Here is a 57671-nt window from a genome sequence, read left to right as displayed (position 1 = left end):
TGGATTTCTACGAAGTCAACAAATTCGCCGGCGCCCTGTTCGGGGCCGGCATCTGGGCGATGGCGGTCGGAATGGCGGCGTCCTTCGTGTTCGCGCCCGAAATGCCGGCCAAGCCCGGCTTCGCGGTGGCGGTCGAAGGCGCCGGTGGGGCCGAAACCGCCAAGGCGGCGGCTCCGGCGACGCCGATCGAGGAGCGCCTGAAGACCGCCGATGCGGCCCGCGGTCAGAAGGACTTCGCCAAGTGCGCGTCCTGCCACACCCCCGAGAAGGGCGCCGGCGCCAAGGTCGGTCCGAATCTGTGGGGCGTGGTCGCCGGACCCAAGGCCCATATGGAAGGCTTCAAATATTCGTCGGGCATGGCCGAGCGCGGCAAGGCAGGCGAAAAGTGGACCTTCGCCGATCTCGACAAGTTCCTGACCGACCCCAAGGCCTTTGTGCCGGGCACCGCGATGGGCTTCGCCGGCTTCAAGGACGGCGCCGATCGCGCCGACGTGATCCTCTATCTGCGCTCGCTGGCCGACGCCCCGGTGGCCCTGCCGAACTGAGCGCATCCGCGAGATTCGACCCGATCGCCCGAGGCCGGAACCGCCGTTCCGGCCTCGTCGCACGTCGGGACACGGCCCGCGGCCCGACGCCCCCTCGTCGGAATCACGGAGAGGCTGTAGTCTCGCCCGAATCCGCTGCTCAACTCCGGTGGTCGCGGTGGACCGCGTCGTCCTGTTCGGGAGCCCTCATGCGTCAGATTCGTGTCGTCGCCCTCCTCCTCGGCCTCGGGGTCGCCGGTCTCGCGGCGCCGCCGTGCGGGGCGGCCGAACCGGTGTGGCGGCACGGCACCTCGCTGATGGGCCAGCCGAAGTATCCGGCGGGTTTCGCCCATTTCGACTACGTCGATCCCAAGGCCCCCAAGGGCGGGGTGCTGCGGCTGTCGGAGACCGGCACCTTCGACAGTTTCAATCCGCTGATCCCCAAGGGCAATCCGGCCGCCGGCCTGTCGCTCGTCAATCAGTCGCTGATGACCTCGGCGCTCGACGAAGTGGCGACCGAATACGGCGAGATCGCCGAAGCGGTGGCCTTTCCCGACGACTTTTCGTCGGTCACCTACCGGCTGAACCCCAAGGCGAAATGGCACGACGGCACGCCGATCACCGCCGACGACGTGGTGTGGTCGTTCAAGACGGCGGTCGAGCTCAGCCCGACCCAGGCCTTCTACTACAAGCACGTCAAGGATGCGGCGGTCAGCGGCGAGCGCGAGGTGACCTTCACCTTCGACCAGACCGGCAACCGGGAGCTGCCGCAGATCGTCGGCCAGTTGACGGTGCTGCCGCGTCACTGGTGGGAGGGCACGGGTCCGGACGGCCGCAAGCGGTCGATCACCGAGACCACCCTCGAACCGCCGCTCGGATCGGGTCCCTACCGGATCAAGAGCTGGGAACCCGGCCGCTCCGTGACCTACGAGCGGGTGCGCGACTGGTGGGCGGCGGATCTGCCGACGGCGATCGGCACCAACAATTTCGACGAGATCCGCTGGGAATTCTTCCGCGACGACACGGTCGAGCTCGAGGCCTTCAAGGGCGACGGCTACGACGTGCGCATGGAGGCCACCGCCAAGAACTGGGCGACGGCCTACGATTTCCCGGCGCGCGCCGAGGGCCGCGTGGTGCTCGAGCAGATCCCGACGCGGGCGCAAGGGGTGATGGTCGGCTTCATCCCCAATCTGCGCCGGGCGAAGTTCCAGGATCCGCGGATGCGGCTGGCGCTGTCCTACACGCTCGACTTCGAGGAGATGAACCGCACCCTGTTCTTCGGCCAATACGAGCGGATCGTCAGCTATTTCCATCCGACCGAACTGGCGTCCTCGGGCCTGCCCCAGGGCGCCGAGCTCGACCTGCTGCACGAGGCGGAAAAGGCCGGGCCGATCCCGGCGGAGGTGTTCACCAAGCCCTTCGCCAATCCGGTCACCGCCGACGGTTCCGCGGCGCGGGCCAATCTCAAGGAGGCGCTCAGGCTGTTCGGCGAAGCCGGCTGGGTGTCGAAGGGCGGCAAGCTGGTGTCGGCGGCAACCGGCGAACCGCTGGTGCTCGAGTTCCTGACCGACGGTCCGGCCTTCGAGCGGGTGGCGGTGCGCTGGCGCGAGAGCCTCGCCAAGATCGGCGTGACGCTGACGGTGCGCATCGTCGACAGTTCGCAATACGTCAACCGGCTGCGCAGCCACGACTACGACCTGATCTATTCGGGCTGGGCGCAGTCGATGTCGCCGGGCAACGAACAGCAATATTACTTCGGCTCGGCCTCGGCCGACAGCGAAGGCGCCCGCAACTGGGCGGGGATCCGCAATCCGGCGGTCGACGCGCTGATCCAGAAGGTGATCTACGCCAAGGATCGCGCCGGGCTGATCGCCGCCACCCGGGCCCTCGACCGGGTGCTGCTGTGGAACCACTACGTGATCCCCGGCTGGACCGCGCCCTATACGCGGATGGCGCGGTGGAACCGCTTCTCCCATCCCGAGCCCTTGCCGCTCTTGTCGTCCGGCTTCCCCACCACCTGGTGGTTCGACGCCGCGAAGGCCACCAAGACCGGGGCGGCCAAGTGAGCGGCGCCCGTGGTCCGACGCGGCGCGCGGCGATCGGCGGCGCCCTCGGCCTGATCGCCGCGGCGGCGAGCGGACGGCCGGCGGCGGCGCTGACGCTGCGCCACGGCCTGTCGGCCTATGGCGACCTCAAATATCCGGTCGACTTCCGCCATTTCGACTGGGTCGATCCGCGCGCGCCGAAGGGCGGGCGGCTTTCGACGGTGCCGTCGTCCTGGGCGCTCAACCAGAATCCGACCACCTTCAATTCGCTGAACGGCCTGATCCTCAAGGGCGACGCGGCGGTCGGCAGCGAACTGATCTACGACAGCCTGATGGTGCGGGCCCTCGACGAGCCCGACGCGGTCTATGGGCTGGTGGCCTCCGCGGTCGAGATCTCCGACGACGGCCGCACCCACGTGTTCCACCTGCGCCGCGAGGCCCGTTTCCACGACGGCTCGCCGCTCGACGCCGAGGACGTGGCCTTCTCGCTCACCACGTTGAAGGCCCTCGGCCATCCGCTGATCGCCGAGCCGCTGCGCGAGATGGACTCGGTCGAGGTGCTGGCGCCCGACCGGGTCGCGGTGCACTACACGGCGGCGGCCGGCCGCACCTTGCCGTTGGCGGTGGCGGTGTTGCCGATCCTGTCGAAGCGCCATTGGACGAGCCGCGACTTCTCGGCCTCGACCCTCGAGCCACCGCTCGGCTCGGGCGCCTACCGCATCGGCCGATTCGATCCCGGCCGCTTCATCGAATACGAGCGGGTCGCCGACTGGTGGGCCAAAGACCTGCCGGTGGCGGTGGGCCAAGCCAATTTCGACGTCATCCGCTACGAGATGTACCGCGAGCGGACCACCGCCTTCGAAGCCTTCAAGGCCGGACAGTATCTGCTGCGCGAAGAGGCCACCTCGTCCGTGTGGGCGACCCAGTACGATTTCCCGGCGGCGGTCGACGGGCGGGTGAAACGGATCGAGCTCGAGGATCTGTCGCCGTCCGGGGCGCAGGGGTGGTTCCTCAACACCCGGCGCGAGATCTTCCGCGACGCAAGGGTGCGCGAGGCGATCGGGCTGGCCTTCGATTTCGAATGGTCGAACAAGAACCTGTTCTTCGACAGCTATCGCCGCACGCCGTCGTTCTTCGTCAATTCCGACCTCGAGGCGACCGGCCTGCCGAGCCCGCAGGAGTTGGCCCTGCTCGAGCCGCACCGGGCGCGGCTCTCGCCGGCGGTGTTCGAGACCGCGTGGCGGCCGCCGGTCTCCGACGGGTCGGGGCGCGATCGCAAGCTGCTCAAGCGGGCGAGCGACCTGTTGGCGGCGGCCGGCTGGACGCGCCGCGGCGAACAACTGGTCGATGCCGGCGGGCGGCCGTTCGCCATCGAGTTCCTGGAGAGCGACAGCGGCCTCGACCGGGTGTTGGGGCCGTTCCAGAAGAATCTCGGGGCGCTCGGCATCACCGCCACCACCCGGCTGGTCGACCCGTCGCAATATGAAAAGCGCCTGCGCGACTTCGACTTCGACGTGGTGTCGCGCCGCTATGCCTTTTCGCCGACCCTCGACGAGGGGCTGCGCCAGTTCTGGCATTCGTCCTCGGCGACCCGATCGGGATCGAACAATCTCGCCGGCATCGCCGACCCGGCCGTCGACACCCTGCTCGAGACGGCGCTCGGTGCGGCGACCCGGGCGGAGATGACGGTGGCGGCGCGCGCCCTCGACCGGGTGCTGCGCTCGGGCCACTGGTGGGTGCCGTGCTGGTACAAGGCATCGAACTGGATCGCCGCCTGGGACGTGTTCGGCCGCCCGGCGGTGAAACCCCGCTACGATCGCGGCATCCTCGCCACCTGGTGGGTCGACCGCACAAGAGCGACCGCGCTCGGCAAGGGCCTCTGACAGACGACGGGAGACCACCGCACCCCATGGCCGCCTATATCCTGCGACGCCTGCTCCTGATGATCCCGACGCTGATCGGCATCATGGCGATTTCCTTCGCGATCGTGCAGTTCGCCCCCGGCGGGCCGGTCGAGCGGGTGATCGCCCAATTGACCGGCACCGACGTCGGCGCCACGGCGCGGGTGTCGGGCGGCGGCGGCGACTTCGGCGGGGTCAAGGCCGGCGGGGGCGGCGGCGACGTCGGCTCGAAGTATCGCGGCGCCCAGGGCCTCGATCCGGAGTTCATCAAGAAGCTCGAGAAGCAGTTCGGCTTCGACAAGCCGCCGCTCGAGCGCTTCCTGACGATGATGAAGAACTACGCGCTGTTCGATTTCGGCGAGAGCTATTTCCGCTCGATCTCGGTGCTGAAGCTGGTCGGCGAGAAGATGCCGGTGTCGATCTCGCTCGGCCTGTGGATGACGCTGCTGTCCTACGGCGTGTCGATCCCGCTCGGCATTTCCAAGGCGGTGCGCGACGGCTCGCGCTTCGACGTGTGGTCGAGCGCGGTGATCGTCGTCGGCTACGCCATCCCCGGCTTCCTGTTCGGCATCCTGCTGATCGTGCTGTTCGCCGGCGGGTCGTTCTGGGACGTGTTCCCGCTGCGCGGCCTCACTTCGGAAGGCTGGAGCGCGATGAACTGGCCCCATCGCATCCTCGATTACCTCTGGCATCTGGTGCTGCCGCTGACCGCCATGTCGCTCGCCGCCTTCACCACCACGACCCTGCTCACCAAGAACTCGTTCCTCGACGAGATCCGCAAGCAATATGTCACGACGGCGCGGATGAAGGGCCTGTCGGAGCACCGGGTGCTCTACGGCCACGTGTTCCGCAACGCCATGCTGCTGGTCATCGCCGGTTTTCCCGGAGCCTTCATCGGCGCCTTCTTCGGCGGGTCGCTGTTGATCGAGACGATCTTTTCCCTCGACGGGCTGGGCCTGCTCGGCTTCGAGAGCCTGGTCAACCGCGACTATCCGGTGGTGTTCGGCACGCTGTGGGTGTTCTCGCTGATGGGTCTGTTCGTCAATCTGATCTCCGATCTGACCTATACCTGGATCGATCCGCGGATCGACTTCGACACGCGGGAGATCTGAGATGGCCTGGCTGTTCGGTCCCCGGCGCCTGTCGCCGCTCAACGTCCGCCGGCTCGCCAACTTCCGCGCCAACCGGCGCGGGGCGTGGTCGCTGGTGCTGTTCCTCACGGTGTTCGCGATCTCGCTGGTCTCGGAACTGATCGCCAACGATCGGCCGATCCTGATCGTCTACAAGGGCGAGATCCTGTCGCCGTTGCTGGTCGACTACCCGGAAGAGAAGTTCGGCGGCTTCCTGCCGCAGACCCAGTATCGCGATCCGGTGATCCAGGAGGAGATCGAGGCCAACGGCTTCATGATCTGGCCGCCGATCCGCTATTCCTACAACACGCCGAACAACGAGATCCCCGATCCGGCGCCGGCCAAGCCTTCGTGGATGTACGACAAGGAGAAGCGCTGCGCCCGCTACGCCAAGGGCGTCGACGATCTCAACTGCACGCTCGGCAACTGGAACTGGCTCGGCACCGACGATCAGGCCCGCGACGTCGCCGCCCGCATCCTCTACGGTTTCCGCATCTCGGTGCTGTTCGGGCTGATGCTGGCGGTGGTGTCGTCGCTGGTCGGCGTGGCGGCCGGGGCGGTGCAGGGCTATTTCGGCGGCTGGATCGATCTGGTGTTCCAGCGCTTCATGGAGGTGTGGTCGTCGCTGCCCCACCTCTACCTGCTCTTGATCATCTCCTCGATGTTCGTACCGAGCTTCTGGATCCTGCTCGGGATCATGCTGATGTTCTCCTGGGTCAGTCTGGTCGGGCTGGTGCGGGCGGAGTTCCTGCGCGCCCGCAACTTCGAATACGTGCGGGCAGCCCGCGCGCTGGGGGTCGGCAATCTGGCGATCATGCTGCGCCACCTCTTGCCCAACGCCATGGTCGCGACCCTGACCTTCCTGCCGTTCATCCTCAACAGCTCGATCACCACGCTGACCTCGCTCGACTTCCTCGGCTTCGGCCTGCCGCCCGGCTCGCCGTCGCTGGGCGAGATGCTGGCCCAGGGCAAGAACAACCTGCAGGCACCGTGGCTGGCGCTGACCGGGTTCTTCATGATCTCGCTGATGCTCAGCCTGCTGATCTTCGTCGGCGAAGCGGTCCGCGACGCCTTCGACCCGCGGAAGACCTTCGGATGATGTGGTAGGATCACGGGCGAGGAGACGGCGCGATGAACAGGGTGATCCACGTCCACTATCCGGTCGGCAAGCTGCCGGAGGATCTGCGCGGCGACCTGCCGGCCGAGGGCACGGTGTCCGTCGCGATCGCGCTCGAAGACGGTTCGGAACCGACCGCTGCGGCCGCAACCGGCCAGTTCAGCCGCCACCGGGGACTGCGGCGGCGGCTCTTCGCCTCCTCGAAGGACATCGTCGCGCATGTCGACGCGCTGCGCGACGAATGGGATCGACCGTCTTGACGCCACCGCTCGCCTATCTCGACACCAACATCTTCATCTCGGCCTTCGAAGGGCCGGGCGCGGTGTCGGATCATGCCTGGTGGTTGCTGGATGCGATCGAGGCCGGCCGGTTCGTGGGCGTGACCAGCGAGTTGACGCTCGCCGAAGTCCTCGTGCATCCCCTGCGGCACCAGGACGAGGCCTTGACCGAGGCCTATGCGGCGATGCTGACAACCTCCCCGGTCTTCGCGGTGATGCCGGTCGATCGGTCGATCCTCGTCTCGGCGGCGCGATTGCGCGCGCGATTCGGTGCTCTGCGTCTGCCCGACGCCATCCATCTCGCCACCGCGCTCGCGGCCGAGGCCAGTCACTTCGTCTCGCGCGACGTCAGGCTCGGGACGATCTGCCCGATCCGCTTCGTCGACGGCGGACCGCATTCGCTCGACCAGATCCTCGAGGCCTCCCTTTGACCCCCCCTCTCCTGTCGATCCGCGATCTCTCCGTGGCCTTCCATCAGGGGGGCGAGATGACGCTGGCGGTCGATCGCATCTCCTTCGACATCGCCGCCGGCGAGACCGTGGCGCTGGTCGGCGAATCCGGGTCGGGCAAGTCGGTCACCGCCCTGTCGATCCCGCGCCTCCTGCCCTACCCCTCGGCGTCGCATCCCTCGGGCGAGGTGCTGTTCAAAGGGCGCGATCTCCTCACCGTGTCGGATGCCGAATTGCGCCGAGTGCGCGGCGGCGACGTCACGATGATCTTCCAGGAGCCGATGACCTCGCTCAATCCGCTCCACACCATCGAGCGCCAGGTCGCCGAGATCCTCGAGTTGCACGGCGGCCTGACCGGGGTCTCGGCGCGAGCGAAAGTGCTCGAGCTGCTCCAGGCGGTCGGCATCGCCAATGCCGCGGCGCGGCTCGGGGCCTTTCCGCACCAGCTCTCCGGCGGCCAGCGCCAGCGGGTGATGATCGCTATGGCGCTCGCCAACGAGCCCGATCTGCTGATCGCCGACGAGCCGACCACCGCGCTCGACGTCACCGTCCAGGCCCAGATCCTCAAGCTCCTCGCCGAGATCCGCACCCGCATGGGCATGGCGATCCTGTTCATCACCCATGATCTCGGCATCGTCGGCAAGATCGCCGACCGGGTCTGCGTGATGACCGAAGGCAAGATCGTCGAGACCGGGCCGACCGCCGCGGTGTTCGCCGATCCGCGCCACGCCTATACGCGCAAGCTGCTCGCCGCCGAGCCCAAGGGCGATCCGCCGAAGAGCGACACGGCGGCGCCGGTGGTGGCGGCGACCGAAGACCTCAAGGTGTGGTTCCCGATCCGCCGCGGCTTCCTGCGGCGGGTGGTCGATCACGTCAAGGCGGTCGACGGGGTGTCGGTGACGGTGCGCGCCGGGCAGACCGTGGCGGTGGTCGGCGAATCGGGCTCGGGCAAGACCACGTTGGGCCTCGCCCTGTTGCGGCTGTTGCCGTCCGAGGGCCGCATCGTGGTGCTCGGCCGCGAGCTCCAGGGGCTCGGAGCGCCGGCCCTGCGATCGATGCGCGCCGACATGCAGGTGGTGTTCCAGGATCCGTTCGGTTCGCTCAGCCCGCGGCTGTCGGTCGCCGAGATCGTCGCCGAAGGTCTGGCGATCCATCGGCCGGGCCTCTCCCCGACGGAGCGCGAGGCGGCGGTGGTACGGGCGCTCGGCGAGGTCGGGCTCGATCCCGAGACGCGGCATCGCTATCCGCACGAGTTCTCGGGCGGACAGCGCCAGCGCATCTCGATCGCCCGGGCGATGATCCTGGAGCCGAAGTTCGTGATGCTCGACGAGCCGACCTCGGCGCTCGACATGTCGGTCCAGGCCCAGGTGGTCGATCTGCTGCGCGACCTGCAGCGGCGCCACGACCTCGCCTATCTGTTCATCAGCCACGACCTGCGGGTGGTGCGGGCGCTGGCCAACGAGGTGATCGTGATGAAGGACGGCAAGGTGGTCGAGCAGGGGCCGGCGGCCGAGATCTTCGAGCGGCCGCAGACCGACTATACCCGCGCCCTGATGGCCGCGGCCTTCCGCCTCGAAGCGGTCGACGGCGACGCCGTGCGGCAGTGACCGCCGGCGCGCTCAGCCGATCGCGGCGTCGACCGCCTTCAGCAGGCGCTCGAGATCCTGCGGCCGCGACAGACGGTGGTCGCCGTCGGGGACAAGCGTCAGGGTGACGTCGGTGCGGGTCAGGCGCGACACCAGCCGCAGCGCGTGGCGCCACGGTACCGACGTGTCGGCGACGCCCTGGAGGATGGTCACCGGGCAATCGAGGGGGATCTCGGCGCCGAGCACCAGGTGGCGGCGGCCGTCTTCGATCAGCGCGCGGGTGATCGGATAGGAGTCCTGGGTCGGACCGGCGGGCACGTGGAACACGCCGTCGGCGAGAATCGTCCGCTGCACCTCGGGCGGCAGGCCGGCCCACATCAGATCTTCGGTGAAGTCGGCGGCCGGGGCGATCAGCACCAGGGCGCGGATGCGGCCGGGCGAGGTGCGGCGGGCGAGCGCCACCAGCAGGGCGAGCCAGCCGCCCATCGACGAGCCGACCAGGATCTGTTCGCCGACCGTGGCGTCGAACACCGCGAGGCTCTCCTCCAGCCAGCGCGAGATCGTGCCGTCTTCGAAGCGGCCGCCGGAGTCGCCGTGGCCGGAATAGTCGAAGCGGGTGACGGCGAGGCCGCGGGCGGCGCCGTGGGCGTCGAGCGCCAGGGCCTTGCCGCCGGTGCGGTCGGAGCGGAAGCCGCCGAGCCAGAACAGGCCGGGGGCGGCACCGGGGCGACGATCGACGACGATCGGACGGGCGGCGTCGCCCTCGCCCAGCTCGAGGCTTGCGGTCGGTTCGGTCACGGCGAAATCTCCGTCGGGGACGACCGAAACGGCCGCCCGCGACATCTAGACGGGCGGCAGGTGCTCCACAAGCCGGGTTTCGGACAGGGCGGAGGCGCGAAATGCACGCGGTCCGCGGTGCCGGCCCGGTCGCCACCGTTGACTTCATCGGCAAAACGGCGAATTGTCGAGGGATCGGTCCGGTGCGAAATTCTTTCGCCGGTCGAGGGCCTCGGCGTTATGCGCACGGGGTTTTCGGCACAGGTCGTCGTTGCGAACGGCTTGTGGCGCGTTCGGTCGGCCGACATCGACCACCACAGAGGAGATCACGACCATTCGCCGTCCGTTTCGTGCACCGCCGCCGCCCAAGGAAGGGCCGCGTATCAACCGGGAGATCCGGGGCGTTCCTCAGATTCAGCTGATCGACGAGGAAGGCAACAACATCGGCGTCGTCGCCTTCTTCGATGCGCTCGATCGCGCCGAAGAATCGGGACTCGATCTCGTGGAGATCGCGCCGCAGTCGGTTCCGCCCGTCTGCAAGCTTCTCGATTTCGGCCGTTTCAAGTATCAGTCGCAGAAGAAGGCGGCCGAAGCGCGCAAGAATCAGAAGGTTGTCGAGGTCAAGGAAGTCAAGCTTCGGCCGGGCATCGACGATCACGACTACGAAGTCAAGATGAAGCAGTCTCGTAAGTTCTTCGAGGAAGGCGACAAGGTCAAGATCACCTTGCGGTTCCGCGGACGTGAGATGGCTCATCAGGATCTCGGCATTCAGCTTCTCGACCGAGTGCGCGCCGAAGTCGGCGACATCGCCAAGGTCGAATCCGAGCCGCGCCTCGAAGGCAAGCAGATGATCATGATCCTGGCGCCGCGCTGAGGCGCGCTCGCCGGGACTTCCTCGTCCGCGCCGCGAGTTCGCCGGCGCGGACCGCCCCTTCTCGCCAGGGCCGCTTCCGCGGCCCCGGGACGGAGACCGCGATGACCGCGCCCACACGGGCCTACCGCTGGCGGACGACGATCCCGGCGCCGGAGGGCGTCGCCGAGACCGCGCTCGAGCACGTCGAGTTGAAGATCGCCGAGACCGGCATCGGCGCCGAAGGCGTGGTGATCGGCGGCGTCGGCTCCGCGGCCCACGGCTTGCGCTGGCGGATCACCGTCGATCCCGACTGGACGGCGGTGCGCTCGCTCCACCTCACCCGCCTCGGCGGGCCGACGGTGGCGCTGCGCCACGACGGCTACGGCGAATGGAGCGACGGCGAAGGCCGGCGGCGCGGCGAATTCGCCGGTCTGTCGGATTGTCTGGTCGAAGGCTCGCCCTTTGGCCTGACCGCGCTGTTGAAGCGGCTCGGCGCCAAGGCCAACAAGACCCAGACCGTCGAAGTGGTGGCGGTGACCGTGCCGGGCTTCGAGCTCTCCCGGGCGGCGGTGACCCTGCAGCCGATCGAGGCCGGGCGGCGCCTGCGCCTGACCCGCGACGGCCACACGGAAGAGATCGAGCTCGACGCCGACGGCGTGGTGATCGACTGGGGCGGCCACACCCGCCGTCTGGCGCTCGAGCCGGCGGCCTGAGCGCGAGCGCGAGCGCACCCCCGAAGCGCGCAGCGCGATTCCCACCTCCCGAGCGCACCTGACGCCCCGAACCGGCGATTTCCGGCCCGATCGGCGGGTTTCGCGGGCGCGACCGTCATCGCCCCGTTGCATTCGGCGGCCGAGACCCCTATAACCCGCCGGTCTCTGAACGGCCCGGCTGAGTATAGGGCATGCCGTGGCGGTTCTTGAAGGCTCGAACCCAATGTCAATTCGTGGACGCGGGGGTTCACGCGCGGTCCCACCGACCGCGTGGCCGACGGGGGTCATCTTCCGTCGATTTCGCGTCCCACAACCGTCGAGAGAGCCAAATGCCCAAGATGAAGACCAAGAGCGGCGCCAAGAAGCGCTTCAAGCTCACGGCCACCGGCAAGGTCAAGGTCGCGCAGGCCGGCAAACGTCACGGCATGATCAAGCGGACGACGAAGTTCATCCGTGATGCCCGTGGGACTGCCGTCCTGTCCGAGTGCGATGCCCGTATCGTCAGGAAGTTCCTGCCCTACGGCTGAGCTCCACCCACCTGACCATCCTGTTTCGAAAGGAAAAGAGCCATGGCTCGTGTCAAGCGCGGCGTGACCGCTCATGCCAAGCACAAGAAGGTCCTGAAGGCTGCCAAGGGCTTCTACGGCCGCCGGAAGAACACCATCCGTACGGCGAAGGCCGCGGTCGAGAAGAGCATGATCTATGCTTATCGCGACCGGAAGAACAAGAAGCGCAGCTTCCGCGCCCTGTGGATCCAGCGCATCAACGCCGGCGTCCGTCAGGTCGCCGCCGACATGACCTATTCGCGCTTCATCGACGGCCTCAACAAGGCCGGCATCGAAGTCGACCGCAAGGTCCTGTCCGATCTGGCGATCACCGCGCCCGACGCCTTTGCGGCGCTGGTCGCCAAGGCCCAGGCCGCGCTCACCGCCGCCTGAGACCTTCCGGATCCCCTCGCGGGCACCCGTGACGACCGAAGACCCCGCGTCCACCGACGCGGGGTCTTCGCGTTCGGGGCCCTGCCGCCCGCGCGGAGCGCTTTCGCCCGGCGGCATTTGTGGCTAGAAGTGCGCTCGGCCGGGCGTTCGACCGCCCTCCCGTCCGCGGACCTTCCAGACGAGCACCCCCCATGAGCGACATCGCCGGTCTCGAACACTCCCTTCTCGCCTCGATCGACGGGGCCGCCGACGAAGCCGCGCTGGAAGCGGTCCGGGTCGCGGCGCTCGGCAAGAAGGGCGCGGTCTCCGATCTCTTGAAGTCGCTCGGGACCATGAGCCCCGACGAACGCAAGGTGATGGGCCCGGCGATCAACGGCCTACGCGACCGCCTGGAGACGGCGATCGCCGAGCGCCGCAAGCTGGTGCGCGCCGCGGCGCTGGCCCGGCGGCTGGCCTCCGAGACGGTCGACGTGACGCTGCCCCTGTGGTCGTCGCCGGCCAACGAGGGGCGGATCCATCCGATCTCCCAGGTCACCGACGAATTGACGGCGATCTTCGCCGACATGGGCTTCTCGGTCGCCGAGGGTCCCGACGTCGAGAGCGACTTCTACAACTTCACGGCGCTGAACTTCCCCGAGGGCCATCCCGCCCGCGAGATGCACGACACGTTCTTCTTCGCGCCCAAGGCCGACGGCACCCGCCAGCTGCTGCGCACCCACACCTCGCCGGTGCAGGTCCGCACCATGCTGTCGCAGACCCCGCCGATCCGGATCATCGCGCCGGGGCGGACCTATCGCTGCGACTCCGATCAAACCCACACGCCGATGTTCCATCAGGTCGAGGGTCTGGTGATCGACACGACGTCGACGATCGGCACGCTGAAGTGGGTGCTCGAGGAGTTCTGCAAGACCTTCTTCGAGGTGCCCAAGGTGGAGATGCGGTTCCGGCCGTCGTTCTTCCCGTTCACCGAGCCGTCGATGGAGGTCGACATCCGCTGCGATCGCTCAGGGCCGGAGATCAAGTTCGGCGAGGGCGACGACTGGCTGGAGATTCTCGGCTGCGGCATGGTTCATCCCAACGTGCTGAGGAACTGCGGCCTCGACCCCGACACCCACCAGGGCTTCGCCTTCGGCATGGGCATCGACCGCATCGCCATGTTGAAATACGGCATGCCGGATCTGAGGGCCTTCTTCGACGCCGACGTGCGCTGGCTGAAGCACTACGGCTTCCGCCCGCTCGACCTGCCGACCCTGTTCGGGGGGCTGAGTGGGTGATCTCACCGTCCGTCGATCACGGGGCGACGTCGATGCCGGGCCACAGCGTGCCGCCGATCCTCAGAGCGAATGCCAAACGCCTGCGCCGGTCGATGACGCTCGCGGAAAGCCGCTTGTGGTCGGAGCTGCGCGGCCACCGCTTCGTCGGCAGCTCGTTTCGGCGACAGGTGCCGATCGGCGTCTACATCGCCGACTTCCTGTGCCCGGCCGCACGTCTGGTGATCGAGGTCGACGGTGGACAGCACGGCGAGGATGCCGGTGCGGCACGGGATGCCCGCCGCAGCGCCTGGTTCGCCGCCGCCGGCTACCGGGTCCTGCGGTTCTGGAATCATGACGTGCTCACCGAGACGACCGCCGTCCTCGACGCGATCTGGGCCGCCCTCGCCGAGGTGGGTGCGATCACCGGCGCCGAGCCCCCCCTCCCTGTCCCTCCCCCTCCAGGGGGGAGGGAACGAAGCCGGCGAGGTGGCGGACGAGCGACTGCAGCCGATGACGCGGCACCTCGGTCGGTGATCGGGATGTCCTCTCCTCCGGTCCCCTCCCCCCTGGAGGGGGAGGGACAGGGAGGGGGGGCTGCAGCCCATCCATCGGAACGCCCGCCCGCGACGATGCCGACGACGAACCCCGTTTCCTCCGCCCCGAAGACCGGACCAGCCCCATGAAGTTCACCCTCTCCTGGCTCAAGGATCATCTCGACACCACGGCTTCGCTCGACACCATCGTCGAGACGCTGACCATGATCGGGCTCGAGGTGGAAGGCGTCGAGGACAAGGCCAAGGCCTTGAAGCCCTTCGTGGTCGCCGAGATCGTCGCGGCCGAACAACATCCCAACGCCGATCGGCTGCGGGTGTGCCGGGTCGCCACCGGCGCCGGCGAGCCGCTGCAGGTGGTGTGCGGCGCGCCCAATGCGCGGGTCGGGCTGAAGACCGTGTTCGCGCCGGCCGGGACTTGGATTCCCGGCAAGGACATCACGCTGGGGGTCGGCCAGATCCGCGGCGTCGAGAGCCACGGCATGATGTGCTCGGCGTCCGAACTCGGGATCTCCGAAGACCACGACGGCATCATCGAACTGGCGCCCGACGCGCCGGTCGGCACGGCTTACGTCGACTTCGCCGATCTCGACGATCCGGTGATCGACGTGTCGCTGACCCCCAACCGCGCCGACTGCGCCGGGGTGCGCGGCATCGCCCGCGATCTCGCCGCCGCCGGGATCGGCGATCTCAAGCCCGAGACCACCCGCCGCATCCCCGGCCACTTCACGTCGCCGATCGGCGTCGAATTGCGCTTCGCCGAGGGCGAGGCCCAGATCTGCCCGGCGTTCTACGGCCGCTACGTGCGCGGCGTCACCAACCGGCCGTCGCCGGAGTGGCTGCAGCGGCGCCTGAAGGCGATCGGCCTGCGGCCGATCTCGGCGCTGGTCGACATGACCAACTTCGTGTCGATCGATCGCGGCCGTCCCTTGCACGTGTTCGACGCCGCCAAGGTGCGCGGCACCATCCATGCCCGCATGGCGCGGACCGGCGAGAGCCTGCTGGCGCTCGACGGTAAGACCTATGCGCTCGACGAGCGGATGTGCGTGATCGCCGACGACTCCGGGCCGCTCGGCCTCGGCGGGGTGATGGGCGGCGAAGCCACCGGCTGTTCGCTCGACACCACTGAGGTGTTCATCGAATGCGCCTGGTTCGATCCGGTCCGGGTCGCCGAGACCGGCCGGCGCACCGGCATCGTCTCGGACGCCCGCTACCGCTTCGAACGCGGCGTCGATCCGGCCTCGCTCGGCCCGGGCCTCGACATCGCCACCGAGATGGTGATCGATCTGGTCGGCGGCGAAGCCTCCGAGCCGGTGCTGGTCGGGCAGGCCCCCGAATTGGAGCGGATCATCGAATTCCCGCTCTCGGAAGTGAAGCGCCTGACCGGGCTGACGCTCCATCGCGCCGAGATCCGCCAGATCCTCGAGAAGCTCGGCTTCTTCGTGGTCGGGCGCGACGACGTGTTCCGCGTCGCGGTGCCGACGTGGCGCGCCGACGTCGCCCTGAAGGCCGATCTGGTCGAAGAGGTGATGCGCATCCACGGGCTGGCCAACGTCGCCTCGACGCCGCTTCCCGCCCTGGGCTCGGTCGGCGCCCGGGTGCTGACGCCGTTGCAGGTGCGGCGCTCCAAGGCGCGGCGGATCCTCGCGACGCGGCGGATGCTGGAGGCGGTGACCTGGTCCTTCGTGTCCAAGGCCGAAGCCCGCCACTTCGGCGGCGGCGGCGACGATCTGGCGCTGGCCAATCCGATCGCCGGCGATCTCTCCGACATGCGGCCGAGCCTGCTGCCCGGTCTGATCGGTGCCGCCGAGCGCAATCTCAAGCGCGGCATCGTCGACGTCGCGCTGTTCGAGGTCGGTCAGGTGTTCCGCACCGATGCGCCGGACGGCCAGAAGCTGCAGGCCGCGGGCGTGCGTCGCGGCACCGCCGGATCGGCGGGGGCCGGCCGCCATTGGCTCGGCGCGGCCGGACCGGTGTCGTGGACGATCGCCAAGGCCGATGCCCTGGCGGTGCTGGAGGCCCTGGGGGTCGCCACCGACCGCGTGCAGATCGCCCGCACCGCACCGGCCTGGTATCATCCCGGCCGCTCGGGCACCCTGCAGATGGGTCCGCAGATGATCCTGGCGCATTTCGGCGAGCTGCATCCGGCGACGCTCGAGACCCTCGACGCGGCCGGGCCGATGGTCGCCTTCGAGGTCCATCTCGACGCGATTCCCGAGGCCAAGGCCAAGCCGACCAAGTCCAAGGGCGCGCTGGCGACGCCGGAGTTGATGCCGCTGTCGCGCGACTTCGCCTTCGTGGTCGACGAGGCGGTCGAAGCCGAGAAGATCCTCAAGGCGGTCAGGGGTGCCGACCGGGCGCTGATCGTCGACGCGGCGATCTTCGACGTGTTCCGCGGGCCGGCGCTCGGCGAGGGCAAGAAGTCGGTGGCGGTCGAAGTGACGCTGCAGCCGGTCAAGGCGACGCTGACCGACAAGGACCTCGAGGCGCTGGGCGCCAAGGTGGTGGCGGCGGTGGCCAAGGCGACCGGCGCGACGCTGCGGGCGTGACCGGCGAGACGACCCCGCGCGGCGAGCGCCGCACGGGGTCGCGCCGGGGGACAGACGATTTCTCTTCGCGCCGGCCGGTTCCGTCCGTCCGGACCATGCTCTAGGATGGCCACCATGACGACCATCCTTCCCAACGGCGCAGAGCCACGCGAGATCCGACCCGGCGACCACGTGTTCCTGGTCGACGGCTCCTCCTATATCTTCCGCGCCTATCACGCGCTGCCGCCGCTGACCCGCAAGTCGGACGGGGTGCCGGTCGGCGCGGTCTCCGGCTTCTGCAACATGCTCTACCGGCTGTTGAAGGAGGCCGAGAAGACCGGCGCCGGGGTGCGCCCGACCCATCTGGCGGTGATCTTCGACGCCTCGGGCACGACCTTCCGCAACCGCCTCTACGACCTCTACAAGGCCCATCGGCCGCCGGCGCCGGAGGATCTGCGGCCGCAGTTCGGGCTGATCCGCGAAGCGACGCGGGCCTTCAACGTCGCCTCGATCGAGCAGCTCGACTACGAGGCCGACGACCTGATCGCCACCTACACCCGACAGGCGCGGGCGCGCGGCGCCGACGTGACCATCGTCGCCTCCGACAAGGACCTGATGCAGCTGATCGAGCCGGGCGTGGTGATGCTCGACACGATGAAGGACAAGCGCATCGGTCCCGACGAAGTGTTCGAGAAGTTCGGGGTGACGCCGGACAAGGTGGTCGACGTCCAGGCGCTGGCCGGCGACCCGGTCGACAACGTGCCGGGCGTGCCGGGCATCGGCATCAAGACCGCGGCGAGCCTGATCGGCGAATACGGCGATCTCGAAACTCTGCTCGCCCGCGCCGGCGAGATCAAACAGCCCAAGCGCCGACAGTCGCTGCTCGATCACGCCGCGGCGGCGCGGATCTCGATGCAGCTGGTGACCCTCGACCGCGACGTGCCGGTCGAGACGCCGATCGAGGATCTGGCAGTGGCGCCGATCGACGGGGTGCGGCTGGTCGGCTTCCTCAAGGCGATGGAATTCGGTTCGCTGACCCGCCGGGTGGCGGAGGCGACCGGGGCGGTGGCCGAGGCGATCGATCCGAGTTTCGTGCCGGTGCGCTTCTGGCCGCCGGAAGCGGGGGATGGGGCGAGCACGGTCGACGGGTCGGGCGCGACCGATGGGTCCAGCCCCCCCTCGCTGTCCCTCCCCCTCACGGGGGGAGGGGACGAAAACGGTGGCGCTGCGGCTCGCGGCGCGGCTTCGGGATCGGGCGATCTCTTCGGCAATGGACTCCTCGGCGGTTCGGGTACGACCGGCGGCGCCCCGGCGTCCCCTCCCCCCGCGAGGGGGAGGGACAGGGAGGGGGGGCTCGGCGTCGCCGACCGCACGGCCGCCGGCCATGCACCCACCGGCGACCCCGTCTCCACCCCCGCGGCGCTGGTCGCGGCGCGGACGGCCGAGGCCTCGGCGCCGATCGACACCTCGGCCTATGAGACCGTCACCACCCTCGACCGGCTCGAAGCCTGGATCGATGCGGCGCGCGAGGCCGGCGTCGTGGCCTTCGACACCGAGACTACCTCGCTCGATCCGCTCCAGGCCGATCTGGTCGGGTTCAGCCTGGCCACCGCGCCGGGCAAGGCCTGTTACGTGCCGCTCGGCCATCGCTCGGGCGGCACCGGCCTGTTCGACGACGGACCATCGCCCGATCAGATCCCGCTTCCCGCGGCACTCGCCCTGCTCGCCCCGTTGCTCGCCGACCCGTCGATCCTCAAGGTCGCGCAGAATCTCAAATACGACGCGGCGGTGATCGCCAATCACGGGCTGACGGTCGAGAATTTCGACGACACCATGCTGATTTCTTATGCGCTCGATGCCGGGCGCGGCGGCCACGGCATGGACGAGCTGTCGAAGACCTGGCTCGGCCACGAGCCGATCGCCTACAAGACGGTGACCGGCACCGGCAAGGCGCAGGTGACCTTCGACCGGGTGCCGATCGACAAGGCGACGCCTTATGCCGCCGAGGATGCCGACGTCACGCTGCGGCTGTGGCGGCGGTTGAAGCCGCGGCTGGCGGCCGAGGGGCTCGCCACCGTCTACGAGACGCTGGAGCGGCCGCTGGTGCCGGTGATCGCCGCCATGGAGCGGCGCGGCATCGCCATCGATCGCCAGATCCTGTCGCGACTGTCGGGCGAGTTCGCGCAAGGCATGGCGCGGCTCGAGGCGGAGATCGTCGAGGCGGCCGGCGAGCCGTTCAACGTCGCCTCGCCGAAGCAGCTCGGCGACATCCTGTTCGGCAAGCTCGGCCTGCCGGCGCCGAAGAAGACCGCGACCGGCGCCTGGGCGACCGGCGCCGACATCCTCGAAGATCTCGCGTCTCAGGGCCACGAGCTGCCGCGCAAGGTGCTCGACTGGCGCCAGCTGTCCAAGCTCAAGTCGACCTATACCGACGCCCTGCCGACCTACGAGAACCCGGTGACCCGCCGGGTCCACACCTCCTTCGCGCTGGCCGCCACCACCACCGGCCGACTGTCGTCGTCGGAGCCCAACGTCCAGAATATTCCCGTCCGCACCGAAGAAGGCCGCAAGATCCGCCGCGCCTTCGTGGCGACGCCGGGCCATCTGCTGCTGTCGGCCGACTACAGCCAGATCGAACTGCGGGTGCTGGCCCATGTCGCCGACGTGCCGGCGCTGGAGCGGGCCTTCGCCGAGGGCGTCGACATCCATGCGATGACCGCGTCCGAGATGTTCGGGGTGCCGATCGCCGGCATGGATCCGATGGTCCGGCGGCGGGCCAAGGCGATCAACTTCGGCATCATCTACGGCATCTCGGCCTTCGGTCTGGCCAATCAGCTCGGCATCGGCCGCGGCGAGGCGGCGGCCTATATCGAGAAGTATTTCGAGCGCTTCCCCGGCATCCGCGACTACATGGAAGCGACCAAGCGCGAATGCCGCGACAAGGGCTATGTGACGACGCTGTTCGGGCGCCGCGCCCATTATCCCGAGATCGCCTCCAAGAACGGCGCGGTGCGGGCCTTCAACGAACGCGCGGCGATCAACGCGCCGATCCAGGGCTCGGCCGCCGACATCATCCGCCGGGCGATGATCCGCATGGACGCGGCACTCGCCGCCGCTCGCCTGTCGGCGCGGATGCTGTTGCAGGTCCACGACGAACTGGTGTTCGAAGTGCCGGAGGGCGAGGTCGCCGCGACCTTGCCGTTGGTCAAGCGAGTGATGGAGACCGCCGCCGAGCCGGCGGTGCGCCTCGACGTGCCGCTGGTCGTCGACGCCCGCGCAGCCGCCAACTGGGACGAAGCGCATTGACCGCGACCGGCCGACCCGAGAGGACCCGATGATGACCGTTTCCGCCCCGACCCTGCTGTTCGCCCCGCCGCCGATCCGAACCGTCGCGGTGGTCGGCACCGAGGCCCGCTTCCCCGTGGCGCGGATCTTCTGCGTCGGCCGCAACTATGTCGAACATGCCAAGGAAATGGGCGCCGAGGTCGATCGGGAGGCACCCTTCTACTTCCTCAAGGACGCCTCGGCGATCGTCGCCTCCGGCTCCGCCCTGCCCTACCCGGCGGGCACCGCCGATTATCATCACGAAATCGAGTTCGTGGTGGCGATCGGCGCCGAGGCTGTGGCGGTCGACGCGAAGGACGCGATGGATGCGGTGTTCGGCTATGCGCTCGGGCTCGACATGACCCGCCGCGATCTCCAGGCGGTCGCCAAGACCAAGGGTCGGCCCTGGGACCTGGCCAAGAATTTCGAGCAATCGGCGGTGATCACGCCGATCGTCCCGGCGGTCGACTTCGGTCGGATCGCCGATCAGCGGATCGAGCTCACGGTCGGCGAGACGGTGCGCCAGATGGGCCGGCTGTCCGACATGGTGTGGTCGGTGCCGGAGCTGATCGCCCATCTGTCGCACTTCTACCGGCTCGGGCCGGGCGATCTGATCTATACCGGCACGCCCTCGGGCGTCGGCGCGGTGCGGGCGGGCGACCGGCTGACCGGCACCGTGCCCGGCCTGCCGACCCTCGAGGTGACGATCGTCCCGGCGATCTGAGGCGGAGCGGCGAGCGCGCACAACGGGCCGCCCGGCGGATCACAGTCCGTCGACGATGACCACGGTGCGTTTGGCCGAGCCTTCGGCGATCGGCAGGATCGCGGCATAATCGGGCGAGTCGTAGAAGGCGTTCGCCTGTTCGAAGGACGGAAAGCGCACGATCACCAGCCGACTCGGGGTCCACAGATCGTCTTCCTTGACCGCCAGCGCGCCGCCGCGGGCGACGTATTCGCCGCCCCATTTCTCGGCCAGCGGCCGGGCCTGGGCCTTGTAGGCCTCGTAGGCGTCGGGATCGGTGAGCAGGGTATCCGCGATCAGGTAGGCCGCCATGGTGTCCTCCGATGGGCTCCGCCTCGACGCGGTCGAGCCTGACAGTCGTCCCGCAGGCGACAACGCCGCCCTCTCAGCGCTTGAACTTGGGGCTGGCGTCGTCCTGATCCTCGGGTGAGCCGCGCCAAGTGTCGCTCCGCCACAGATCGTCGAGGCCCGAGCGCCAAGTCGGGTGGGCGAGGGTGACGCCGAGGCCGCGCAGGCGGGCGTTGGAGACGCGTTTGTTCTCGCTCCAGAAACTGCGGGCCATCGGCGAGAACTCGGCGGTCTCGAAGGGAATCGCCGGCGGCGGCGCGACGCCCATCAACTCCGCGGCGTGCAGGATCGGCAGATCGGGCGGCGACGGCTGGTCGTCGCAGACGTTGAGGATGCCGTCGAAGCGCAGGCGCGCGGCGGCGGCGGCGGCGCGGCCGAGGTCGGCGACGTGGATGCGGTTGAACATCTGGCCGGGCTTGACGATGCGCCGCGCGGTGCCGCGCTCCAGGGCGACGAAGGCGTTGCGGCCGGGGCCGTAGATGCCGGCGAGGCGCAGCAGCGCCACGGGAACGCCGGCGGTGTGGCCGAGCGCTGCCCAAGCGCTTTCGGCGGCGACGCGCCAGCGGGTGCGCTCGGAGGCCGGCGCGGCGGGCGTGGTCTCGTCGACGAGGCCGCCGGCGGCGTCGCCATAGACCCCGACGGTCGACAGATAGCCGATCCATTCGAGGGTTCCGGCCGCAGCGGCGGCGGCCAGCGGGGCAGCGCAGCAGAGGAGGAACGGGTCGCCGTCGGCGCTCGGGCCGGCCGAGACGAGGATGTGCGAGGCCCGGGCGACCGCCGCGGCCAGCGCCGCGTCGGCATCCGGCTCCCCCAACGCGATGACGGCGAGGCCGTTCGCCGCGAGCCGGGCCGCCTTGGCGGGGGCGCGGGCGGTGACGGTCAGGGCGGTGAGGTCGGGGCGGAGCTCGGCGACCGCATGGCGGGCGGAATAGCCGTAGCCGAGGACGAGGAGATCGAGGCGGGATCGAGTCACGGGCGGCCCTCGCTGGACGGAACGACTTCAGGTGCAGCGGCGTTTCCGACCTGATCGCATCACTTCGAAATCCGCTCGACATCGGGGGGAGCGCATTTTCGTGATCCGGCCGACGCCGCCTGATCGACCCTGCTCTAGCCGATGACGGCGGGGTCGACCAGGGGCCGCGCGTTCGCGGGCGGCGACGGCCCGCAATGTGCATGGAAGACGTCGGGATGGTTGCGTCCGAGACCCGGCCGTGCGCGAGTGGAGCGCACGCCGGCCCGGTCGCCCGCGCAGGAGGAACGAGCTTCGATGCTGATCCGCTACGGTTACGAGATGACCTTCGCCTGCCCCGAACCGACGCCGATGATCTGTCAGCTGGACGTCCATCCCAGTCTGGCGATCGCGGTGCGCAAGGAGAGCCCGTTCACCAGCAACCCGCCGATCGCCTCGTCGATCTATGCCGACGTCTTCGGCAATCGCTGCCGGCGCTTCGTCGCCCCGGCCGGTCGGCTGACGATCTCGTGCGGCGGGGTGATCGAGGATTCCGGGCGACCGGATCCGATCACCCCCGACGCCTGGGAACATGCGGTCGCCGACCTGCCCGACGAGAGCCTGATGTATCTGGTCGGCAGCCGCTATTGCGAGACCGACAAGCTCAGCCAGATCGCCTGGGACCTGTTCGGGCAAGTCGCGCCGGGCTGGAGCCGGGTGCAGGCGATCTGCAACTTCGTCAATGCCCAGATCACCTTCGGCTATGCCCATGCGCGCTCGACCCGCACCGCCTTCGAGGCCTATCACGAGCGGATCGGGGTGTGCCGCGACTACGCCCATCTGGCGATCGCCTTCTGCCGCTGCATGAACATCCCGGCGCGTTACGTCAACGGCTACCTCGGCGACATCGGCGTGCCGCGCGACGTCAATCCCGGCGATTTCTCGGCGTGGTGCGAGGTCTATCTCGGCGGCCGCTGGCACACCTTCGACCCCCGCAACAACAAGCCGCGGATCGGCCGCATCCTGATCGCCCGCGGCCGCGACGCCGCCGACATCCCGCTGGTCAACTCGTTCGGGCAACACGTGCTCGAGAATTTCCGGGTGTGGACCGACGAGATCGAGGAGCCGGCCGTCTGACGGCGGCACCGAGCGTGGTCTGCCCCGGCACGCAAAAAGGGCGCCCTCGCGGGCGCCCTTCGCATGTCTCGCAGGGATCGGAGGATCAATCGGCGGGCTTCGCTTCGGCGCGATCGCCCTCTTCCTGCTTGATCTCGAGGCCGGTGGCCTGATCGACGACCTTCATCGACAGGCGGACCTTGCCGCGCTCGTCGAAGCCGAGCAGCTTGACCCACACCTTCTCGCCTTCCTTGACCACGTCGGTCACCTTGGCGACCTTCTTGGGGGCGAGCTGCGAGATGTGGACGAGGCCGTCGCGCGAACCGAAGAAGTTCACGAAGGCGCCGAACTCCATGCACTTGACGACCGTGCCTTCGTAGATCGCGTTGAGCTCGGGCTCGGCGGCGATCGACTTGACCCAGTTGACGGCGGCCTTGATCTTCTTCTGATCGGCCGAGGACACCTTGACGGTGCCGTCGTCCTGGATGTCGACCTTGGCGCCGGTCTTCTCGACGATCTCGCGGATCACCTTCCCGCCCGAACCGATCACTTCCCGGATCTTGTCGGTCGGGATCTTGAACGACTCGATGCGCGGGGCGTGCTCGCCGAGTTCCGGACGGGCCGAAACCAGGGCCTTCGACATTTCGTCGAGGATGTGCAGACGACCGTCGCGGGCCTGGCCGAGGGCGACCTTCATGATCTCCTCGGTGATGCCTTCGATCTTGATGTCCATCTGCAGCGAGGTCACGCCTTCCGAGGTGCCGGCGACCTTGAAGTCCATGTCGCCGAGGTGATCCTCGTCACCGAGAATGTCGGTGAGGACGGCGAAACGCTCGCCTTCCTTGATCAGGCCCATGGCGATACCGGCGGTCGGCTGCTTCAGCGGCACGCCGGCGTCCATCAGGGCGAGCGAGGTGCCGCAGACGGTGGCCATCGAGGACGAGCCGTTGGACTCGGTGATCTCGGACACGACGCGGATGGTGTAGGGGAAGTCGTGCTTGAGCGGCAGCACCGGATGGATGGCACGCCAGGCGAGCTTGCCGTGACCGATCTCGCGACGACCCGGGGAGCCCATGCGGCCGGTCTCACCGACCGAGTAGGGAGGAAAGTTGTAGTGGAGGAGGAAGTTCTCCTTGTAGGTCCCGGCGAGCGCGTCGACGAACTGCTCGTCTTCGCCGGTGCCGAGGGTGGCGACCACCAGGGCCTGGGTTTCGCCGCGGGTGAACAGGGCGGAACCATGGGCGCGGGGCAGCAGGCCGACTTCGGCGACGATCGGGCGGACGGTGACGAGGTCACGGCCGTCGATGCGGCTGCCGGTGTCGAGGATGTTCCAGCGCACGATCTTGGCCTGGACCTCCTTGAACACCGCGGCGACCTTCTCCTTCTCGAAGCGGGCTTCGCCGCCGGCCGGGAACAGGGCGTCCATCACCTTGTGCTTGACCGCGTCGACCGCCTTGTAGCGGTCCTGCTTCTGGGTGATCTTGTAGGCGTCGCGCAGGTCGGCCTCGGCGATCTCCAGGACCGCCGCTTCGACCGCGGAGAGATCCGGGGGCGTGTAGTCGCGCGGCTCCTTGGCGGCCTTCTCGGCGAGCCGGACGATCGCGTCGAGCACCGGCTGGAAGCCGGCGTGACCGAACATCACCGCGCCGAGCATGATCTCTTCGCCGAGTTCCTTGGCTTCCGATTCGACCATCAGCACGGCGTCGTGGGTGCCGGCGACGACCAGATCGAGCTTGGACTCGCTCATCGTGTCGAGCTGCGGGTTGAGGACGTATTCGCCTTCGATGTAGCCGACGCGGGCGGCGCCGACCGGGCCCTTGAAGGGCACGCCGGACAGCGTCAGGGCGGCGGAGGCCGCGACCAGAGCGACGATGTCGGGGTTGTTCTCGAGGTCGTGGCTGAGCACGGTGGCGACCACCTGGGTGTCGCACTTGTAGCCGTCGACGAACAACGGACGCAGCGGACGGTCGATCAGGCGGGAGACCAGGGTCTCGTTCTCGCTCGGACGGCCTTCACGCTTGAAGTAGCCGCCGGGGATCTTGCCGGCCGCGAAGGCCTTTTCCTGATAGTTGACGGTCAGGGGGAAGAAGTCCTGGCCGGGCTTGGGCTCCTTCATGGAGACCACGGTGGCGATGACGGTGGTCTCGCCATAGGTGGCGAGAACGGCGCCGTCGGCCTGACGGGCGATCTTGCCCGTCTCGAGGACCAGCTTGCGGCCGGCCCATTCGATCACTTCGCGATGGATGTCGAACATGTGTCTTCGGTTCCTGCTGCGCATCTTCGGCATCGAGCCGAGGATGCGGGGGAGCCATGGGCAAGACGGCGGGGGGTTCTCGACGCAGTTCGCTGCGCGGCGTGAGCGAGAACCACCGGCGATCCTGCCATGGCCCGTCTACGGTGTGCTCCGGCGGCGACTCATCTTACAGCGCGCTCGGGGCATTCGGCGGACGGCGGCAAACGCCGTCCGGAAGGCCGAACGGCGGCGGCTGGCGCCGCCGCTCGGGAGGTCGATCTCGATCGGGGGTTCGTCGTTTCGACGCGAACCCGCGGCCGCGTCAGCGACGCAGGCCGAGACGCTCGATCAGAGCCTTGTAGCGCGCCTGATCCTTCGACTTCAGATAGTCGAGGAGCGAACGGCGCGACGAGACCATCTTCAGGAGGCCACGGCGGGAATGGTTGTCCTTGGCGTGGGTCTTGAAGTGCTCGGTGAGATTGGAGATCCGCTCGGACAGAACCGCGACCTGGACTTCGGGCGAACCGGTGTCGCCTTCCTTGGTGGCGAATTCCTTGACGAGCTCGAGCTTGCGCTCGGGAGTGATCGACATCGGAGGATCCTTTCGAATGGAGATGACAGAAGGCCCCGCCGGGATGTCGTCCAGCGGGGTCGATGCGGGGTCCTTATGCACGAAACGGCGGCGGATTGCCACAGCAATTCGAGTCCGCCGACCGGGCGGCGAGCCCGCCGCCACGCGATCGCCACGAGGTCGACCGACAGTGGCGCGATGATCGCCGCGCGCTTCGACCTCCGCCGTCTCCTGCGCATCGCGCTCGGCCTGATCGCCGCCGCGGTGGCTTTGCCGTTCGTGCTGCTGGCGGTGTGGACGGTGGTGCCGCCGGTCTCGACGCCGATGATCGCGCGCTGGGTGACGGGCGCGCCGGTGACGCGGATCTGGCGACCGATCGCGGCGATCGACCCGCGGCTCGTCGCCGCGGTGATCGCCTCCGAGGACAATCCGTTCTGCGGCCACCACGGCGTCGACTGGGGCGAGTTGCAGGAGGTGATCGACGACGAGGGCGGACCGAAACGCGGCGCCTCGACGATCACCATGCAACTGGCCAAAAATCTGTTCCTGTGGCCGGGCCGCAGCTTCGTGCGCAAGGCGATCGAGATCCCGCTGGCGCTGGCGATCGACCTCGTGTGGTCGAAGCGGCGGATCCTCGAGGCCTATCTCAACATCGCCGAATGGGGCCCGAACGGCGAATTCGGAATCGAGGCGGGGGCGCGCCGGGCATTGGGCAAGGGTGCGGAGCGGCTCGACGCGGCGGAATCGGCGCTGCTCGCGGTGATGCTGCCCAATCCCCACACCCGCGACGCCCGCCGGCCGACCACCAATCTGCGGCGGGTCGCCGGGATCATCCGCCGCCGTGCGGCGGATGCCCCGGAATTCACCGCCTGCCTGGGGCGGTGAGCGGGGCGCTCACGCCTCGCCGAGCACGAAGACCCGGCGCGGCAGCAGCTCGCCGCGTTCGACCTCGCCGATCGCCACCAGTTCGCCGCCGCAGGTGGCGTAGACCGCCGCCTCGTCGGCGGGAGCGTCGCGGCCGCGCAGGATCACCGACTGGCCGCGACGCAGGCGGGCGGCGGCGTCGCGGTTGACCGGCACTTCGGTGACCTCGGCAAGCCCGGATTCGATCGGCCGGATCAGCCGACGCGCTTCACCGAGATCGGCCTCGACCGCCGCCTCGAGATCGGGCAACAGCACCATGTCGGTCTCTTCGAAGGGCCCGACCATCACCCGGCGCAAGGCCACGACATGGCCGCAGGAGCCGAGCCGCAGCCCCATGTCGCGGGCCAGCGCCCGCACATAGGTGCCCTTGCCGCATTCGCACTCGAACACCGCGGTGTCGGCATCGGGGACGTCGACCAGGGCGAGGTCGTGGATCTCGATCGGCCGCGCCTCGAGCTCGACCGCCTCGCCGTCGCGGGCGAGGTCGTAGGCGCGCTCGCCGTCGATCTTGATCGCCGAGAACTGGGGCGGCACCTGGAGGATCTCACCGATGTATTCGGGCAGCACCGCCTCGATCTCGGCGCGCGACGGGCGGACGTCGGAGCGGGCGACGATCCCGCCCTCGGCGTCGTCGGTGGCGGTCTGGAGACCCCAGCGGACGGTGAAGCGATAGATCTTGGTGCCGTCCATGACGAAGGAGACGGTCTTGGTGGCTTCGCCGAAGGCGATCGGCAGGAGGCCCGAGGCGAGCGGATCGAGGGTGCCGGCGTGGCCGCACTTGTTGGCATGGAACAGACGCTTGAGGCGCGACACGGCCTGGGTCGAGGTCAGGCCGACCGGCTTGTCGAGCACGATCCAGCCGTGGACGTCGTCGAATTTCTTCCTGCGGGCCATTCCGGGTCTGCCTTCGTGATGCGTTTCGGTGTCGAGGGGTTCGGCGGGTCCCGCCGCCCCTCCCTGTCCCTCCCCCTCCAGGGGGGAGGGGACGAGGTGGCGGGGACGTTCGGGACTTTCGCCCGGAGATCGCGGTGGGGCGGCGGGTTGACGGCGGCGGCGTGCCGCGATCGGGGGCCTCGCGATCGTCGTTCCCTCCCCCCTGGAGGGGGAGGGACAGGGAGGGGGGGTGCGGCCCCGCCTCCCTCGCATGCGGTTCAGTCCTCCGTCGCGTCCGGATCCTTGCCGAGGTCCTGGGCGACCACCGGGCTGCGCAGGGTACGGGTGATGCGCATGTCGTCGTCGTAGCGGGTGTCGAGACGGAAGCGCAGGTCGGGGGCGAACTTGAGGTTGACCTTGCGGGCGATCTGGCCGCGCAGCCATTTGCGCGAGCGCTCCAGCCCGGTCATCACCTTGTCGGCGTCGCGGCCGCCGAGCGGCATGACCAGGGCGGTCGCCACCTTGAGGTCGGGCGACATGCGCACTTCCGGCACGGTGATGATGGTGCCGTCGAGGTCGGGATCGGCGATGCGGCCCTGGGCGAGGATCTCGGCCAGGGCGTGGCGGACGATCTCGCCGACGCGCAGCTGGCGCTGGGACGGGCCGTGGTCTTCAGGAGCGTTCATGGGAAGCCTCCTCGGGCAGATGGGCGACGACGAAGGCGCGGAAGGCCTCGAATGCGGCGGCATCGGCGAAGGCGCGACGCGGCACCGGCAGGCCCTCGCGACCGCCGGTGGCGATCACCAGATGGGTCGGAGTCTCGATCAGCCTGAAGACCGCGGCCCAGGGAAAGCGCCAATCGAAATCGGGAGCGACGACATGGACGTCGGTCTCTTCCGCGTCGACCACCAGGAGCTTGTCGGCGAGCGGCAGACGGGCGAAGCCGGCGGCGGCGTTGAAGCCGATCAACCGATGGCGGAAGAGCAGGGCCACCGCGAAGAGGGCGATGATCCCGTAGAACGGATACCAGTCGGCCCCGCCGGCGAGCGCCGAAGCGAGCAGGGTTCCGCCGTCCGGCGCCGAGAGGAAGGCCAGCACCATCGCCACCAGGCTCGCCATGGCGACCACCGTGGCGATGCGGAAGGCCAACGGGCGACGCGCGACGGCGGTCGACAAGGCGACCCAGTCCGTCCGCGCCATGCGGAATTCGAAAGTCTGAGACATGGAACACCCTGCGTCAGGGATCGGACCCGATCGAGACAGGTGGAAACGAACGGGCGGCACCCGCAAGCGCCGCCCGAAACCCGAAGGCGAGGACCTCAGAGCGTGCGGGCGATTTCCTCGACCCGGTAGCACTCGATGACGTCGCCGGCGCGCATGTCCTGGTAGTTCTCGAAGGCCATGCCGCATTCCTGACCGGCCGGGACTTCCTTGGCGTCGTCCTTGAAGCGCTTGAGCTGGCTCAGCTTGCCTTCGTGGATGACGACGTTGTCGCGGATCAGGCGGACCGAGGCGCCGCGTTCGACGGTGCCGTCGGTGATCAGACAGCCGGCGACCTTGCCGACCTTGGAGACCGCGAAGATCTCCAGGATGCGGGCGTTGCCGAGCATGGTCTCGCGGATCTCCGGCGTGAGCATGCCGCTCATCGCCTTCTTCACGTCGTCGACCAGATCGTAGATGATGTTGTAGTAGCGGATCTCGACGCCCTCGCGCTCGGAGGCCTCGCGGGCCTCCTTCGACGCGCGGACGTTGAAGCCGATGATCGCGGCGTTCGAGGCGGAGGCCAGCGACACGTCGGATTCGGTGATGCCACCGACGCCGCCGTGGATGATGCGGGCGCGGACCTCGTCGTTGCCGAGCTTCTCGAGCGCGCCGACGATCGCTTCGAGCGAGCCCTGGACGTCGCCCTTGACGACCAGAACGAACTCCTTGCGGCCGGATTCCTTGAGCTGGCTCATCATCTCGGCGAGCGAGCCGCGCGCCGCGGATCCGCGGGCCTGGGCCTTCTCGCGCTTGACGCGCAGACGGTAGTCGGCGACTTCGCGGGCGCGAGCCTCGTTCTCGACCACCGCGAAGCGGTCGCCGGCCTCGGGGGTCTCCTGGAAGCCGAGCACTTCGACCGGGGTCGAGGGGCCGGCGTCGCGGACCGCGTCGCCGCTCTCGGTGAGCAGCGCGCGGACACGACCCCAGGCACCGCCGGCGACCAGGATGTCGCCGACCTTGAGGGTTCCGCGCTGGACCAGCACGGTGGCGACCGGGCCGCGGCCCTTGTCGAGCTTGCCTTCGATCACCGTGCCTTCGGCCGGACGGGTCGGGTTGGCCTTGAGTTCGAGCACTTCCGACTGCAGCAGCACGGCCTCGAGCAGCTTGTCGAGGTTGAGCCGCTGCTTGGCCGAAACCTCGACCTCGAGCGTGTCGCCGCCCATCGATTCCACCACGATCTCGTGCTGGAGCAGGGCGGTGCGGACGCGCTGCGGATCGGCGTCCGGCTTGTCGATCTTGTTGATCGCCACGATGATCGGCACGCCCGCGGCGCGGGTGTGGTTGATCGCCTCGACGGTGGTCGGCATGACGCCGTCGTCGGCGGCGACCACCAGGATGACGATGTCGGTGGCCTTGGCGCCGCGCGACCGCATCGCCGTGAAGGCTTCGTGGCCGGGGGTGTCGATGAAGGTGATCTTCTGACCCTTGCTCTCGACCTGATAGGCGCCGATGTGCTGGGTGATGCCGCCGGCTTCGCCGGCCGCCACCTTGGTCGAGCGGATCGCGTCGAGCAGCGAGGTCTTGCCGTGGTCGACGTGGCCCATGATGGTCACCACCGGCGGCCGCGAGACGAGATCGCCGTCTTCGTCGCCGATCCGGAACAGACCCTCTTCGACGTCCGATTCGGCGACGCGCTTGACCGTATGCCCGAGTTCCTCGGCGATCAGCTGGGCCATGTCGGCGTCGATGGTGTCGTTGATCTTGAGCATCTGCCCCTGTTTCATCAGGAGCTTGATGACGTCGACGCCCCGCTCGGCCATCCGGTTGGAGAGTTCCTGGATGGTGATGGTCTCGGGCAGGATGACCTCGCGGGAGATCTTCTCGCGCGGTTCGAAGGTCTGCATGCGGCGCTGCTGGCGCTGGACGCGGCGACGGAAGGCGGCGACCGAGCGGCCGCGGCCGTCGTTCTCTTCTTCTTCGGTCTGGGCGTTGACGACGGTCAGCTTGCCACGCGGCTTTTCGTCGCCCTTCGGGCGGACGGGCTTGGGCACGGCCGGGACCGGCAGCTTGCGCGCGGTCGGGGTGGCGCCGGGACGGGCGGCGCCACGGCGCGGCGCGTCGTCGTCGTCTTCCTCGACGTCGCGGGCGGGACGGGCGACCACGGGACCGGCGACCGCCGGGCGATCGACGGCGGCGATCGCCTTGGCGGCGGCGGCCTCGGCGGGCGTCTGATCGGTCTCGATGAAGGGTTCGGTGTCGCCGGCGGCCTTGCGGCGCTCTTCTTCGGCGATGCGCCGGGCGGTGGCCTCGGCGGCGATGCGCAGGTTCTCGGCCTCGCGCTCGATGCGCAGGCGTTCGTCCTCGATGGCGCGCAGGCGAGCTTCTTCTTCGCGACGCTTCTTGTCCTCGACCTCGCGGATGCGGGCCTCGGCCAGCGCCTTCTCACGCGCGGCGCGTTCGCCGGCCGAGAGGGTCTGGAGGATCGCGCCGGTGCGCTGCGGCGCCGAGGAGCGCTGCTGCTGCTGCGGCGGCTGGGCCACCGGGCGGCGCTGCTCTTCGGCCCGCGGACGGACTTCGACGCGCGGGGCGGCGACCGGCACCGGCGCGGCGGCCGGAGCGGCGGCGACGGCAGCCGTCGTCGGCGCGGGCGCGGCCTCGACCGGCTTGGGGGCGATCGCCGCGGGCGGCTCGACCTCGCCGGGCTTCAGCACCCGCTTCTTCTTCGTCTCGACGAGCACGGCCTTCGACCGGCCATGACTGAAGCTCTGCCGAACCACATTCGTGTCGGTCTTGGGCTTCAGCGTCAGCGTCTTCTTGACGTCGACGTGGAGGGTCTTCTCGCCGGGGCTCTTCGTATCGTTCATGTGCCTGTCATTCCTGCGGCGTGGTGCCGCGCGTCGCTTGATGGCCGTTCGGTTCCGCCGCCTCGATGCCGCGGTACCGTCCGAGCGCGAGTGCGCGCTCGAGGAAACTGTCGCTCGCCCGGCCAGCAAGCAGCGCAGCATGTATCACATTCGACCGACCCAATGCCAAATCCAATTGGGCTCCGGTGAAGATTCGGACGACCGGGCATCCGACCCCTTCACCGAAGCGGCGCCGGAGCGCCGCAGTCATCTTCGAGACCCCGTCGGCGCCGGCTTCCGCCGCGTGGACCAGGGCGGCCAGCGGCTCGCGTGCCACCGCCGAATCGACCTTGGCGAAACCGGTGACCACCAGTCCCGCCTTGCGCGCCAGCCCGAGAGAGCCGAGCGCCCGCTCGCACAACAGGCGATCGACCAGGGCACCGAGCCCGGGATCGACCGTCACGCCCGTGCGCAAGCCGCGGGCGAAGAGCTTCTTGGCGACGGCCTTGTCGACCGCGGCCCGGGTGGCCTCGACCCAGACGCCGCGACCGGGAAGGTCGCGTTTCAGATCGAGCACCACGCTGCCGTCGGGCGCGTGGACGAAGCGCAACAGCGCCTCGATCGGCATCGCCTCACGGGTGACGATCGAGGTGCGGATGACGTCCGCCTTGCGCGGCGGGCGTTCATCGAATTCGACCGGCCCGTCGTCGTCGACCGACGTCGGGTCGGCCGCGTCGTCGTCAGAGTTCGGCACTCGCCGCCTCGCCTTCCTCGACCGTCTCGGTCGGCTCCGGGAGCGCGGTGATCCAGCCGGCGGCGAGACGCGCCGCCATGATGATCGCCTCGGCTTCGGCGCGCGACAGTTCAATTCCGAGCAAGATGCCGGCGTGCTTTTCGACTTCGCCGTTCTTGCGTTCGTTCCAGCCGACCAGATCGTCGGTGGCGCAGCCGGCGAGATCCTCGATGGTCTTGATGCCGTCCTTGCCGAGCGCCACCATCATCGCGGTGGTGACGCCGGGGACCTGACGCAGCTCGTCGGCGACGCCGAGTTCGCGGCGTTCGGCGTCCTGGGCGGCCTCGATCGCGCCGAGATAGGCGTTGGCGCGGGACTGGATCTCTTCCGCGGTCTCTTCGTCGAAGCCCTCGATGCGGGCGATCTCGTCGACGCCGACATAGGCCAGTTCGTCGACCGAGCCGAAGCCTTCGGTGGCGAGCAGCTGGGCGACCACCTCGTCGACGTCGAGGGCGGCCATGAACAGCTGGGTGCGCTCGTGGAATTCCTTCTGACGGCGCTCCGATTCCTCGGCTTCCGTCATGATGTCGATGTCCCAGCCGGTGAGCTGGGAGGCGAGCCGGACGTTCTGGCCGCGCCGGCCGATGGCGAGGCTCAGCTGATCGTCGGGCACCACCACTTCGATGCGGCCGGCGTCCTCGTCGAGCACGACCTTGGCGACTTCGGCCGGCTGCAGGGCGTTGACGATGAAGGTGGCGGCGTCGTTCGACCAGGGGATGATGTCGATCTTCTCGCCCTGGAGCTCCTGCACCACCGCCTGGACGCGCGAGCCGCGCATACCGACGCAGGCGCCGACCGGATCGATCGAGCTGTCGCGGGAGATCACGGCGATCTTGGCGCGCGAGCCCGGATCACGGGCGACCGACTTGACCTCGATGATGCCGTCGTAGATCTCCGGCACTTCCTGGGCGAACAGCTTGGCCATGAACTGCGGATGGGTGCGCGACAGGAAGATCTGCGGCCCGCGCTGTTCGCGGCGGACGTCGTAGACATAGGCGCGGACGCGGTCGGCGTTGCGGAAGGCCTCGCGCGGGATCAACTCGTCGCGGCGGATGATCGCCTCGCCACGGCCGAGATCGACGATGACGTTGCCGTATTCGATGCGCTTGACCGAGCCGTTGACGATCTCGCCGATGCGGTCGTGGAACTCGTCGTACTGGCGATCGCGCTCGGCTTCGCGGACCTTCTGGACGATCACCTGCTTGGCCGACTGGGCGGCGATGCGGCCGAAGTCCATCGGCGGCAGCGGTTCGGCGATGAAGTCGCCGACCGCGGCGTCGGGGTTCTTGAGGCGGGCGTCGGCCAGCGGGATCTGGGTCGCCGGGCTCTCGAAGTCCTCGACCACCTGGAGCAGGCGCTGCAGCTTGATCTCGCCGGTGCGCGGGTTGATCTCCGCACGCACTTCGGTCTCGGATCCGTAGCGCGAGCGGGCCGCCTTCTGGATGGCATCCTCCATCGCCGCGAGCACGATCTTGCGATCGATCACCTTCTCGCGGGCGACCGCATCGGCGATCTGGAGGAGTTCCAGTCTGTTGGCGCTGACTGCCATGGTCTTCTCCCTCGAGGACACCGGTCGACTTCGGACCGGGCTCGTGATGTCGTTGTCAGTGGACCGGCGGTTCGGCGACCCCGTCGTCGTCGGGTTCGTCGTCGCGGAGAGCCGCCTTGGCCGCCCGCAGCGATGCGGCGATGAGATCGTCGGTGAGCACCAGCCGCGCTTCGGCGAGCGCATCGAGAGCCAACCACACCGACTCCGAAGTGCCTTCGGCGACGTCCTCGAGGCGGACGCCGAAGGTGTCGTCCTTCAGCCCCAGGAGATGGCCGCGGAAACGTTTGCGACCGTCGTGGCCGTCATTGCCGCCTTCGTGGCCGCGGGCGAGTTCGATCTTGGCGACATGGCCGGCCCAACGTTCGAAGTCGGAGCGGCGCACCAGCGGCCGATCGATGCCGGGCGACGACACTTCCAGGAAATAGGCGCGATCGACCGGATCCTCGGCGTCGATCACCGGGGCGACGTTGCGGCTGATCGCCTCGCAGTCGTCGACACCGATGGTGCCGTCGGGCCGCTCGGCCATGATCTGAACGGTGAAGCCGTTGCGCCCCGAGGTCTTGACGCGCACCAGACGGAATCCGAGATCTTCGATCACCGGCTCGGCGAGCGCGGCGATACGGGCGTCGAGACCGGATTCGGTGACCAGGCGGGGTTCGTGGCGCGTCGGCAGTTGCGTCGTCCTCATGGTGGCGACGACCGGCGAGACCGGCGTCGACCTTCGGTGGTGAACATCGTCCGACCCGTCTCCGATGGGCAGATTTTCCAACGACTAAAGAGCGGGTCCCGGGGGGGCCCACCCTCACTTCGCTCGTCGGAGCGGACTGAGATGTTCGTGCTCGGAGCGCAATATAGTCGGATCGCCTCGCAACGCAAGATGCCCCGCGGCGATTTCACTCACAGGCGTCGGGCGATCACGTAGGCCGGGGTGCGGCCTTCGCGCAGCGCCTTCTCCTCGTAGCGGGTGCCCGGCCAGCCGTCCCAGGGCCGGCGCCAGTCGTCGGCGGTCCGCGCGGTCCAGGCGAAGGCGGGGTGATCGAGCAGTCGGCGCAAGGTCCAGTCGACGTAAGGCGCCCAGTCGCTGGCGAAGCGGAATTCGCCGCCCGGGCGCAACACGCGGGCGATGCGGTCGAGGTTGACGGGTGAGACGAAGCGGCGTTTCCAGTGGCGCTTCTTCGGCCAGGGGTCGGGATAGAGGAGATAGAAGCGGCCGATCGAGGCCTCCGGCAGCCAATCGAGCAATTCCACCGAATCGGCGGGGTGCAGGCGTACCCGCTCGGCGAGCGGGCTGCCGTCGAGGCGGGCGAGGGCCTTGGCCATGCCGTTGACGAAGGGCTCGGCGCCGATCAGGCCGAGCGTCGGTCGGGCCGCCGCCAGCGCCAGCAGGTGTTCGCCACCGCCGAAGCCGCTCTCCACCCAGACGTCGTCGACGGCGACCGGGAACAGGCGGCGCGGATCGGCGGGCGGCTGCGTCAGGTCGACGGTCAGCGCCGGCAGCACGGTGTCGATCAGGCCGCGTTGGCCGAGGCGCAGGGCCTTGCCGTGGCGACGGCCCCAGAAGGCACCGGTGCGTTCGACGATCGCCTCGTCGTCCGGCACGCCGGGATCGATCTCGGCCACGAACTTCTCCTTCGATGCGAAAACGCACGCGGGAGGCCCGCGTGCGTCTCGGTTTCGGATGGGACGGCCGGGCTCAGGCGCCGACGGCGGTCTTCAGGGCGTCGACGAGATCGAGCTTCTCCCAGGAGAAGCCGCCCTCGGCGTCGGGGATGCGGCCGAAGTGGCCGTAGGCCGAGGTGCGGGCGTAGATCGGCCGGTTGAGCTGGAGGTGCTCGCGGATGCCGCGCGGGGACAGCCGCATGACCTCGCGCAGGGCGACCTCGAGCTTGCCTTCCTCGACCTTGCCGGTGCCGTGCAGATTGACGTAGACGGCGAGCGGGTCGGAGACGCCGATGGCATAGGCCAGCTGGATGGTGGCGCGATCGGCGAGGCCGGCGGCGACCACGTTCTTGGCGAGGTAGCGCGCGGCATAGGCGGCCGAGCGGTCGACCTTGGTCGGGTCCTTGCCGGAGAAGGCGCCACCGCCGTGCGGCGCGGCACCGCCGTAGGTGTCGACGATGATCTTGCGGCCGGTCAGGCCGGCGTCGCCGTCGGGGCCGCCGATCACGAACTTGCCGGTCGGATTGACGTGCCACACGGTCGACTCGTCGACCCAGCCGGCGGGCAGGGCGGCGACGATGTAGGGCTCGACGATCTTGCGCACGTCGGCCGAGGACAGGCCGTCGGCGTGCTGGGTCGACAGCACGATCTGGGCGGCGCGCTTCGCCACGCCGTTCTCGTAGGCGACCGTCACCTGGCTCTTGGCGTCGGGGCCGAGCAGCGGTTCGCGGCCGGATTTGCGCGCCTGGGCGAGGTCGTAGAGGATCTTGTGGGCGTAGTAGATCGGCGCCGGCATCAGTTCCGGCGTCTCGCGGCAGGCGTAACCGAACATGATGCCCTGGTCGCCGGCGCCCTCGTCCTTGTTGCCGCTGGCATCGACGCCGGCGGCGATGTCGACCGACTGGGCGTGGAGATGGACGGCGATGTCGGCGGTGTCCCAGTGGAACCCGTCCTGCTCGTAGCCGATGTCCCGGATCGCCAGCCGCGCCAGATGGCACAGCAGATCCTTGGTGATCGCGGCCGGGCCGCGGGTCTCGCCGGCGATCACCACCCGGTTGGTGGTGGCGAGCGTTTCGGCGGCGACGCGCAGATGGGCCGGATCCCAGCCGAGTTCCGGTCCGAGGCGGAAGAATGCGTCGACGATCTCGTCGGAGATGCGGTCGCAGACCTTGTCGGGATGACCTTCGGAGACGGACTCACTGGTGAATAGATGGCTCGAACGAGACACGTTCATCCTTCCCTTTGGGAATTGCCCGCAACTTCAGGGGAATAGTGTCTCGAAGCGCCGGGCTCGGTTCTGGACGACCGGCCGAGCGGCGCGGACGCGTGCTTCGGCGGCGATCGACGACCGCTCCGAGCGTGGGTTTCTATACCAATGGAGGCGCAAACCGGTCAAGCACGGGCATTTCTCCCGGCCCGGCCCGCGCGAGACGCGAATGCTCGGACCGGAAGCGCAGAGAGAACGTCGCTGCGCTTCCGGTCCGAAAGATCAGGCTTCGTCCTCTTCGCCGGCCATGGCCTTGACGAGTTCGACGACCTTGCGACGCTGCTTGGGGTCCTTGATCCGAATGAACGCCTTGTTCAGCGACAACCCTTCCGAGCTCGACAGGAAGTCCACGACGTAGGAGGCCGACTGCGGCTCGTCGAAGCCCTGTTCGCCGGCGACCGGCGTCAGACCGGGCGCGTCCTCGAAGAAGAAGGCCACCGGCACGCTCAACACCCGGGCGATCGCCTGGACGCGGCTGGCGCCGATCCGATTGGTGCCCTTCTCGTACTTCTGAATCTGTTGAAACGTGATGCCGAGGTGCTCTCCGAGCTTCTCTTGGCTCATGCCCAACATCATGCGACGCAGTCTGACGCGGCTTCCGACGTGTATATCGATAGGATTGGGGGATTTTTTGCTGGCCATATTCTTGCCTTCGTTTGTTATTCTGTAGTGCTCTTCTCCGGACCGAGGACTGGAAGTTGGGGATACCATTCCGGCCGTTTCGAGCGGTGAACTTATTCGGGTCAACCGACGCATTTCGTCTCGGGCCGGATGACGACCTTCGACGCACAGACGACGATTCGACCCAAGCATGTCCTGCTCGTTCACCGCTCACCGAACATTGAAATCGCCGGCTCGCGAAGTCAACGTTCTACTAAGCTTCGTTCTTAATCCTGCGGAAACTCATTGTCGAAAATGCGAGCAGTGCGAGCAGCCAGGCGAGAAGGTCACCATGGCGCGCGGCGATCGTCGCCGGGAGCGGGCGGGGCAGGTCGAAGTCGAAGGCGCCGGACGCACCGAGTGTCAGGCTGCCGACAACCCGGCCGAGCGGATCGATCGCGGCCGACACGCCGTCGTTGGCGGCCCGGACCACCGGCAGCCCCTCTTCGACCGCCCGCAGGCGGACCTGGTGGAGGTGCTGCCACGGCCCGGGGGTCATGCCGAACCAAGCGTCGTTGGTGACGTTGAGCATCCACCGCGGTCGCTCGCCCGGTGCCACCACTTCGCCGGGAAACACCGCCTCGTAGCAGACCAACGGCGCAAACGGCGGGGTGTCGGCGACCGACAGGGTGCGCCGGCCCGGGCCGGGGGTGTAGCCGCCGCGCAGCTTGGTCAGCTGCAACAGGCCGAGGCTCTCGGCGAAGTCCTGGAACGGCAGGTATTCGCCGAAGGGGACGAGATGGACCTTGTCGTAGGCGGCGAGGATCTCGGCGCCGGGGCCGAGCGCCAGGATCGAATTGTAGAAGCGCGGGCGGGTCTCGCCGGCGGCCGGCGCCTCGGCGCGGGTCGCCCCGGTGAACAGCGTGGTGCCGTCGCCGAGCAGTTCGGCCAGCGTCGCCAGCGCCCAGGGCTCGTTGGCCAACAGGAAGGGGAAGGCCGATTCCGGCCACACCAGATGGGTGATGCCGGGCAGGCGGCTCGGTCGCGCCCCGGCGAGGCTCGGCCTGAGGTCGGCGGCGAGCGGCGCGCCGGCGGCATCGCGGGCCGGGCCGCTCGACAGTTCGACGAAGCGTGCGACGGTCTCGTGCTTGAAGGTCGGGCTCCAGTTGGTCCACTGGTCGATCGCCGGCTGCACCACCCGGAAGCGGTAGCCGGGCTCGAAGGTGGTCGGGTTGGCGACGAGGCGATAGCCGCCCCAGCCGACCACGCCGACGAAGACCACCGCGATCCCCGCGGCGAAGCGGCGATCGGCGGGTAGCGCCCGGGCGAGCACCGCCGGGGCGGCGAAGACCACCACCGCCAGGAGGGTCACGCCGTAGCCGCCGAGCACCGCGGCGATCTGCATCATCGGACCGTTGGCGGCGAAGCCCTGACCGATCGAGCCCCAGGGAAAGCCGGTCAGGACATGGCCGCGCAGCCAGTCGGCGAGAAAGAAGCCGATCGCCAGGGCGACGATTCGCGACGGGCCCTCGCTCCACAGCAGGCGGGCGAACAGGGTCGCGAGGCCGTGAAACAGGCCCAGGCCGATCGACAGCGAGGCGATGGCGATCGGCAGCATCCAGCCGAACTGGCCGACGTCGACCAGGAAGGCGCTGCCGATCCACCACAGGCCGGCGAGGAACCAGCCGAAGCCGAAGGCCCAGCCGACCCGGAAGGCCGGCCAGAATCGCGCCAGACCGCGCCGGCCGGTGAGATCGACCGCGCCGTCGAGGGCCCAGACCAGGACCGGAAAAGCGATCCACAGCACCGGAAAGGCATGGAACGGCGCCTGGGCGAGACCGCCGAGACTGCCGGCCAGCGCCACGGAGAGGAGGCGACGCCATCCCCAGAGGAGCATCACGGCGTGGGACCACCGCTCCAGCATGATCGGTCTCTCGTGGTTGGCGGCCGTGCGGCCGAATCGGGGGGGACCGGGCCGTCGGCGCCGTCAGGCGGCGGCCGCGGAGAGGCGGGTCAGCTTGAGGCGCTTGATGCGGCGGGCGTCGGCGTCGAGGATCTCGATGCGCAGCGCGGGCAGGCGCTCGATCTCGACGGTCTCGCCGACCACCGGCACCCGGCCGGTCAGGGACACGACCAGACCGCCGATCGTCTCGACCTCCTCGTCGAGGCCGATCGCCTCGAGATCGATGTCGTAGTCGACCGCCGCGGCGACCTCCTCGATCGAGGCGCGGGCGTCGACGAGCCAGCTGCCGGGTCCGGCGGCGGCGATGCCGGCCTCTTCGACCACGTCGTGTTCGTCCTCGATGTCACCGACCACCGTCTCGACGATGTCCTCGAGGCTGACCAGTCCGTCGACGCCGCCGTATTCGTCGATCACCAGGGCCATCTGGATGCGGTTGGCCTGCATCCGGGCGAGGAGATCGGTGGCCGGCATCGAGCCGGGCACGAACAGCACCGGGCGCACCAATCCGGCTTCGGCGACGGTGCGGGTGAGGTCGGCGCGGGCGAGGTCGATGCCGATCGGCGCGGCGGCCGGCGGAGTCAGGGCCGAGGCGTGGGCGATGTGGCCCATCAGGTCGCGGATGTGGATCATGCCGACCGCGTCGTCGAGGGATTCGCGATAGACCGGCATGCGGCTGTGGCCGGTCTCCATGAACACCAGCATCAGGCGGTCGAGGCGGGTGTCTTCGGCGATGCCGTCGATCTCGGCACGGGCGATCATGATGTCGTCGACGCGGGTCTCGCGCAGGCGGAGGATGTTGCGGATCATCGCCCGCTCTTCCGCCGTGAAGCCGCCGCCTTCGCCCTCTTGGCCGTCTTCCAGGGCGGTTTCGAGATTGTCGCGCAGGGCCGCGGGGGATGGTTTCCACCCCACCGCCGCGCGCAATCGATCGATCCAGCTTTCGCCGCCGCGATCGGGCGCGGTCTCGCCACGGGCCTCGGTCCGCGTGGGACCGTCACCCGTGGCGCCGGTACTCTGGGTATTCGCGTCGGTCATCTCATCCCGGCCTGGTTCGCCGCCCGGCAATCGCCCGCCCATGGTGCGTCGCGGCCGGTCGGCGTGTCAATCGTCCGCTTGGGCATAGGGATCGGCGACGCCGATCCCGGCGAGGATCTCGGTCTCCAGCGCCTCCATCTCCTCGGCCTCGGCGTCGTCCTCGTGGTCGAAGCCGAAGAGGTGCAGCAGGCCGTGCACCAGGAGATGGGCGAAGTGATCCTCGAAGGTGCGACCGTCGGCGCGGGCCTCGCGGTCGGTGGTCTCGTGGGCGACGACGACGTCGCCGAGCAGCGGCCCGGGGTCCTCGTCGTCGCCGGCGCTGGGGAAGGACAGGACGTTGGTCGCCGCGTCGCGTCCGCGCCAAGTGGCGTTGAGGATCCGGATATGGGCGTCGTCGGTGAGCAGCAGCGACAGTTCGGCGGCGTCCGGCACGTCGAGTTCGGGCCGGACGGCGACCGCCGCGACGACCCGCTCGATCAGCGGCCGCCAGGCCTCGGGGTCGCCCCACGGGCCGGCCTCGACGGTGGTGTCCACGGCGATGGGGTTCGGCGCAATCACCGGGGACGGCCCTCCCCGCGACGATCGCGCTCGTCGGCGAGACGGGTGCGGGAGACGTCGTCGTAGGCCTTGACGATGCGGGCGACCAGCTCGTGGCGGACCACGTCCTTGTCGGTGAAGTTGACCCGGATCATGCCCTCGACGTCGGCGAGGATCTCCAGGGCGTCGACGAGGCCGGACTTGACCCCGGGCGGCAGGTCGACCTGGGTCGGGTCGCCGGTGACGATCATCCGCGAATTCTCGCCGAGGCGGGTCAGGAACATCTTCATCTGCATGGTGGTGCAGTTCTGCGCCTCGTCGAGCAGGACCACGGCGTTGGACAGGGTGCGGCCGCGCATGAAGGCGAGCGGCGCCACCTCGATCATGCCCGACTGCAGGCCGCGTTCGACCTTCTCGGCCGGCATCATGTCGTAGAGCGCGTCGTAGAGCGGGCGCAGGTAGGGATCGACCTTCTCCTTCATGTCGCCGGGCAGGAAGCCGAGGCGTTCGCCGGCCTCCACCGCCGGACGCGACAGGATCAGCCGGTCGACGTCGCCGCGTTCGATCAGGGCGGCGGCATAGGCCACCGCCAGATAGGTCTTGCCGGTACCGGCCGGGCCGATGCCGAACACCAGATCGGCACGACCCATGGCGCGGACATAGGCGTCCTGGGCCGGGGTGCGGGCCGAGACGGTCTTGCGTCGGGTCGAGATCTGGGCCGGGGTGAAGCGGGCCTTGGGCTCGAGGGTCGGCAGCGGCAGCTGTTCGGCCTCGGCCTCGGACATGCGGATGGCGCCGTCGACGTCGCCGATGTGGACCTCGTGGCCGTCCTGGAGGCGTTCCCACAGGCTCTCGAGCACCTGGCGGGCGCGGTCGCAGGCGTCATGGCCGCCCTTCACCGTGACCTGATTGCCGTGGGCGATCACCGTGACCTTGAGGCGGCGCTCGATCTCGGCGAGATTCTGATCGAATTCGCCGTAGAGATCGCCGATCAGCCGGTTGTCGTCGAAGGCGAGGACGACGTGGGTCAGGTCGGAGGCGTGGCCCGTCACCGGGTTGGGCGGATTCGACGGCACCTGCACTTCTGTCACCTGACACCTCCGAGGGCTGCGACCGGACGGGACGACGGCGCCGGTGCGTCGAGCCGCACGGCGGAGAGCGAGTAGGTCATCACCGCGTCGATGCGCACCGGGACGATGGTCCCGAGGAGGTCGACGGGGGCGTCGAGATGGACCGCCTGGAGCCAGGGCGAGCGGCCGGCGAGCTGACCGGGGCGACGGCCCGGCTTCTCCAGCAGCACGTCCATGGTCATGCCCAGACGTGACAGGTTGAAGTCGCGGGTCTGACGATCGATCAGCGCTTGGAGCCGGGCGAGGCGCTCGACCTTGACGCTCTCCGCGATCTGGTCGGCCTCGGCCGCCGCCGGGGTGCCGGGGCGGGGCGAATATTTGAACGAGAAGGCCGAGCCGTAGCCGACCGCTTCGATCAGCTCGAGGGTCGCGGCGAAGTCGGCCTCGGTCTCGCCGGGGAAGCCGACGATGAAGTCGCCGGACAGGGCGATGTCGGGGCGGGCGGCGCGGATGCGCTCGACCAGCCGCAGATAGTCGTCGCGGCGGTGGCGGCGGTTCATCGCCGCGAGGATGCGGTCGGAGCCGGACTGCACCGGCAGATGCAGATAGGGCATCAGCGCCGGCAGATCGCGGTGGGCCTCGATCAGATCGTCGCCCATGTCGCGGGGATGGCTGGTGGTGTAGCGCAGCCGGGCGAGGACGGGGATCTCGGCGAGGCGGCGCAGCAGCCGGGCGAGGCTCCAGGCGGCGCCGTCGGGGCCGGGCCCGTGATAGGCGTTGACGTTCTGGCCGAGCAGGGTGACCTCGCGGACCCCGGCGTCGGCCAGCCGCTCGGCCTCGGCGACGATGCGGTCGACGGGCCGCGAGGTCTCCGAACCGCGGGTGTAGGGCACCACGCAGAAGGTGCAGAACTTGTCGCAGCCCTCCTGCACGGTCAGGAAGGCGGTGAGGCCGCGGGCGACGGTGCGCTCGCGCGAGGCCGGGGCGAGGTGGTCGAACTTGTCCTCGACCGGGAATTCGGTCTCGACCACCCGGGCGCCGGCGGCGACGCGATCGATCAGATCGGGCAGGCGGTGATAGCTCTGCGGGCCGAACACCATGTCGACGACGGGGGCGCGGCGGGCGATCTCGACGCCTTCGGCCTGGGCGACGCAGCCGGCGACCCCGACCACCATCGTCTCGCCGCGCAGCGCCCGGGCCTCCTTGACCCGGCGGATGCGGCCGAGCTCGGAGAACACCTTCTCGGCGGCCTTCTCGCGGATGTGGCAGGTGTTGAGGATGACCAGATCGGCGTCCTCGACGGTCGACGTCTCCTCCCAGCCGCCGGGCGCCAGCGTGTCGGTCATACGATCGGAATCGTAGACGTTCATCTGGCAGCCCCAGGTCTTCACGAAGACTTTCTTGGGTTCGTTCATCGTCACTCGTTCAAGGGTCTCTCGGGCGCAGCGGAGGGTCGCGCGACGCATCGCATCGCCGCCCGCCGCGGAATCTCTCGCGGTTCGGATCAGATCTAGCGCGGATCGGCGGCCCCGGGAATAGCCGGGCGGGCGGTCACGGCCGCAACACGGCGCGGAGCTGGTCGCGGACGCTGGTCTCGAGCGTCGCGGCGAGCGCCTTGCGGTCGGTGGTCGCCTCGAAGATCTGCGGCTCGCCCCATACCACTTCGACGTCGAGACCGCCGGCGATGCACACCCCCCACAGGTGGCCGATGAGGTCCATGTCGCCGTACCAGGCGACGCGGTGGCGGTCGGCGCGGCCGATCGGCATGCCGCCGATGCGGGTGTAGACCACCGCCATCGGCTGGACCACCACCCGGGTGTGACCGCTGTCGAGAATCGCGGCGCGGGCGGCGCCGAGCAGCGCCGAGCGGAACGGCAGGACGCCGTCGCCGGGCGACGAGGTGCCTTCGGGAAACAGCACCATGGGGTCGCCGGCGGCGAGCCGGTCGCCGAGCTCGCCGGCGGTGCGGCCGGTGGCGCTGCGGCGGGTACGGTCGACGAAGACGCAGCGCTGGAGTTTGGCGAGCAGCCCGAACACCGGCCAGGTCGCGACCTCCGATTTGGCGACGAAGGACACCGGCCCGAGCGAGCCGATCACCGAGATGTCGAGCCAGGAGGCGTGGTTGGCGGTGATCAGCAGCGGCCGTTCGCTCGACGGCGTGCCGCGGGGTGTGACCCGGACGCCGAGGGTGGCGAGCGCCCGGCGATGCCACCACACCGGCAAGCGGTCGGCGAGCGACGATCCGAGCCGCAGCGCGACCCACTGGACGGGAAGCGCCGCCACGGTGATCGCCGCGAGCCGGAGGAGGGCGAGGACGGCGACCACACGAATCATGACGTCACGATTTCTCGTCGTCGAGCGGAACGCCGTAGAGTTCCAGTCGATGGTCGACCAGCCGATAGCCGAGCTCGCGCGCGACGAACTCCTGCAGCTTCTCGATGTCGGTCGACCGGAATTCGATCACCCTGCCGGAACGCAGGTCGATCAGATGATCGTGATGATCCTCGGAGACGGTCTCGTAGCGCGAGCGGCCGTCGCGAAAGTCGTGACGCTCGATGATGCCGCTGTCCTCGAACAATTTGACGGTGCGATAGACCGTCGAGATCGAGATGCGGCGATCGATCGCCGCGGCGCGGCGATGCAGTTCTTCGACGTCGGGATGGTCGACGGCCTGTTCGATCACCCGGGCGATCACCCGGCGCTGATCGGTCATGCGCATCCCGGCCACGACGCAACGATCCTCGAGGTTCGCTTCGTCTTCCGCGGAGTCGGCAGGGGGGACTTTCGCCGGGCTCAAGGTCCACCTCACGCAGTTGGGAGTCGTCCTGTGAGGCGATTAACGAAGATCCGCCCGCATGACAAGCGCGGTCGCACCGGGAACGCTGCCTTGGGCGTAGTATCCGCGTCGTTCGCCGACCTTGGCGAAGGCCAGACGGCGATAGAGGGCGACCGCGGCGACGTTGCCGGCGTCGACTTCGAGGAACACCGCCTCGATCCGTTCGCGGTAGAGACGGCGCAGCACCTGCTCCATCAGGCCGCGGGCGACGCCGCGGCGGCGGTGGGCGGGATCGACCGCGACGGTCAGAATCTCGGCCTCGCCGGCGACGGCGCGGGCGAGCACGAAGCCGACCGGCGCGCGGGTGCCGAAGACATTCGCGCGGCGGGCGACCAGACCGAACACCGGCTCCTCGCGCAGCAGCGCCGAGAGGTCCTCGGCGCTCCAGGCGGCGCCGGGAAAGGCCGCGGCATGGATCTCGGCGAGGCGGCGGGTGTCCTCGGCCCAGGCCTCGTCGGTCACCACCAGCGGGCCTGTCCAGTAGTCGAGCGCCATCTGCCAGAAGTCGAAGGCCCACCAGCCGAAGGTCACGCGCGGACCTCCCCCGGCCGGGTCGGCGTCAGACGCGCCAGCCGAGCCGCGGTCTGCGGCTTGGCGTCGGGCGGACGCAGGTAGAGCGGGCGCGGCGACACGAAGGCGCCGGCGTCGAATCGGGCGAACGCCAGATGGGCGATGGTCTCGATCGCCGCGAAATCCTGGGGGCCGGCGATCTCCAGCCGCGGTTCGAGCGCGACGATCGGCAGCGCGCCGGAGCCGATCAGCACCGCGTCGAGGGCGACGGCGCGGGCCGCCGCGGCGGTGCGGGTCGCCACCGCCGGGGCGTCGAGGGGAGCACCGGCGGCATCGAAGGATTGGACGTAGACCTCGTCCTTGCGGGCGTCGAGGACGGCGAGAATCGAGCGGCCGGGCCGGGCGAGGGCGGCCTCGGCGGCGAGCGCCTCGAGGGTGCCGATCGCCAGCGCCGGCCGGCCGGTGGCCAGCGCGAAGCCGCGCACCGCGGCGACCCCGACGCGGAGGCCGGTGAAACTGCCGGGGCCGACGGTGACGGCGAAGGCCTCGACCTCGGCGAGCGTGACGCCGGCGGCCTCGGTCGCCGCGGCGATCACCGCCATCAGCCGCTCGGCGTGGCCGCGGCCGATGACCTCGCCGCGCGCGGTCACCGACACGCCTTCGCCGTCGCGGTGGGCGACGGCGGCGGAACAGGCGGCGAGGGCGGTGTCGACGGCGAGAAGAATCATGGACCCTTACCTACACCGGGGCCCCGCTCCCGATCTCTGCGAAAATGGTCGGGCATCGGGGTCCGGTGCGGGGCGGAGCCCCGCGGCATCACGACGCGGCGCGGACCTCGCGCACTTCCGGGACGAAGTGCTTGAGGAGATTCTGGACGCCGTTGCGCAAGGTGGCGGTCGAGGACGGACAGCCGGCGCAGGCGCCGCGCATGGTCAGCCACACCACGCCGTCCTCGTAGCGGGCGAAGGTGATGTCGCCGCCGTCGGCGGCCACCGCCGGGCGGACCCGGGTGTCGAGCAGTTCCTTGATGGTGGCGACGACGCGGGCGTCGGCCTCCGACCAGGTGCCGGCCGCCGCGACTTCGGCGTCGCCGGGCGCGAGAATCGGCGCGCCGGACAGGAAGTGCTCCATGATCGTGCCGAGGATCGCCGGCTTGAGGTGCTGCCACTCCGGCCCGTCCTTGGTGACGGCGACGAAGTCGGCGCCGAGAAACACGGCGGTGACGCCGTCGATCTCGAACAGGCGCTCGGCGAGCGGCGAAGCGGCGGCGGCGGTGCGGTCGCGGAACTCGCGGCTGCCTTCGGCGAGCACGGCACGGCCGGGCACGAACTTCAGAGTGGCGGGATTGGGGGTGACTTCGGTCTCGATGAACATCGATTCTCCTCTCTCGGGGTCAAGGCCCGAGCCGGACGACAGGTGGCAGATAATACGCCGCGGGCTCCGCGTCCAGAGACGGTCAGGCGACCGCGGCGATTTCGGCGTCGGAGAGATGGCCGGGAACGATGGTGATGGGAATCGGGAAATGTCCGGAGGCACGTCCCGCCAGCGAGGCGACCAGCGGTCCCGGCCCGTCGGAGTCGGTGCCGGCGGCGAGCACCAGAACCGCCACGTCCTCGTCGGCCTCGATCAGGGCGAGCACCGCCGCGGCGCGTTCGCCCTCGCGCAGGACCCGTTCCGGGGTGACCGCGGCGATCTCCTGAACGCGGGCGGCGACCGCCTCGAGCACCGTCTCGGCCTCGGCCCGCGCCTCGGCGCGCATGGTCTGCTCGACCCCGAGGAAGCCGCGAAAGTCGGAATCGTCGACGACGTAGAGCAGCACCAGACCGCCGTCGGTATGGGAGGCGCGCAGGGTCGCGAAGACCACCGCCCGATCGCATTCGGGGGTGTCGTCGACGACCACCAGGAACTTGCGTCGATGTCCGGCCTCGAGGGCCTTGCGTCTCATCGCCATGGGCCCGAGGCTGCCACTCCCGGCCACCGCAGGCAAGGCCGAAGACGTCGAGGGGACGGCGGAGGCCGCCCCGCCCCAGCCGTCGCTCACCGCAGGAAGCCGAGGATGTCCTTGACGGCGTTCATCACCGGGGCGGCGATCGCCCGGGCACGGTCGGCGCCGGCGGCGAGCACCGCGTCGATATGGGCGGGATCGGCGACCAGCCGCTTCATCTCGCCGCCAATCGGGCCGAGCTTGTCGACCGCCAGATCGGTCAGCGCCGACTTGAAGGTCGAGAACTGACCGCCACCGAATTCGCCGAGCACGTCGGCCGCGGCACGGCCGGACAGGGCGGCGTAGATGCCGACCAGATTGTCGGCCTCGGGACGGCCGGCGAGACCCTCGACCTCGCTCGGCAGCGGCTCCGGATCGGTCTTCGCCTTGCGCAGCTTCTGGGCGATGGTGTCGCGGTCGTCGGTCAGGTTGATGCGGCTGAGGTCGGAGGGATCCGACTTCGACATCTTCTTGGTGCCGTCGCGCAAGGACATCACCCGGGTCGCCGGGCCCTGAATCAGCGGCTCGGTGAGCGGGAAGAAGGCGTCGCCGAACCCCTGTTCGGCGATCGATTCGGCGAAGTCGTTGTTGAACTTCTGGGCGATGTCGCGGGTCAGCTCGAGGTGCTGCTTCTGATCCTCGCCGACCGGCACGTGGGTCGCCTTGTACAGCAGAATGTCGGCGGCCATCAGCGAGGGATAGGCGAGCAGGCCGAGCGAGGCGTTCTCGCGGTCCTTGCCGGCCTTGTCCTTGAACTGCGTCATCCGGTTCATCCAGCCGATGCGGGCGACGCAGTTGAACACCCAAGCGAGTTCGGCGTGCTGGTCGACCCGGCTCTGGTTGAAGACGACGTGCCTGGTCGGATCGATGCCGGCGGCGAGGAAGGCCGCGGTCACTTCCCGGGTGTTGCGCACCAGTTCCTTGGGGCCGCCCCAGACGCTGATCGGCTGGGTGATCGCGTGCATGTCGACGACGCAATAGACGCAATCGAACGACTTCTGCATCTCGACGAATTTGAGAATGGCGCCGAGGTAGTTGCCGAGGTGCAGGTTGCCGGTCGGCTGGACCCCGGAGAAGACGCGGGGTTCGAAGGCGGCGGCGGTCGGTTCGGTCATGACACGGGATCCCGGGTGGCTCGATCCTCCGTGCGGAGGTTGGCCGGGTTATGCGGCATCCGTCGGCGTCGGGCAAGGCGGATCGGCCCTGCGGCGACGGAAGGTGCGGCGATCGACCACTCCGAGCGCGACGATCAGGCCGCCGTGGACGGCGAGACCGAGCGCGACCAGGACGGCGAGGGTCGCCCCCTTGACGGCGAGCGGACGGGCGGCGGCGAGCAGATCGGCGCCGAGATCGCCCCCGATCGCCACCACCAGCCCCATCGCCGTCGCCGCAACGGCCAATCGCGGGACCCGGCGGGCGAGCGTCGCGTCGATCCGCCAATGGCCGCGGCGGATCAGGATCGCCGCCAGCAGCGCGGCATTGATCCAGCCGGCAGCGGCGGTGGCGACCGGCACGGCGATCCAGCCGACGAAGGGAAAGAAGGCCAGCGCCAGGGCGACGTTGACCGCCACCGCGACGCCGCCGACGGCCATCGGCAGGCGGGTGTCCTCGCGGGCGTAGAAGGCCGGCGAGAACACCTTGACCAGCACGAAGCCGGGCAGGCCGAGCGCCAGGGCGGCCATGGCGCGGGTGGTCTCGACCGCGTCGCCGGCGCCGAAGGCCCCGCGCTGGAACAGCACCACGGTGATCGGCCCGGCGAGCACCCACAGCGCCACCGCCGCCGGCAGGGCCAGGGCGAGGGCCGCCTCGAGCGCCCGCGACAGCACGGCGTCGGCGCGGGCCCGGTCGGGATCGAACAGCCCGACGGCGATCTCCGGCAGCAGGACCTGACCGATGGCGATGCCGATCACCCCGAGCGGCAGCTGATAGAGCCGGTCGGCGTAATAGAGCCAGGAGACGGCGCCGGGTTCGGCCGAGGCGATCATGGTGGCGACCACCACGTTGATCTCGGTGAGACCCCCGGCGATCAGTCCGGGCACGGCGAGAGCGCCGAAGCGGCGCAGGCGATCGTCGAACAGGGGGCGGCGCAGGTTGGGGGTCGAGCCGGCGGCGAGTACGGCGATCGCCAGCAGGACCACCTGGACGACGCCGGCGACCACCACCGCGACCGCCAGCACGCGACCGTCGGCGGGGCCGGGGGCGCGCCCGGCCAGCGCGAGGCCGATCAGCGCGGCGATGAACACCAGATTGAGCAGCACCGGCGCCAAGGCTGCGGCGAGGAAGCGGCGCTCGGCGGCGAGCACGCCGGCGAGCAGCGCGACCACCGAGACGCAACCGAGATAGGGAAAGCAGATGCGGGTGAGGTCGACGGTCAGGGCAAACTTGGCGGGGTCGTCGACGAAGCCGGGAGCGAGCAGGCGCACCAGCGCCGGCGCGGCCAGCGCGGCGATCAGCGACACCGCGATCACCACCGCCAGCAGGACCGCGAGCGCGGCGCCGGAGAAGCGGCGGGCGCCGGCGGCGCCGACCTCGTCGCGGGCGCGCACCAGCAGCGGCACGAAGCCCGACGCGAAGGCGCCCTCGGCGAACAGCCGGCGGAACAGATTGGGCAGGCGGAAGGCGACGAAGAAGGCGTCGGCGACCGGCCCGGTGCCGAGCGCCGCGGCGATCATCGTGTCGCGCACGAAGCCCAGGCCGCGGCTCGCCAGGGTGGCGCCGCCGACGGTGAGGACGTTGCGCACCAGGCTCATGCGGTCGGGCTCCCGTGGCGATCGGCGGCGGCTCAGGCGGTCAGCCGACGTCCGTCGCCGCGGCCGGGATCCTGGGCGACGCCGTCGAAGGCGCGCATCAGGTGCTCGTGGATGGTGCGCTCGCGCGGCCGGCTGTCGACCTTGTGGCCGAACAGATCGGTCACGTAGAAGACGTCGACGGCGCGCTCGCCGAAGGTGGCGATGTGGGCCGAGGCGATGTTGAGGTTGAGGTTGGAGATCTCGCGGGTCAGGTCGTAGAGCAGCCCGGGCCGATCGAGGCCGGAGACCTCGATCACCGTGAAGCGATCCGACCAGGCGTTGTTGACGATGACGTCGGTGGGGATCTGGAAGGCCTTGAGGCGGGCGCGGCCGGCGATCTTGCGCTCGACCTGCTCGGGTAGACGCTCGGCGCCGGTCAGGGTCTTCTCGATCAGCGCCGAGACGCGCTGGCCGCGGCGCTGCTCGTCGTGGTCGTCGGCGAATTCGCGGCCGACGAAGATCGTGTCGAGCGCGAGGCCGTCGGTGGTGGTGTAGATCTGGGCGTCGACGATGTTGGCGCCGGCCACCGCGCAGGCCCCGGCGATCGCCGAGAGCAGGCGGGGATGGTCGTCGGCGAGCACGGTGATCTCGGTGACGCCCTCGAAGACGTGGGGGATCACCGAGGTGGCGAGCAACTTGCGGTCGCGGGTCGCCTGGCGGATGAAGGTGGCGTGTTCGATCTTGCGGGGCAGATCGACCCGCAGCCAATAGGGCGCGTAGTGGCGCTCGACATAGGCCTTCTTCTCGGTCTCGCTCCAGCCTTCGAGGCTGTCGGTGAGTTCGCGCTTGGCGGCGGCGACGCGCTGATCGCGGGTGACCTGGGAATGGCCGCCGGCGAGATAGGGTTCGGTCTCGTAATAGAGGGTGCGCAGCAGCTGACCCTTCCAGCCGTTGAACACGCCGGGGCCGACCGCGCGGATGTCGGCGACGGTCAGGCAATGGAGCAGGCGCAGGCGTTCGGGGCTCTGGACGATCTCGGCGAAGGTCTCGATGGTGCGGCGATCGTTGAGGTCGCGGCCCTGGGCGACGGTCGACATCACCAGGTGGTTCTCGACCAGCCAGGCGACCGTCTCGGTCTCGGCCGGGGTCAGGCCGAAGCGCGGTCCGAGCTTGCGGGCGATCTTGCCGCCGAGCAGCGAGTGATCCTCCATCCGGCCCTTGCCGACGTCGTGGAGGAACAGCGCGACATAGAGCACGCGGCGGTTCTGGATGCCGTGGATCAGCTCGCTGGCGAGCGGGATCTCCTCGGCCAGCCGGCCCTTCTCGACCGCCGCGAGTTCGCCGATCGAGCGCAGGTGGTGCTCGTCGACGGTGTAGTGATGATACATGTTGAACTGCATCATCGCGACGATGCGGCCGAAATCCGGCACGAAACGGCCGAGCACGCCGGTCTCGTTCATCCGTCGGAGAACCCGCTCGGGGTCGTTGCGCGAGGCGACGATGTCGAGGAACAGGGCGTTGGCGACGGCGTCGTTGCGCACATCGTCGTCGATCAGGCGCAGCGAGCGGGTCATCAGCCGCAGCGCGTCGGGATGGAAGTCGACGTCGGCGCGATCGGCCTCGTGGAAGATGCGGATCAGATTGACCGGATCGCGCGAGAACACGTCGGGGCCGGCGACGTTGATGCGGGCATGGTCGAGGATGAAGGGCGTGCCCTCGCCCTGGGCCTTGCGGCGGCGGCGGCGGGTGAAGCGGTCGAGGAAGCGGTTGAGCGCCGGCGTCTGCTTGACGTGCTCCTCCTCGAGCGCCGAGCAGAAGATCAGGGTCAGGTCGCCGACGTCCTTGGCGACCAGGAAATAGTGCTTCATGAAGCGCTCGACGGCGCGCAGGCCGGCCTTCTCGACATAGCCCAGCCGAGCGGCGATCTCGCGCTGGAGGTCGAAGGACAGGCGCTCCTCGGCCCGGCCGGTGGCGAAGTGCATGTGGCAGCGGATGCCCCACAGGAAGTCGTCGCAGCGCTGGAAGCGCTGGTACTCGGGCTTGGAGAACACCCCGGCGCCGATCAGATCGGCGGTGTCCTTGACCCGGTAGAAGTATTTGGCGATCCAGAACAGGGTCTGGAGGTCGCGCAGGCCGCCCTTGCCCTCCTTGATGTTGGGCTCGACCAGATAGCGGCTCATGCCCTGGCGCTTGTGGCGCTCGTCGCGCTCGGCGAGCTTGGCGGCGATGTAGTCGCGGCCGGTGCCCTGGACCACGTCGCGGTCGAAGCGCAGCGCCAGATCGTCGAACAGCGGCCGGTCGCCCCAGATGAAGCGGGCCTCCAGAATGGCGGTGCGGATGGTCAGGTCGGAGCGCGACAGGCGCACACATTCCTCGACGTTGCGGGTGGCGTGACCGACCTTCAGGCCGAGGTCCCACAGCATGTAGAGGATGTATTCGACGACGCTCTCGCCCCAGGGGGTCTGCTTGTAGGGCAAGAGGAACAGGAGATCGATGTCGGAGCCGGGCGCCAGGGTGGCGCGGCCGTAGCCGCCGACCGCGGTCACCGCCATGCGCTCGGCCGAGGAGGCGTTGACCACCGGATAGACGTGGCGGACGGCGAAGTCGTAGATCGCCCGGATCAGCGCATCCTGGACGAAGGACAGGCGCTCGGCGCAGCGCACGCCACGGCGATCGGCGAGCAGCAGGGCCTGGACCTTGTCGCGGCTGGCCAGCCGGACTTCCTTGAGCACCGCCAGCACCTTGGAGCGCACCGCCGGATTGCCGCCGTCGACCCCCTCGGTGACCAGCGCATCGAGACGGACCCGCAGGCCGTCGGAATCGATCAGTCCCTCGAAACGCTTCGGAACGCTCATCTACCGCGAGTCTCCTGCGAGGGCGAAATCGATGGGGCAGCCTAGCCCTCCCCCGGCGCGGTTTCCATCGCAGATCCGCCGCGGGGTGACAATCGCTCTTGCCCGTTTCTTCACCGCGATGCGAAAGGAATCACGTCGGGCATTTACGGGCAACTACTTATTGAGATATCAGGCGGCCCTGCCCCGCCGCGGCCGTCGCCGGCGACGCGGGGACCCGGCGGAGCGGCCAGCGCGGACGGCGCGGTGTCCGGACCATCGCCGGCGCGCGTTCTCGAGGACCTGCCATGATCTATCTCGTCTCGACGGTGCTGCTCGGCCTCGTCGTCGCCTTCGTCGGCGCGGTGGTACTGTTCGGCTATCCGGCCCTGATCGTCGGCGCGCTGATCGGCGTCGCCCTCGCCTTCACGGCGCTCCTGGCGATGACCGCCGACGGCCTGCGGACGCAGCGGCGCAGCTGAGCGGAGGACGGAGGCGGGCGGCGCGGGGGCGCCGACCGGTCCGCTTCTCACCGGACGCGCGGAGATTGGACCGCTGCTCCTCCGGCCCGGCGCGGGGGCGCCGGGCGTTCGTCACTCGCCGAAGTCCACCGGACTTCGGCGTCGGATCTCCGCCCGAAGGCGGAGATCCGACCGTGTCTCACCCGTTGACGTCATAAGCCGCGAGGGCGGCCATGTAGACCAGCTCGCGATCATTGGCGCCGAGTTGGACGATCTGCACCGACTTCTCGAAGCCGACCACCAGCGGACCGATGACCATCGAGCCGCCCAGCACTTCGACCATGCTCGACGAGATCTGCGCGGCGTGGAAGCCGGGCATCACCAGGACGTTGGCCGGGCCCTTGAGGCGGCACAGCGGATAGGCCGCCATGCGGGCCGGATCGAGGGCGACGTCGGCCGACATCTCGCCGTCGAACTCGAAGTCGACCTTGCGCCGCTCGAGGATGGCCACCGCCTCCTTGACGCGGGTGGTGCGCTCGCCCGGCGGCTGACCGAAGTTGGAGAAGGCCAACAACGCGACCCGCGGCTCGTAGCCGAGACGGCGGGCGGCGCGCGCCGCTTCTTCGGCGATGTAGGCGAGCTGCTCGCCCGACGGCGATTCGTGGATCGCGGTGTCGGCGATGAGCACGGTACGGCCACGGGCGAGCACCAGCGACAGGCCGATGACGCGATGGTCGGGCCGGGGATCGATGACCCGGCGGACGTCGGCGAGCACCGAGTGGAAGTGACGGGTGGTGCCCGACACCATGGCGTCGGCGTCGCCGAGCGCCACCATCGACGAGGCGAAGTAGTTGCGGTCGAGGACCAGACGGGCGCAGTCGCGATGGAGGAAGCCGTCGCGCCACTGACGGGCATAGAGGTGGTCGGTGTAGGCCTTGAGGCGCGGCGAATCGACGATGTTGATGACGTCCATACCTTCGTGGATGTCGATGCCGGCAGCCTCGGCGATCTTCTGGATGCGCTCGCGACGACCGATCAGCACCGGCGTGCCGAGGCCTTGGTTGGCGAAGGACGCGGCGGCGCGGATGACCTGCTCTTCTTCACCTTCGGCGAAGACCACCCGCTTGGGCTGGGCGCGGACCTTGGCGAAGATCCGCTGCAGGGTGCCGGCGACCGGATCGCGGCGCGCCGACAGGCTCTGGCGATAGGCTTCCATGTCGACGATCGGCAGACGGGCGACGCCCGACTCCATCGCCGCCTTGGCCACCGCCACCGGGATCTCGGAGATCAGGCGCGGATCGAAGGGCACCGGGATGATGTACTGCGGGCCGAACTTCGGGCGGACGCCGCGATAGGCGGCGGCGACCTCGTCGGGAACGTCCTCGCGGGCCAGCCGGGCCAGGGCGTGCGCCGCGGCGATCTTCATCTCCTCGTTGATCGTCGAGGCGCGGACGTCGAGGGCGCCGCGGAAGATGTAGGGGAAGCCGAGGACGTTGTTGACCTGGTTCGGGTAGTCCGACCGGCCGGTGGCGACGATGGCGTCGTCGCGGACCGCCGCGACCTCTTCCGGGGTGATCTCCGGATCGGGATTGGCCATGGCGAAGATGATCGGATTGGGCGCCATCGAGGCGACCATCTCGGGGGTCAACGCACCCTTGGCGGAGAGACCGAAGAAGATGTCGGCGCCGGCCACCGCCTCGGCGAGGCTGCGCTTGTCGGTCTCGACCGCATGGGCCGACTTCCACTGGTTCATGCCGTCGGTGCGGCCCTTGTAGACCACGCCCTTGGTGTCGCAGAGGATGACGTTCTCGGCCGAGAAGCCGACCGCCTTGAGCAGTTCGATGCAGGCGATGCCGGCGGCGCCGGCGCCGTTGCACACCAGCTTGGTGTCCTTCAGCGAACGGCCGGTCAGATGCAGCGCGTTGATGATGCCGGCGGTCGAGATGATCGCGGTGCCGTGCTGGTCGTCGTGGAACACCGGGATGTCCATCAACTCGCGCAGACGGCTCTCGATGATGAAGCAGTCGGGGGCCTTGATGTCTTCCAGGTTGATGCCGCCGAACGACGGACCAAGATAACGCACCGCCGCGACGAAGGCGTCGACGTCCTGGGTGTCGATCTCCAGATCGATCGAATCGATGTCGGCGAAGCGCTTGAAGAGGACGGCCTTGCCTTCCATCACCGGCTTGGAGGCGAGCGCGCCGAGGTTGCCCATGCCGAGAATCGCGGTGCCGTTGGTGATCACGGCGATCAGGTTGCCCTTGATCGTATAGTCGTAGGCGGTGTTCGGATCGTCGGCGATGGCGCGGACCGGGGCGGCGACGCCGGGCGAATAGGCCAGCGACAGATCGCGCTGGGTCGCCATCGGCTTGGTCGGCATGATCTCGAACTTGCCCGGGCGGCCGCGGGCGTGGAACTGCAGGGCTTCCTGATCGGTGATGGCGATGCGGGTCTTGGTCGTCGGCTTCTCGGTTTCGCTCATTCTCGGGCCTCCGGGCGCATCCTCCGCATGTTCTGGATTCTTGCGGTCGACGATCGGTCGAACAGGCGGGAACGACCCGCCTGCCCGCGCCGCGAACCGTGAGCGAAGGGTCGCGCACCATAGTCGCCCCGAGGCTGCGTGCTCAAGTCGGGCCGACTACGCTCGGTTGACGGCGGCATCATCAAATCGATCCATGAGTCGCAAAAATCGGTTCGCAACGCCGCGCGCCCGAGCACGATCGCCGAGGTTTCTCGACACGGGGTCGCGGTGACCGAGCGATCTGCTATTCTGCCGGCTCCCGTCCCCTCCCCTCGGAATCCGCCCATGTCCGACGTCTCGACCCGCGATGCCGCCTTCGACCCGCGGCCGTCGCCGGTGATGGAACAGTATCTGGAGATCAAGTCCGCCAACCCGGACAGCCTGCTGTTCTACCGCATGGGCGACTTCTACGAGCTGTTCTTCCGCGACGCCGAAGAGGCCTCGCGGGCGCTGGGGATCGTGCTGACCAAGCGCGGCAAGCACCTCGGCGAGGACATTCCGATGTGCGGCGTGCCGGTCCACCGCGCCGACGAATATCTCCAGCGGCTGATCGCCCTGGGCTTCCGGGTGGCGGTGTGCGAACAGCTCGAGGACCCGGCCGCTCGCCGCCGAGATCGCCCGGATCGAGCCGCGCGAGATCGTGCTGTCGGAGAAACTGTTCGAGGGCGACGACCTCAAGGAGCTGTGGCGGAGCGAACGGGCCGCGCTGACCCCGGTGGCCGCCGCGCTGTTCGACGGCGCCACCGCCGAAGCGCGCATCGCCGGCTATTTCGGGATCGCCACGGTCGAGGCCTTCGGGTTGTTCTCGCGGGCCGAGCTGGCGGCGGCCTCCGGCGTCGTCGCCTATGTCGAGAAGACCCAGAAGGGCCTGCGCGCCCGGCTCGAGGCACCGCAGCGCAGCGGCGAAGGCGGCGCCGGCGGCTGCCTGTCGATCGACCCCGGCACCCGCGCCAATCTGGAGATTCTGCGCACGCTGTCGGGCGAACGGCGCGGCTCGCTGGTCGCGGCGATCGACCGGACGGTGACCGCCGCCGGTCAGCGGCTGCTCGCCGAACGGCTGGCCGGCCCGTCGACCGATCTTTCGGTGATCGGCGCGCGGGCCGACGCGGTCGCCTTCCTCCTCGACGACGCCAGCCTGCGCCGGCGGCTGCGCGATGGGCTCGCTGCGGCCTCCGACATGCTGCGGCCGCTCGGCCGGCTCGGGCTGTTGCGCGGGTCCCCGCGCGACCTCGGGGCGATCCGCGCCGGGCTCGCCGCGGCGACCGCGGTCGGCGGCCTTCTCGCCGCGCAGCCGGTGCTGCCGGCCGAACTCGCCGCCGAGATCGCCCGGATCGAGCCGCGCGAGATCGTGCTGTCGGAGAAACTGTTCGAGGGCGACGACCTCAAGGAGCTGTGGCGGAGCGAACGGGCCGCGCTGACCCCGGTGGCCGCCGCGCTGTTCGACGGCGCCACCGCCGAAGCGCGCATCGCCGGCTATTTCGGGATCGCCACGGTCGAGGCCTTCGGGTTGTTCTCGCGGGCCGAGCTGGCGGCGGCCTCCGGCGTCGTCGCCTATGT

At 69.3% G+C, this 57671-nt stretch carries 51 protein-coding genes and 1 pseudogene (1 of these 52 running past the window's edge); 22 read left to right on the top strand and 30 right to left on the bottom strand.

Translation table 11 applies throughout. The annotated features are described in order from the left end of the window. The 8 genes from EYW49_RS14000 to EYW49_RS13965 form a co-directional block, all read left to right on the top strand. A protein-coding gene (locus EYW49_RS14000; protein ID WP_131310203.1) for a c-type cytochrome crosses the window boundary here: on the top strand, window positions 1-545 show its 3' portion. Its footprint begins 1 nt before the window's first position; the window shows 545 of its 546 coding nt (coding positions 2-546); the start codon is cut by the window's left edge — 2 of its three bases fall inside, at window positions 1-2; it ends in the stop codon at window positions 543-545. Between the two features lie 188 nt (window positions 546-733). Then, window positions 734-2590, top strand: a complete 1857-nt coding sequence (locus EYW49_RS13995) for an extracellular solute-binding protein (RefSeq protein WP_131310202.1) — start codon at window positions 734-736, stop codon at window positions 2588-2590. Continuing rightward, window positions 2587-4452 (top strand): extracellular solute-binding protein, encoded by a 1866-nt coding sequence (locus EYW49_RS13990; protein WP_165498257.1) that lies wholly within the window; start codon window positions 2587-2589, stop codon window positions 4450-4452. Before EYW49_RS13995 ends, EYW49_RS13990 begins: the two co-directional genes overlap by 4 nt. A 26-nt stretch (window positions 4453-4478) precedes the next feature. Further along, window positions 4479-5582, top strand: a complete 1104-nt coding sequence (locus EYW49_RS13985; RefSeq protein WP_131310200.1) for a microcin C ABC transporter permease YejB — start codon at window positions 4479-4481, stop codon at window positions 5580-5582. A gap of 1 nt (window position 5583) precedes the next feature. Next, the gene (locus EYW49_RS13980; protein ID WP_131310199.1) at window positions 5584-6699 is read left to right on the top strand and encodes an ABC transporter permease; all 1116 of its coding nucleotides are present in this window, start codon (window positions 5584-5586) and stop codon (window positions 6697-6699) included. Between the two features lie 41 nt (window positions 6700-6740). Beyond that, window positions 6741-6977, top strand: coding sequence for a hypothetical protein (locus tag EYW49_RS13975; RefSeq protein WP_131310198.1), 237 nt, complete (start codon window positions 6741-6743; stop codon window positions 6975-6977). Further along, a complete protein-coding gene (locus EYW49_RS23265; RefSeq protein ID WP_206365470.1) occupies window positions 6974-7426 on the top strand; it encodes a type II toxin-antitoxin system VapC family toxin in 453 nt (150 codons plus the stop codon). The genes EYW49_RS13975 and EYW49_RS23265 overlap by 4 nt, the downstream gene beginning before the upstream one ends. After that, a complete protein-coding gene (locus tag EYW49_RS13965) occupies window positions 7423-9051 on the top strand; it encodes an ABC transporter ATP-binding protein (RefSeq protein WP_131310196.1) in 1629 nt (542 codons plus the stop codon). The genes EYW49_RS23265 and EYW49_RS13965 overlap by 4 nt, the downstream gene beginning before the upstream one ends. 12 nt (window positions 9052-9063) lie before the next feature. Here the strand turns inward: EYW49_RS13965 and EYW49_RS13960 are convergent, their stop codons facing one another. Beyond that, complete coding sequence (locus EYW49_RS13960; RefSeq protein ID WP_228259612.1) at window positions 9064-9828, bottom strand: alpha/beta hydrolase; 765 nt, start codon at window positions 9826-9828, stop codon at window positions 9064-9066. 313 nt (window positions 9829-10141) lie between these two features. On the opposite strand from EYW49_RS13960, the gene infC reads away from it, so the two are divergent. From infC to EYW49_RS13915, 9 genes are all read left to right on the top strand, one after another. Next, window positions 10142-10681 carry a translation initiation factor IF-3 gene (infC, locus tag EYW49_RS13955; RefSeq protein ID WP_131310240.1) on the top strand — a complete coding sequence of 180 codons (540 nt, stop codon included), beginning with the start codon at window positions 10142-10144 and terminating at the stop codon, window positions 10679-10681. 101 nt (window positions 10682-10782) lie between these two features. Then, complete coding sequence (locus EYW49_RS13950) at window positions 10783-11373, top strand: putative glycolipid-binding domain-containing protein (RefSeq protein ID WP_131310194.1); 591 nt, start codon at window positions 10783-10785, stop codon at window positions 11371-11373. 329 nt (window positions 11374-11702) lie between these two features. Then, complete coding sequence (gene rpmI, locus EYW49_RS13945; protein ID WP_131310193.1) at window positions 11703-11900, top strand: 50S ribosomal protein L35; 198 nt, start codon at window positions 11703-11705, stop codon at window positions 11898-11900. Window positions 11901-11942: 42 nt separating this feature from the next. Then, a complete protein-coding gene (gene rplT, locus EYW49_RS13940; protein ID WP_131310192.1) occupies window positions 11943-12311 on the top strand; it encodes a 50S ribosomal protein L20 in 369 nt (122 codons plus the stop codon). A gap of 191 nt (window positions 12312-12502) precedes the next feature. Further along, a complete protein-coding gene (pheS, locus tag EYW49_RS13935) occupies window positions 12503-13585 on the top strand; it encodes a phenylalanine--tRNA ligase subunit alpha (protein ID WP_131310191.1) in 1083 nt (360 codons plus the stop codon). Continuing rightward, a complete protein-coding gene (locus tag EYW49_RS13930; protein WP_228259611.1) occupies window positions 13582-14247 on the top strand; it encodes an endonuclease domain-containing protein in 666 nt (221 codons plus the stop codon). Before pheS ends, EYW49_RS13930 begins: the two co-directional genes overlap by 4 nt. Beyond that, complete coding sequence (pheT, locus tag EYW49_RS13925) at window positions 14244-16664, top strand: phenylalanine--tRNA ligase subunit beta (protein ID WP_131310190.1); 2421 nt, start codon at window positions 14244-14246, stop codon at window positions 16662-16664. Before EYW49_RS13930 ends, pheT begins: the two co-directional genes overlap by 4 nt. A gap of 114 nt (window positions 16665-16778) precedes the next feature. Continuing rightward, window positions 16779-19949 carry a DNA polymerase I gene (polA, locus tag EYW49_RS13920; protein ID WP_131310189.1) on the top strand — a complete coding sequence of 1057 codons (3171 nt, stop codon included), beginning with the start codon at window positions 16779-16781 and terminating at the stop codon, window positions 19947-19949. A 31-nt stretch (window positions 19950-19980) separates the two neighbouring features. Further along, complete coding sequence (locus tag EYW49_RS13915; protein WP_131310188.1) at window positions 19981-20691, top strand: fumarylacetoacetate hydrolase family protein; 711 nt, start codon at window positions 19981-19983, stop codon at window positions 20689-20691. Window positions 20692-20730: 39 nt separating this feature from the next. Here EYW49_RS13915 and EYW49_RS13910 read toward each other — a convergent pair whose 3' ends face one another. Together EYW49_RS13910 and EYW49_RS13905 are read right to left on the bottom strand one after the other, a co-directional pair. Then, window positions 20731-21021: a DUF1330 domain-containing protein gene (locus EYW49_RS13910; protein WP_131310187.1), complete on the bottom strand. Its 291-nt coding sequence runs from the start codon at window positions 21019-21021 to the stop codon at window positions 20731-20733. 73 nt (window positions 21022-21094) lie between these two features. Further along, a complete protein-coding gene (locus EYW49_RS13905; protein ID WP_131310186.1) occupies window positions 21095-22030 on the bottom strand; it encodes an NAD-dependent epimerase/dehydratase family protein in 936 nt (311 codons plus the stop codon). Between the two features lie 294 nt (window positions 22031-22324). Here EYW49_RS13905 and EYW49_RS13900 point away from each other — a divergent pair, with 294 nt between their 5' ends. After that, window positions 22325-23143, top strand: a complete 819-nt coding sequence (locus EYW49_RS13900; RefSeq protein WP_131310185.1) for a transglutaminase-like domain-containing protein — start codon at window positions 22325-22327, stop codon at window positions 23141-23143. Window positions 23144-23228: 85 nt separating this feature from the next. Here the strand turns inward: EYW49_RS13900 and pnp are convergent, their stop codons facing one another. Together pnp and rpsO are read right to left on the bottom strand one after the other, a co-directional pair. Further along, window positions 23229-25376, bottom strand: coding sequence for a polyribonucleotide nucleotidyltransferase (gene pnp / locus EYW49_RS13895; RefSeq protein ID WP_131310184.1), 2148 nt, complete (start codon window positions 25374-25376; stop codon window positions 23229-23231). Between the two features lie 301 nt (window positions 25377-25677). Continuing rightward, window positions 25678-25947, bottom strand: coding sequence for a 30S ribosomal protein S15 (gene rpsO / locus EYW49_RS13890; RefSeq protein WP_131310183.1), 270 nt, complete (start codon window positions 25945-25947; stop codon window positions 25678-25680). A gap of 177 nt (window positions 25948-26124) precedes the next feature. Between rpsO and EYW49_RS13885 the strand changes: the two genes are divergently transcribed. Next, entirely contained in the window at window positions 26125-26811 is a 687-nt protein-coding gene (locus EYW49_RS13885; RefSeq protein ID WP_131310182.1) for a transglycosylase domain-containing protein, read from the top strand. Between the two features lie 9 nt (window positions 26812-26820). Here the strand turns inward: EYW49_RS13885 and truB are convergent, their stop codons facing one another. The 24 genes from truB to EYW49_RS13765 all read right to left on the bottom strand — a co-directional run bounded on the left by truB (window position 26821) and on the right by EYW49_RS13765 (window position 53156). Beyond that, window positions 26821-27744 carry a tRNA pseudouridine(55) synthase TruB gene (gene truB / locus EYW49_RS13880; RefSeq protein ID WP_131310181.1) on the bottom strand — a complete coding sequence of 308 codons (924 nt, stop codon included), beginning with the start codon at window positions 27742-27744 and terminating at the stop codon, window positions 26821-26823. A gap of 257 nt (window positions 27745-28001) precedes the next feature. Next, window positions 28002-28472 carry a 30S ribosome-binding factor RbfA gene (gene rbfA, locus EYW49_RS13875; protein ID WP_131310180.1) on the bottom strand — a complete coding sequence of 157 codons (471 nt, stop codon included), beginning with the start codon at window positions 28470-28472 and terminating at the stop codon, window positions 28002-28004. Continuing rightward, the gene (locus EYW49_RS13870) at window positions 28396-28947 is read right to left on the bottom strand and encodes a YcxB family protein (RefSeq protein ID WP_165498255.1); all 552 of its coding nucleotides are present in this window, start codon (window positions 28945-28947) and stop codon (window positions 28396-28398) included. Before EYW49_RS13870 ends, rbfA begins: the two co-directional genes overlap by 77 nt. Before the next feature lie 95 nt (window positions 28948-29042). Next, on the bottom strand, window positions 29043-31790 hold the full coding sequence (gene infB, locus EYW49_RS13865) for a translation initiation factor IF-2 (RefSeq protein ID WP_131310178.1): 2748 nt from the start codon (window positions 31788-31790) through the stop codon (window positions 29043-29045). 7 nt (window positions 31791-31797) lie between these two features. Then, window positions 31798-32523: an RNA-binding protein gene (locus EYW49_RS13860; RefSeq protein ID WP_228259610.1), complete on the bottom strand. Its 726-nt coding sequence runs from the start codon at window positions 32521-32523 to the stop codon at window positions 31798-31800. Next, complete coding sequence (gene nusA / locus EYW49_RS13855) at window positions 32510-34111, bottom strand: transcription termination factor NusA (RefSeq protein WP_131310177.1); 1602 nt, start codon at window positions 34109-34111, stop codon at window positions 32510-32512. The genes EYW49_RS13860 and nusA overlap by 14 nt, the downstream gene beginning before the upstream one ends. A gap of 55 nt (window positions 34112-34166) precedes the next feature. Continuing rightward, complete coding sequence (rimP, locus tag EYW49_RS13850) at window positions 34167-34799, bottom strand: ribosome maturation factor RimP (RefSeq protein WP_131310176.1); 633 nt, start codon at window positions 34797-34799, stop codon at window positions 34167-34169. Between the two features lie 209 nt (window positions 34800-35008). Then, window positions 35009-35731: a tRNA (guanine(46)-N(7))-methyltransferase TrmB gene (gene trmB, locus EYW49_RS13845; RefSeq protein ID WP_323052993.1), complete on the bottom strand. Its 723-nt coding sequence runs from the start codon at window positions 35729-35731 to the stop codon at window positions 35009-35011. Between the two features lie 73 nt (window positions 35732-35804). Then, window positions 35805-36998, bottom strand: coding sequence for a methionine adenosyltransferase (gene metK / locus EYW49_RS13840; protein WP_131310236.1), 1194 nt, complete (start codon window positions 36996-36998; stop codon window positions 35805-35807). Between the two features lie 261 nt (window positions 36999-37259). Beyond that, a complete protein-coding gene (locus tag EYW49_RS13835; RefSeq protein ID WP_131310175.1) occupies window positions 37260-37679 on the bottom strand; it encodes a helix-turn-helix domain-containing protein in 420 nt (139 codons plus the stop codon). A 232-nt stretch (window positions 37680-37911) separates the two neighbouring features. Beyond that, the gene (gene lnt, locus EYW49_RS13830; protein ID WP_131310174.1) at window positions 37912-39561 is read right to left on the bottom strand and encodes an apolipoprotein N-acyltransferase; all 1650 of its coding nucleotides are present in this window, start codon (window positions 39559-39561) and stop codon (window positions 37912-37914) included. Between the two features lie 63 nt (window positions 39562-39624). Beyond that, window positions 39625-40635 carry a hemolysin family protein gene (locus tag EYW49_RS13825; protein ID WP_131310173.1) on the bottom strand — a complete coding sequence of 337 codons (1011 nt, stop codon included), beginning with the start codon at window positions 40633-40635 and terminating at the stop codon, window positions 39625-39627. Window positions 40636-40701: 66 nt separating this feature from the next. Continuing rightward, entirely contained in the window at window positions 40702-41169 is a 468-nt protein-coding gene (ybeY, locus tag EYW49_RS13820; protein ID WP_407695476.1) for an rRNA maturation RNase YbeY, read from the bottom strand. Between the two features lie 20 nt (window positions 41170-41189). After that, the gene (locus tag EYW49_RS13815; protein WP_228259609.1) at window positions 41190-42263 is read right to left on the bottom strand and encodes a PhoH family protein; all 1074 of its coding nucleotides are present in this window, start codon (window positions 42261-42263) and stop codon (window positions 41190-41192) included. Next, on the bottom strand, window positions 42260-43657 hold the full coding sequence (gene miaB, locus EYW49_RS13810; RefSeq protein WP_165498254.1) for a tRNA (N6-isopentenyl adenosine(37)-C2)-methylthiotransferase MiaB: 1398 nt from the start codon (window positions 43655-43657) through the stop codon (window positions 42260-42262). The genes EYW49_RS13815 and miaB overlap by 4 nt, the downstream gene beginning before the upstream one ends. 136 nt (window positions 43658-43793) lie before the next feature. After that, window positions 43794-44576 (bottom strand): lysophospholipid acyltransferase family protein, encoded by a 783-nt coding sequence (locus EYW49_RS13805; protein ID WP_131310171.1) that lies wholly within the window; start codon window positions 44574-44576, stop codon window positions 43794-43796. A 4-nt stretch (window positions 44577-44580) separates the two neighbouring features. After that, the gene (locus EYW49_RS13800) at window positions 44581-44955 is read right to left on the bottom strand and encodes a Fur family transcriptional regulator (RefSeq protein WP_228259608.1); all 375 of its coding nucleotides are present in this window, start codon (window positions 44953-44955) and stop codon (window positions 44581-44583) included. A gap of 123 nt (window positions 44956-45078) precedes the next feature. Next, a complete protein-coding gene (locus EYW49_RS13795; RefSeq protein ID WP_131310232.1) occupies window positions 45079-45573 on the bottom strand; it encodes a GNAT family N-acetyltransferase in 495 nt (164 codons plus the stop codon). A gap of 32 nt (window positions 45574-45605) precedes the next feature. Continuing rightward, complete coding sequence (tsaB, locus tag EYW49_RS13790) at window positions 45606-46316, bottom strand: tRNA (adenosine(37)-N6)-threonylcarbamoyltransferase complex dimerization subunit type 1 TsaB (RefSeq protein WP_131310170.1); 711 nt, start codon at window positions 46314-46316, stop codon at window positions 45606-45608. A gap of 88 nt (window positions 46317-46404) precedes the next feature. Further along, window positions 46405-46962 (bottom strand): NifU family protein, encoded by a 558-nt coding sequence (locus EYW49_RS13785; RefSeq protein WP_131310169.1) that lies wholly within the window; start codon window positions 46960-46962, stop codon window positions 46405-46407. A gap of 82 nt (window positions 46963-47044) precedes the next feature. Next, window positions 47045-47539, bottom strand: a complete 495-nt coding sequence (locus EYW49_RS13780) for a universal stress protein (RefSeq protein ID WP_131310168.1) — start codon at window positions 47537-47539, stop codon at window positions 47045-47047. A gap of 86 nt (window positions 47540-47625) precedes the next feature. Then, window positions 47626-48687 carry a tryptophan--tRNA ligase gene (trpS, locus tag EYW49_RS13775; protein ID WP_131310167.1) on the bottom strand — a complete coding sequence of 354 codons (1062 nt, stop codon included), beginning with the start codon at window positions 48685-48687 and terminating at the stop codon, window positions 47626-47628. Window positions 48688-48735: 48 nt separating this feature from the next. Then, complete coding sequence (gene murJ, locus EYW49_RS13770) at window positions 48736-50322, bottom strand: murein biosynthesis integral membrane protein MurJ (RefSeq protein WP_131310166.1); 1587 nt, start codon at window positions 50320-50322, stop codon at window positions 48736-48738. A gap of 32 nt (window positions 50323-50354) precedes the next feature. Then, on the bottom strand, window positions 50355-53156 hold the full coding sequence (locus tag EYW49_RS13765) for a [protein-PII] uridylyltransferase (RefSeq protein ID WP_131310165.1): 2802 nt from the start codon (window positions 53154-53156) through the stop codon (window positions 50355-50357). Between the two features lie 284 nt (window positions 53157-53440). Between EYW49_RS13765 and EYW49_RS23015 the strand changes: the two genes are divergently transcribed. Beyond that, a complete protein-coding gene (locus EYW49_RS23015) occupies window positions 53441-53614 on the top strand; it encodes a hypothetical protein (protein WP_165498253.1) in 174 nt (57 codons plus the stop codon). A gap of 178 nt (window positions 53615-53792) precedes the next feature. On the opposite strand, the gene EYW49_RS13760 is transcribed toward EYW49_RS23015, so the two are convergent. Then, entirely contained in the window at window positions 53793-56075 is a 2283-nt protein-coding gene (locus EYW49_RS13760; protein WP_131310164.1) for an NADP-dependent malic enzyme, read from the bottom strand. A gap of 324 nt (window positions 56076-56399) precedes the next feature. Here EYW49_RS13760 and EYW49_RS13755 point away from each other — a divergent pair. Then, a pseudogene (locus tag EYW49_RS13755) lies at window positions 56400-57417 on the top strand (MutS N-terminal domain-containing protein); the annotation flags it as partial. Continuing rightward, on the top strand, window positions 57409-57671 hold a 263-nt coding region (locus EYW49_RS23615), incomplete at its 3' end, for a hypothetical protein (RefSeq protein WP_265937400.1). The pseudogene EYW49_RS13755 and the gene EYW49_RS23615, both read left to right, overlap by 9 nt.

This window comes from Siculibacillus lacustris (genome assembly GCF_004328075.1).
Classification (GTDB): Bacteria; Pseudomonadota; Alphaproteobacteria; order Rhizobiales; family Ancalomicrobiaceae; genus Siculibacillus; species Siculibacillus lacustris.
The sequence above is the reverse complement of the archived record's forward strand: the minus strand, read 5'-3'. Positions and strand labels throughout refer to the sequence as shown.

Excerpts from the sequence above, each read along its gene's own strand:
- rpsO (WP_131310183.1), bottom strand. The coding sequence starts at position 25,947 with ATGTCGATCACTCCCGAGCGCAAGCTCGAGCTCGTCAAGGAATTCGCC.
- lnt (WP_131310174.1), bottom strand. The coding sequence starts at position 39,561 with ATGCTGGAGCGGTGGTCCCACGCCGTGATGCTCCTCTGGGGATGGCGT.
- polA (WP_131310189.1), top strand. The coding sequence starts at position 16,779 with ATGACGACCATCCTTCCCAACGGCGCAGAGCCACGCGAGATCCGACCC.
- EYW49_RS13870 (WP_165498255.1), bottom strand. The coding sequence starts at position 28,947 with ATGTCTCAGACTTTCGAATTCCGCATGGCGCGGACGGACTGGGTCGCC.
- EYW49_RS13900 (WP_131310185.1), top strand. The coding sequence starts at position 22,325 with ATGCTGATCCGCTACGGTTACGAGATGACCTTCGCCTGCCCCGAACCG.
- EYW49_RS13985 (WP_131310200.1), top strand. The coding sequence starts at position 4,479 with ATGGCCGCCTATATCCTGCGACGCCTGCTCCTGATGATCCCGACGCTG.
- EYW49_RS13885 (WP_131310182.1), top strand. The coding sequence starts at position 26,125 with ATGATCGCCGCGCGCTTCGACCTCCGCCGTCTCCTGCGCATCGCGCTC.
- nusA (WP_131310177.1), bottom strand. The coding sequence starts at position 34,111 with ATGGCAGTCAGCGCCAACAGACTGGAACTCCTCCAGATCGCCGATGCG.
- rimP (WP_131310176.1), bottom strand. The coding sequence starts at position 34,799 with ATGAGGACGACGCAACTGCCGACGCGCCACGAACCCCGCCTGGTCACC.
- EYW49_RS13835 (WP_131310175.1), bottom strand. The coding sequence starts at position 37,679 with ATGGCCAGCAAAAAATCCCCCAATCCTATCGATATACACGTCGGAAGC.
- EYW49_RS23015 (WP_165498253.1), top strand. The coding sequence starts at position 53,441 with ATGATCTATCTCGTCTCGACGGTGCTGCTCGGCCTCGTCGTCGCCTTC.
- EYW49_RS13795 (WP_131310232.1), bottom strand. The coding sequence starts at position 45,573 with ATGGCGCTCGACTACTGGACAGGCCCGCTGGTGGTGACCGACGAGGCC.
- rpmI (WP_131310193.1), top strand. The coding sequence starts at position 11,703 with ATGCCCAAGATGAAGACCAAGAGCGGCGCCAAGAAGCGCTTCAAGCTC.
- truB (WP_131310181.1), bottom strand. The coding sequence starts at position 27,744 with ATGGCCCGCAGGAAGAAATTCGACGACGTCCACGGCTGGATCGTGCTC.
- rbfA (WP_131310180.1), bottom strand. The coding sequence starts at position 28,472 with ATGCCGCCGCATTCGAGGCCTTCCGCGCCTTCGTCGTCGCCCATCTGC.
- tsaB (WP_131310170.1), bottom strand. The coding sequence starts at position 46,316 with ATGATTCTTCTCGCCGTCGACACCGCCCTCGCCGCCTGTTCCGCCGCC.
- EYW49_RS13915 (WP_131310188.1), top strand. The coding sequence starts at position 19,981 with ATGACCGTTTCCGCCCCGACCCTGCTGTTCGCCCCGCCGCCGATCCGA.
- EYW49_RS13760 (WP_131310164.1), bottom strand. The coding sequence starts at position 56,075 with ATGAGCGAAACCGAGAAGCCGACGACCAAGACCCGCATCGCCATCACC.
- EYW49_RS13995 (WP_131310202.1), top strand. The coding sequence starts at position 734 with ATGCGTCAGATTCGTGTCGTCGCCCTCCTCCTCGGCCTCGGGGTCGCC.
- EYW49_RS13765 (WP_131310165.1), bottom strand. The coding sequence starts at position 53,156 with ATGAGCGTTCCGAAGCGTTTCGAGGGACTGATCGATTCCGACGGCCTG.
- infB (WP_131310178.1), bottom strand. The coding sequence starts at position 31,790 with ATGAACGATACGAAGAGCCCCGGCGAGAAGACCCTCCACGTCGACGTC.
- rplT (WP_131310192.1), top strand. The coding sequence starts at position 11,943 with ATGGCTCGTGTCAAGCGCGGCGTGACCGCTCATGCCAAGCACAAGAAG.
- EYW49_RS13800 (WP_228259608.1), bottom strand. The coding sequence starts at position 44,955 with ATGACCGATCAGCGCCGGGTGATCGCCCGGGTGATCGAACAGGCCGTC.
- pnp (WP_131310184.1), bottom strand. The coding sequence starts at position 25,376 with ATGTTCGACATCCATCGCGAAGTGATCGAATGGGCCGGCCGCAAGCTG.
- EYW49_RS13785 (WP_131310169.1), bottom strand. The coding sequence starts at position 46,962 with ATGTTCATCGAGACCGAAGTCACCCCCAATCCCGCCACTCTGAAGTTC.
- pheS (WP_131310191.1), top strand. The coding sequence starts at position 12,503 with ATGAGCGACATCGCCGGTCTCGAACACTCCCTTCTCGCCTCGATCGAC.
- EYW49_RS13825 (WP_131310173.1), bottom strand. The coding sequence starts at position 40,635 with ATGACCGACGCGAATACCCAGAGTACCGGCGCCACGGGTGACGGTCCC.
- EYW49_RS13805 (WP_131310171.1), bottom strand. The coding sequence starts at position 44,576 with ATGATTCGTGTGGTCGCCGTCCTCGCCCTCCTCCGGCTCGCGGCGATC.
- EYW49_RS13980 (WP_131310199.1), top strand. The coding sequence starts at position 5,584 with ATGGCCTGGCTGTTCGGTCCCCGGCGCCTGTCGCCGCTCAACGTCCGC.
- trpS (WP_131310167.1), bottom strand. The coding sequence starts at position 48,687 with ATGACCGAACCGACCGCCGCCGCCTTCGAACCCCGCGTCTTCTCCGGG.
- miaB (WP_165498254.1), bottom strand. The coding sequence starts at position 43,657 with ATGAACGAACCCAAGAAAGTCTTCGTGAAGACCTGGGGCTGCCAGATG.
- EYW49_RS13780 (WP_131310168.1), bottom strand. The coding sequence starts at position 47,539 with ATGGCGATGAGACGCAAGGCCCTCGAGGCCGGACATCGACGCAAGTTC.
- pheT (WP_131310190.1), top strand. The coding sequence starts at position 14,244 with ATGAAGTTCACCCTCTCCTGGCTCAAGGATCATCTCGACACCACGGCT.
- murJ (WP_131310166.1), bottom strand. The coding sequence starts at position 50,322 with ATGAGCCTGGTGCGCAACGTCCTCACCGTCGGCGGCGCCACCCTGGCG.
- EYW49_RS13910 (WP_131310187.1), bottom strand. The coding sequence starts at position 21,021 with ATGGCGGCCTACCTGATCGCGGATACCCTGCTCACCGATCCCGACGCC.
- EYW49_RS13950 (WP_131310194.1), top strand. The coding sequence starts at position 10,783 with ATGACCGCGCCCACACGGGCCTACCGCTGGCGGACGACGATCCCGGCG.